This is a genomic window from Achromobacter marplatensis (assembly GCF_002209535.1).
Classification (GTDB): Bacteria; Pseudomonadota; Gammaproteobacteria; order Burkholderiales; family Burkholderiaceae_B; genus Achromobacter; species Achromobacter marplatensis.
This window is the reverse complement of record NZ_NJIG01000002.1, coordinates 115344-172454: the sequence shown is the minus strand read 5'-3', so window position 1 is coordinate 172454 and position 57111 is coordinate 115344. Positions and strand designations below refer to the sequence as shown.

Annotated in this window: 52 protein-coding genes (2 of these 52 running past the window's edge); 34 read left to right on the top strand and 18 right to left on the bottom strand. The window is 66.9% G+C overall.

Features of this window, described 5'->3' with window-relative positions; all coding sequences use genetic code 11:
• Window positions 1-422, bottom strand: partial view of an efflux RND transporter periplasmic adaptor subunit gene (locus CEY09_RS04325; protein WP_006226391.1) — the start only. It extends 766 nt beyond the left edge of the window; the window shows 422 of its 1188 coding nt (coding positions 1-422); the start codon lies at window positions 420-422; its stop codon lies beyond the left edge, outside the window.
• A gap of 377 nt (window positions 423-799) precedes the next feature.
• On the opposite strand from CEY09_RS04325, the gene CEY09_RS04320 reads away from it, so the two are divergent.
• From CEY09_RS04320 to purU, 6 genes are all read left to right on the top strand, one after another.
• Window positions 800-2008: an MFS transporter gene (locus CEY09_RS04320; RefSeq protein ID WP_088587713.1), complete on the top strand. Its 1209-nt coding sequence runs from the start codon at window positions 800-802 to the stop codon at window positions 2006-2008.
• Window positions 2009-2010: 2 nt separating this feature from the next.
• The gene (locus CEY09_RS04315; protein ID WP_035213776.1) at window positions 2011-2673 is read left to right on the top strand and encodes a gamma-glutamylcyclotransferase; all 663 of its coding nucleotides are present in this window, start codon (window positions 2011-2013) and stop codon (window positions 2671-2673) included.
• 116 nt (window positions 2674-2789) lie between these two features.
• Window positions 2790-3419, top strand: a complete 630-nt coding sequence (gene pdxH, locus CEY09_RS04310) for a pyridoxamine 5'-phosphate oxidase (protein WP_088587712.1) — start codon at window positions 2790-2792, stop codon at window positions 3417-3419.
• A 39-nt stretch (window positions 3420-3458) separates the two neighbouring features.
• Window positions 3459-3983 (top strand): flavin reductase family protein, encoded by a 525-nt coding sequence (locus CEY09_RS04305; protein ID WP_006226386.1) that lies wholly within the window; start codon window positions 3459-3461, stop codon window positions 3981-3983.
• Window positions 3980-5089: an NAD(P)/FAD-dependent oxidoreductase gene (locus CEY09_RS04300; protein WP_088587711.1), complete on the top strand. Its 1110-nt coding sequence runs from the start codon at window positions 3980-3982 to the stop codon at window positions 5087-5089. Before CEY09_RS04305 ends, CEY09_RS04300 begins: the two co-directional genes overlap by 4 nt.
• A gap of 42 nt (window positions 5090-5131) precedes the next feature.
• Window positions 5132-5986 carry a formyltetrahydrofolate deformylase gene (gene purU / locus CEY09_RS04295; protein WP_006226384.1) on the top strand — a complete coding sequence of 285 codons (855 nt, stop codon included), beginning with the start codon at window positions 5132-5134 and terminating at the stop codon, window positions 5984-5986.
• Window positions 5987-5989: 3 nt separating this feature from the next.
• On the opposite strand, the gene CEY09_RS04290 is transcribed toward purU, so the two are convergent.
• The gene (locus CEY09_RS04290; protein ID WP_088587710.1) at window positions 5990-6889 is read right to left on the bottom strand and encodes a LysR family transcriptional regulator; all 900 of its coding nucleotides are present in this window, start codon (window positions 6887-6889) and stop codon (window positions 5990-5992) included.
• 114 nt (window positions 6890-7003) lie between these two features.
• On the opposite strand from CEY09_RS04290, the gene CEY09_RS04285 reads away from it, so the two are divergent.
• The 4 genes from CEY09_RS04285 (at window position 7004) to CEY09_RS04270 (ending at window position 12626) form a co-directional block, all read left to right on the top strand.
• The gene (locus CEY09_RS04285) at window positions 7004-8716 is read left to right on the top strand and encodes an acyl-CoA dehydrogenase family protein (protein WP_088587709.1); all 1713 of its coding nucleotides are present in this window, start codon (window positions 7004-7006) and stop codon (window positions 8714-8716) included.
• Between the two features lie 46 nt (window positions 8717-8762).
• Entirely contained in the window at window positions 8763-9746 is a 984-nt protein-coding gene (locus CEY09_RS04280) for a Bug family tripartite tricarboxylate transporter substrate binding protein (RefSeq protein ID WP_088587708.1), read from the top strand.
• A 12-nt stretch (window positions 9747-9758) separates the two neighbouring features.
• Window positions 9759-10886: a CaiB/BaiF CoA transferase family protein gene (locus CEY09_RS04275; protein ID WP_006226380.1), complete on the top strand. Its 1128-nt coding sequence runs from the start codon at window positions 9759-9761 to the stop codon at window positions 10884-10886.
• Between the two features lie 348 nt (window positions 10887-11234).
• Window positions 11235-12626 carry an APC family permease gene (locus CEY09_RS04270; protein WP_088587707.1) on the top strand — a complete coding sequence of 464 codons (1392 nt, stop codon included), beginning with the start codon at window positions 11235-11237 and terminating at the stop codon, window positions 12624-12626.
• Between the two features lie 31 nt (window positions 12627-12657).
• Here CEY09_RS04270 and ggt read toward each other — a convergent pair whose 3' ends face one another.
• A complete protein-coding gene (gene ggt / locus CEY09_RS04265) occupies window positions 12658-14415 on the bottom strand; it encodes a gamma-glutamyltransferase (protein WP_088587706.1) in 1758 nt (585 codons plus the stop codon).
• 156 nt (window positions 14416-14571) lie between these two features.
• On the opposite strand from ggt, the gene CEY09_RS04260 reads away from it, so the two are divergent.
• Window positions 14572-15477 carry a LysR family transcriptional regulator gene (locus CEY09_RS04260; RefSeq protein WP_006226377.1) on the top strand — a complete coding sequence of 302 codons (906 nt, stop codon included), beginning with the start codon at window positions 14572-14574 and terminating at the stop codon, window positions 15475-15477.
• A gap of 108 nt (window positions 15478-15585) precedes the next feature.
• On the opposite strand, the gene CEY09_RS04255 is transcribed toward CEY09_RS04260, so the two are convergent.
• Together CEY09_RS04255 and fumC are read right to left on the bottom strand one after the other, a co-directional pair.
• A complete protein-coding gene (locus CEY09_RS04255) occupies window positions 15586-16578 on the bottom strand; it encodes a tripartite tricarboxylate transporter substrate binding protein BugE (protein WP_088587705.1) in 993 nt (330 codons plus the stop codon).
• Window positions 16579-16944: 366 nt separating this feature from the next.
• The gene (gene fumC, locus CEY09_RS04250) at window positions 16945-18342 is read right to left on the bottom strand and encodes a class II fumarate hydratase (protein WP_006226374.1); all 1398 of its coding nucleotides are present in this window, start codon (window positions 18340-18342) and stop codon (window positions 16945-16947) included.
• 162 nt (window positions 18343-18504) lie between these two features.
• Here fumC and tsaE point away from each other — a divergent pair, with 162 nt between their 5' ends.
• A complete protein-coding gene (gene tsaE, locus CEY09_RS04245) occupies window positions 18505-19044 on the top strand; it encodes a tRNA (adenosine(37)-N6)-threonylcarbamoyltransferase complex ATPase subunit type 1 TsaE (protein ID WP_088587704.1) in 540 nt (179 codons plus the stop codon).
• Complete coding sequence (locus CEY09_RS04240) at window positions 18972-20354, top strand: N-acetylmuramoyl-L-alanine amidase (protein ID WP_006226372.1); 1383 nt, start codon at window positions 18972-18974, stop codon at window positions 20352-20354. The genes tsaE and CEY09_RS04240 overlap by 73 nt, the downstream gene beginning before the upstream one ends.
• 116 nt (window positions 20355-20470) lie before the next feature.
• On the opposite strand, the gene CEY09_RS04235 is transcribed toward CEY09_RS04240, so the two are convergent.
• A complete protein-coding gene (locus tag CEY09_RS04235; RefSeq protein ID WP_088587703.1) occupies window positions 20471-21106 on the bottom strand; it encodes a VTT domain-containing protein in 636 nt (211 codons plus the stop codon).
• 101 nt (window positions 21107-21207) lie between these two features.
• Here CEY09_RS04235 and mutL point away from each other — a divergent pair, with 101 nt between their 5' ends.
• Window positions 21208-23178, top strand: a complete 1971-nt coding sequence (gene mutL, locus CEY09_RS04230) for a DNA mismatch repair endonuclease MutL (RefSeq protein ID WP_088587702.1) — start codon at window positions 21208-21210, stop codon at window positions 23176-23178.
• A 2-nt stretch (window positions 23179-23180) separates the two neighbouring features.
• Window positions 23181-24146 carry a tRNA (adenosine(37)-N6)-dimethylallyltransferase MiaA gene (miaA, locus tag CEY09_RS04225; protein ID WP_167390015.1) on the top strand — a complete coding sequence of 322 codons (966 nt, stop codon included), beginning with the start codon at window positions 23181-23183 and terminating at the stop codon, window positions 24144-24146.
• A 72-nt stretch (window positions 24147-24218) separates the two neighbouring features.
• Here miaA and purM read toward each other — a convergent pair whose 3' ends face one another.
• Window positions 24219-25268 (bottom strand): phosphoribosylformylglycinamidine cyclo-ligase, encoded by a 1050-nt coding sequence (gene purM, locus CEY09_RS04220; protein WP_088587701.1) that lies wholly within the window; start codon window positions 25266-25268, stop codon window positions 24219-24221.
• A 346-nt stretch (window positions 25269-25614) separates the two neighbouring features.
• Between purM and hda the strand changes: the two genes are divergently transcribed.
• The 4 genes from hda to CEY09_RS04200 are packed head-to-tail and all read left to right on the top strand — an operon-like array spanning window position 25615 to window position 28893.
• Window positions 25615-26316: a DnaA regulatory inactivator Hda gene (gene hda / locus CEY09_RS04215; protein WP_088587700.1), complete on the top strand. Its 702-nt coding sequence runs from the start codon at window positions 25615-25617 to the stop codon at window positions 26314-26316.
• Window positions 26313-27011: an HAD family hydrolase gene (locus CEY09_RS04210; protein ID WP_088587699.1), complete on the top strand. Its 699-nt coding sequence runs from the start codon at window positions 26313-26315 to the stop codon at window positions 27009-27011. Before hda ends, CEY09_RS04210 begins: the two co-directional genes overlap by 4 nt.
• Window positions 27012-28400: a polynucleotide adenylyltransferase PcnB gene (gene pcnB, locus CEY09_RS04205; RefSeq protein ID WP_006226365.1), complete on the top strand. Its 1389-nt coding sequence runs from the start codon at window positions 27012-27014 to the stop codon at window positions 28398-28400.
• A gap of 4 nt (window positions 28401-28404) precedes the next feature.
• Window positions 28405-28893, top strand: coding sequence for a 2-amino-4-hydroxy-6-hydroxymethyldihydropteridine diphosphokinase (locus tag CEY09_RS04200; protein WP_167390014.1), 489 nt, complete (start codon window positions 28405-28407; stop codon window positions 28891-28893).
• Between the two features lie 216 nt (window positions 28894-29109).
• Here CEY09_RS04200 and CEY09_RS04195 read toward each other — a convergent pair whose 3' ends face one another.
• From CEY09_RS04195 to CEY09_RS04180, 4 genes are read right to left on the bottom strand one after another with little or no spacing between them, the layout of a single operon-like run.
• The gene (locus CEY09_RS04195; RefSeq protein ID WP_088587697.1) at window positions 29110-30009 is read right to left on the bottom strand and encodes a sugar kinase; all 900 of its coding nucleotides are present in this window, start codon (window positions 30007-30009) and stop codon (window positions 29110-29112) included.
• Window positions 30010-30065: 56 nt separating this feature from the next.
• Window positions 30066-30899, bottom strand: a complete 834-nt coding sequence (locus CEY09_RS04190; RefSeq protein WP_006226361.1) for an HpcH/HpaI aldolase/citrate lyase family protein — start codon at window positions 30897-30899, stop codon at window positions 30066-30068.
• Complete coding sequence (locus CEY09_RS04185) at window positions 30896-32089, bottom strand: CaiB/BaiF CoA transferase family protein (protein ID WP_088587696.1); 1194 nt, start codon at window positions 32087-32089, stop codon at window positions 30896-30898. Before CEY09_RS04185 ends, CEY09_RS04190 begins: the two co-directional genes overlap by 4 nt.
• Window positions 32086-32916: an HTD2 family dehydratase gene (locus CEY09_RS04180; protein ID WP_006226359.1), complete on the bottom strand. Its 831-nt coding sequence runs from the start codon at window positions 32914-32916 to the stop codon at window positions 32086-32088. The genes CEY09_RS04185 and CEY09_RS04180 overlap by 4 nt, the downstream gene beginning before the upstream one ends.
• Window positions 32917-33066: 150 nt before the next feature.
• Between CEY09_RS04180 and CEY09_RS04175 the strand changes: the two genes are divergently transcribed.
• On the top strand, window positions 33067-33960 hold the full coding sequence (locus tag CEY09_RS04175) for a LysR family transcriptional regulator (RefSeq protein ID WP_006226357.1): 894 nt from the start codon (window positions 33067-33069) through the stop codon (window positions 33958-33960).
• A gap of 27 nt (window positions 33961-33987) precedes the next feature.
• On the opposite strand, the gene paaG is transcribed toward CEY09_RS04175, so the two are convergent.
• Genes paaG through CEY09_RS04160 form a run of 3 tightly spaced genes read right to left on the bottom strand, consistent with a single transcriptional unit; the run spans window position 33988 to window position 37146 of the window.
• Entirely contained in the window at window positions 33988-34812 is an 825-nt protein-coding gene (gene paaG, locus CEY09_RS04170; protein ID WP_088587695.1) for a 2-(1,2-epoxy-1,2-dihydrophenyl)acetyl-CoA isomerase PaaG, read from the bottom strand.
• The gene (locus tag CEY09_RS04165) at window positions 34809-35921 is read right to left on the bottom strand and encodes an acyl-CoA dehydrogenase family protein (protein WP_088587694.1); all 1113 of its coding nucleotides are present in this window, start codon (window positions 35919-35921) and stop codon (window positions 34809-34811) included. The genes paaG and CEY09_RS04165 overlap by 4 nt, the downstream gene beginning before the upstream one ends.
• A 34-nt stretch (window positions 35922-35955) precedes the next feature.
• A complete protein-coding gene (locus CEY09_RS04160; RefSeq protein ID WP_088587693.1) occupies window positions 35956-37146 on the bottom strand; it encodes an acyl-CoA dehydrogenase family protein in 1191 nt (396 codons plus the stop codon).
• Between the two features lie 201 nt (window positions 37147-37347).
• Here CEY09_RS04160 and CEY09_RS04155 point away from each other — a divergent pair, with 201 nt between their 5' ends.
• From CEY09_RS04155 to CEY09_RS04135, 5 genes are read left to right on the top strand one after another with little or no spacing between them, the layout of a single operon-like run.
• Window positions 37348-37752 (top strand): Zn-ribbon domain-containing OB-fold protein, encoded by a 405-nt coding sequence (locus CEY09_RS04155; protein WP_035213797.1) that lies wholly within the window; start codon window positions 37348-37350, stop codon window positions 37750-37752.
• Window positions 37749-38921: a thiolase gene (locus CEY09_RS04150; protein WP_006226351.1), complete on the top strand. Its 1173-nt coding sequence runs from the start codon at window positions 37749-37751 to the stop codon at window positions 38919-38921. Before CEY09_RS04155 ends, CEY09_RS04150 begins: the two co-directional genes overlap by 4 nt.
• A gap of 17 nt (window positions 38922-38938) precedes the next feature.
• On the top strand, window positions 38939-40459 hold the full coding sequence (locus tag CEY09_RS04145; RefSeq protein WP_088587692.1) for a class I adenylate-forming enzyme family protein: 1521 nt from the start codon (window positions 38939-38941) through the stop codon (window positions 40457-40459).
• Between the two features lie 57 nt (window positions 40460-40516).
• Window positions 40517-41491, top strand: coding sequence for a Bug family tripartite tricarboxylate transporter substrate binding protein (locus CEY09_RS04140; protein ID WP_088587691.1), 975 nt, complete (start codon window positions 40517-40519; stop codon window positions 41489-41491).
• Between the two features lie 18 nt (window positions 41492-41509).
• Window positions 41510-42472, top strand: a complete 963-nt coding sequence (locus CEY09_RS04135; protein ID WP_088587690.1) for an NAD(P)H-dependent flavin oxidoreductase — start codon at window positions 41510-41512, stop codon at window positions 42470-42472.
• 63 nt (window positions 42473-42535) lie between these two features.
• On the opposite strand, the gene CEY09_RS04130 is transcribed toward CEY09_RS04135, so the two are convergent.
• The gene (locus CEY09_RS04130; protein ID WP_088587689.1) at window positions 42536-43531 is read right to left on the bottom strand and encodes a Bug family tripartite tricarboxylate transporter substrate binding protein; all 996 of its coding nucleotides are present in this window, start codon (window positions 43529-43531) and stop codon (window positions 42536-42538) included.
• 238 nt (window positions 43532-43769) lie between these two features.
• A complete protein-coding gene (locus CEY09_RS04125; protein ID WP_006226345.1) occupies window positions 43770-44669 on the bottom strand; it encodes a LysR family transcriptional regulator in 900 nt (299 codons plus the stop codon).
• Window positions 44670-44846: 177 nt separating this feature from the next.
• Here CEY09_RS04125 and CEY09_RS04120 point away from each other — a divergent pair, with 177 nt between their 5' ends.
• Genes CEY09_RS04120 through CEY09_RS04110 form a run of 3 tightly spaced genes read left to right on the top strand, consistent with a single transcriptional unit; the run spans window position 44847 to window position 47861 of the window.
• The gene (locus tag CEY09_RS04120) at window positions 44847-45761 is read left to right on the top strand and encodes an SDR family NAD(P)-dependent oxidoreductase (RefSeq protein ID WP_088587688.1); all 915 of its coding nucleotides are present in this window, start codon (window positions 44847-44849) and stop codon (window positions 45759-45761) included.
• Between the two features lie 7 nt (window positions 45762-45768).
• Window positions 45769-46629 carry a MaoC/PaaZ C-terminal domain-containing protein gene (locus tag CEY09_RS04115; RefSeq protein ID WP_088587687.1) on the top strand — a complete coding sequence of 287 codons (861 nt, stop codon included), beginning with the start codon at window positions 45769-45771 and terminating at the stop codon, window positions 46627-46629.
• Window positions 46626-47861: a CaiB/BaiF CoA transferase family protein gene (locus CEY09_RS04110; RefSeq protein ID WP_088587686.1), complete on the top strand. Its 1236-nt coding sequence runs from the start codon at window positions 46626-46628 to the stop codon at window positions 47859-47861. The genes CEY09_RS04115 and CEY09_RS04110 overlap by 4 nt, the downstream gene beginning before the upstream one ends.
• A 172-nt stretch (window positions 47862-48033) precedes the next feature.
• On the opposite strand, the gene CEY09_RS04105 is transcribed toward CEY09_RS04110, so the two are convergent.
• On the bottom strand, window positions 48034-49557 hold the full coding sequence (locus CEY09_RS04105) for a fumarate hydratase (RefSeq protein WP_088587685.1): 1524 nt from the start codon (window positions 49555-49557) through the stop codon (window positions 48034-48036).
• Between the two features lie 79 nt (window positions 49558-49636).
• A complete protein-coding gene (locus CEY09_RS04100; RefSeq protein ID WP_088587684.1) occupies window positions 49637-50404 on the bottom strand; it encodes a crotonase/enoyl-CoA hydratase family protein in 768 nt (255 codons plus the stop codon).
• A gap of 334 nt (window positions 50405-50738) precedes the next feature.
• On the opposite strand from CEY09_RS04100, the gene glyQ reads away from it, so the two are divergent.
• The 6 genes in view from glyQ to CEY09_RS04070 are tightly spaced (at most 20 nt apart) and all read left to right on the top strand, a layout consistent with a single transcriptional unit that may run on beyond the window.
• Entirely contained in the window at window positions 50739-51650 is a 912-nt protein-coding gene (gene glyQ / locus CEY09_RS04095; RefSeq protein ID WP_006226339.1) for a glycine--tRNA ligase subunit alpha, read from the top strand.
• Window positions 51651-53789, top strand: coding sequence for a glycine--tRNA ligase subunit beta (gene glyS / locus CEY09_RS04090; RefSeq protein WP_088587682.1), 2139 nt, complete (start codon window positions 51651-51653; stop codon window positions 53787-53789). It begins immediately after the preceding gene.
• Entirely contained in the window at window positions 53786-54325 is a 540-nt protein-coding gene (gene gmhB, locus CEY09_RS04085) for a D-glycero-beta-D-manno-heptose 1,7-bisphosphate 7-phosphatase (protein WP_088587681.1), read from the top strand. Before glyS ends, gmhB begins: the two co-directional genes overlap by 4 nt.
• Before the next feature lie 4 nt (window positions 54326-54329).
• Window positions 54330-55058, top strand: coding sequence for a lysophospholipid acyltransferase family protein (locus CEY09_RS04080; RefSeq protein WP_088587680.1), 729 nt, complete (start codon window positions 54330-54332; stop codon window positions 55056-55058).
• Entirely contained in the window at window positions 55045-56055 is a 1011-nt protein-coding gene (locus CEY09_RS04075; protein WP_175216754.1) for a M48 family metallopeptidase, read from the top strand. The genes CEY09_RS04080 and CEY09_RS04075 overlap by 14 nt, the downstream gene beginning before the upstream one ends.
• Window positions 56056-56075: 20 nt before the next feature.
• On the top strand, window positions 56076-57111 hold the 5' portion of the coding sequence (locus tag CEY09_RS04070) for a 2-aminoethylphosphonate--pyruvate transaminase (RefSeq protein WP_088587679.1). It continues 107 nt past the right edge of the window; 1036 of the gene's 1143 nt are visible here — the first part of the coding sequence; the start codon lies at window positions 56076-56078; its stop codon lies off the right edge, out of view.

Below are 57111 nucleotides of genomic sequence, written 5' to 3'. Positions count from 1 at the left end.
TCGGCCGCCAGCATCTGGCGCTGGCGCTTGAACGCCAGCTCGGCCTGCTTCAGCGTGGCGACCTTGGCCGCGCGTTCGGCGCGGCGCGTCTGCAGGGCCGCTTCGGCATTGCGCAGTTCGTTCTGCTGGGTCAGGTCATCGATTTCTGCGACCAGTTGGCCCTTCTTGACGCGGTCGCCCAGCGCCACTTTCAGGGACTTCAACTGGCCGGTTGCCTGGGCGCCCACGCTGACGCGCTCGATGGCGTCGATGGTGCCGCTGGCCAGCACGCTGTCTTCAAGGTTCGCCCGGCTGACTTCGCCCACCGCGAAGGTGGGTGGCGGCGGCGCCGAAAAGAACATGGCGCGCAGGACGTACGCGACAAGCAGGACGACGACGGCGATCAGCGCATAACGCTTGAACTTGCTGCGGGACTTTTTCATTGAACCTGATGAGAGGAGGCGCGGGCCGCGAACCTGCGCCGGTATTGCAAAGCATAGGCGCCCATCCTAAACGCGCCTTCTGTCCAAACCACTGCCAATCTGTGTCAAAACGGTGAAAAACAGTAAAGCGGCACCGGTTCGTCAAGCCTGCGCGCGATTGTTCCGTTGTGAGAACGATACAACGTCTGCGGCGCACGCGCGGAACCCCGCATTGCGCACATGCCGCGAACGTGCCGCCATCTTGCGCCGTAAGCACGCGACTTGCCCGCTAGATGGCGCCTATCTTGTCACCACGCGCTGAAACAATTTGCGGCGGTGCAAAAAAACCGTGCCTCGACATAGACCGACGATCCGCCCAGAATGAATGCAGTTACGCCGTGTCTACCTCCAACAGATCCCCCTCCTCGCCTTCCAGTTCCCCGGAATTTTCCGGGGCAGTGCTGCTGTGCCTGCTGGCAATGATGAATCACGTCGCCCTGACCGGGGGACGGATCACTGTTTCGCTGACCGCGCTGCAAATGGGCCTGTCGACCTTCAAGGTCGGCACGCTGGTGGCTGTATTCGCCGTGCTGCCGATGCTGTTCTCGGTACGCGCCGGACGCTGGGTCGACCGGGTGGGCATCGTGCGTCCCCTCGTCATCGGGACGTCATTGGTCGCGATCGGCACCGCATTGCCCTTTATCTCGCAGACCCAGACCGCGCTTCTCATTGCCTCCTGCTGTATCGGCATCGGGTTCATGCTGCACCAGGTCGCCACCCAAGATTTGCTGGGCCATGCCGAGCCCACGCAGCGGCTGCGCAATTTTTCGTTCATGTCGCTGGCGCTTGCCGGATCGGGCTTTTCCGGGCCGCTGATCGCCGGCCTGGCGATCGACCACCTGGGCACGCGCACGGCCTTCGGCCTGCTGGCCCTGGGCCCCATCCTGTCCGGGATCGGGCTGTACGCGATGCGGCACCAATTGAAGGCGGTGGATTCGCAACTGGCAGGCGCGAAAGAAGCACAGCGCCGAAGGGTGACGGAATTGCTGGCCGTGCCCGCGTTGCGCCGCATCCTGATGGTCAACACGATCCTGTCCGGTGCCTGGGACACCCATTTGTTCGTCGTGCCCATCTTCGGCGTCGCCATCGGCCTGTCGGCCACCACCATCGGCGTCATTCTTGCGTCCTTCGCGGCGGCAACGTTCGTCATCCGCCTGATATTGCCGCTGATCATGCGCCGTGTGCGGTCCTGGACGCTGGTGCGGGTGGCCATGGCGACGGCCGCCATCGATTTCATGCTTTACCCGCTGTTCACCGACGTTACTGTCCTGATCGTGCTGTCGTTCATCCTGGGCCTTGCCTTGGGGTGCTGCCAACCGAGTATGCTATCCCTGCTGCACCAGCATTCGCCGCCGGGCCGTGCCGCCGAAGCCGTCGGCCTGCGGATGGCGCTGATCAACGGGTCACAGGTATCCCTGCCGTTGACCTTCGGCGCGCTGGGTGCGGTAATTGGCGTCGCCCCGTTGTTCTGGGCGTATTCGCTGGCCCTGATGGCGGGCGGATGGGCCAACCGCAATCCCCCGCTCGAGTCTGACCGGAACCCGTAGTCGTGAACATGCAGTCCTCTCCTCCCGCCGCCGGCATCGCCGGCGCCAGCCTGCCCTTTCGCCTCTGGACGCCAGAGGAAAGGCAGGCCTCGCTGGACCAGGCGCTGCAGCATTGGCAATCCGGGGAAGACGTCTGGGTATATGGGTACGGATCGCTGATCTGGCGCCCCGATTTCGACTTCATGGAACGCCGCCTGGCGACACTGCGCGGGCACCACCGGGCCCTGTGCCTGTGGTCGCGCGTGAACCGCGGCACGCCGGAATGCCCGGGTCTTGTCTTCGGGCTGGACCGCGGAGGTTCCTGCCGGGGCGTCGTCTACCGACTGGCCGGCGACCAGGTGCCCACTTATTTCCCCGCCCTCTGGGAACGCGAGATGTCCACGGGGGCCTATCTGCCCCGCTGGATCAACTGCGCAACCGACGCCGGCCCCGTCCGCGCGCTGGTCTTCATCATGAACCGGGACAATCCGGCCTACATCCGCGCCCTGCCCGATGCCGAACTGCTGGCCATCGTGCGCCGGGCCGCCGGCCGCTACGGCCCCTGCACCGACTACGTGGTCCAGACCGCCCAGGCGCTACGCGCCGCCGGCATCCATGACGCCCGCCTGGACGCCATTGCCCGCCGGCTGGAACTGGACGGGCGGCCCCTGCCGGAAGGCAGCTGACAGCTCCCCGCCCGGCCGCGGGCGCCAAACATGCCTGAGACCTGCGCGGGGTCAATAAGGGAGCGATGCCCCAAGCGGTATAAACTCCCTGTTATCAACGCTGAATCCCACGCCTCATGTCCGTCTCCGATCTGCGTCAAAGCTACGAAAAGAACGTCCTGCTGGAAAGCCAGGCCGCCGCGTCCCCGTTCCAGCAGTTTTCCCGCTGGTTCGACGAAGCGCTGGCCGCCAAGGTGCCGGAACCCAACGCCATGACGCTCGCCACGGTGAACGCCGACGGCCAGCCCAGCGCCCGCATCGTCCTGATCAAGGGCTTTGACGAGCACGGCTTCACGTTCTTCACCAACTATGAATCCCGCAAGGGCCAGGATCTGCTGGCCGAGCCGCGCGCCTGCCTGCTGTTTTTCTGGCAGCCGCTGGAACGCCAGGTGCGGATCGAAGGCGTGGTGGAAAAAGTCGCCGCCGAAGAGTCGGATGCGTACTACCACAGCCGGCCCGCCGGTTCGCGCATCGGCGCCTGGGCTTCGCGCCAAAGCCAGCCCATCACCCGTGAAGAGCTGGAAGCCCGCGAGCAGGAATTCCGCGAACGTTTCGGCGAACAGCCGCCGCGCCCGCCGCACTGGGGCGGTTACCGCCTGAAGCCCACCGCTTTCGAGTTCTGGCAAGGCAGGCCCTCGCGCCTGCACGACCGCCTGCGCTATGTCGCCGACGGCACGGCCTGGAATATCGAACGCCTGTCGCCTTGATGCCGGGCGCCCCGCGCGCCCGCCCGACTTAACGATTGCATGCCCGCCTCCTCCCCCGATTTTGACGCCTCCTTCTTCCGTACCGCACTGGGCCGTTATGCCACGGGCGTAACGGTCGTCACTGCCGCCGGCCTTGATGGCGCCCCCATCGGGCTGACGGTCAGCTCCTTCAACTCCGTGTCGCTGAACCCGCCGCTGATCCTCTGGAGCCTGTCGCGCGGATCATCCTCGCTGGAGGCGTTCGAGCGGTGCGAACGCTATGTGGTCAACGTGCTGAGCGCCGAGCAGATTGCGCTGGCGCGGCGTTTCGCCACGGGCAAGACGCCTGACCGCTACGCCGGCCTGACCGTGCACCATGCGCCCGGCGGCACGCCGATGCTGGACGGCCACTGCGCCGCCTGGTTCGAATGCCGCAACCGCAGCCGCTACGAAGAAGGCGACCACATCATCATGGTGGGCGAAGTCGAACGCTGCGGTCACAGCAGCGAACCGCCGCTGGTCTTCCATGCCGGCGGCTTCGACCTGACCCCGGCGGGTTCCCGGTCCGAAAGGAAAGCGCCATGAGCGTGGATGTCGATTGCGTCGTCATCGGCGCAGGGGTGGTCGGCCTGGCGATTGCCCGCGCGCTGGCCCAGTCCGGCCGCGAAGTGCTGGTGGCCGAAGCCACGGAAGCCATCGGCACCGGGACCAGCTCGCGCAATTCCGAAGTCATCCACGCCGGCATCTATTACCCCGCCGGCAGCCTAAAAGCCCGCCTGTGCGTGCGCGGCAAGCATCTGCTGTACGCGTACTGCGCAGAACGCGCCATCCCGCACAAGCGGCTGGGCAAGCTCATCGTGGCCACCGACCGCGAACAGGCCGCCCAGCTGGAAGGCATCGCGCAGCGCGCCCGCGCCAACGGCGTGGACGACCTGCAATACATTTCCGGCGAAGACGCCATGCGCCTGGAGCCCGCGCTGCAATGCACGGCCGCGCTGGTGTCGCCGTCGACCGGCATCGTGGACAGCCACGCGCTGATGCTGTCGTTCCAGGGCGATGCCGAGAACGCCGGCGCCCAATGCGTGTTCCACACGCCGCTGGTGTCCGGCCGCGTCCGTCCCGAAGGCGGGTTCGACCTGCAATTCGGCGGCGATGAAGCCATGACCCTGACCTGCAACGTGCTGATCAATTCGGCCGGCTTGCAGGCGCCGGCGCTGGCCCGCCGCATCGACGGCGTGCCGCCCGCCAGCATCCCCACCGATTACCTGTGCAAAGGCAGCTATTTCACGCTGTCCGGCCGCGCTCCGTTCTCGCGCCTGATCTACCCCGTGCCGCAACACGCCGGCCTGGGCGTGCATCTGACGCTGGACATGGGCGGCCAGGCCAAATTCGGCCCCGACACCGAATGGGTCGGCACCGAAGACTACACGCTGGACCCGGCCCGCGCCGACGTGTTCTACGAAGCAGTGCGCAGCTACTGGCCCGCCCTGCCCGACAATGCGCTGGCACCCGGGTACACCGGCATCCGGCCCAAGATCTCCGGGCCGCACGAACCCGCCGCCGACTTCGTCATCGCCGGCCCCGCCGTGCATGGCGTGCCCGGCTTGGTGAACCTGTTCGGCATCGAATCCCCCGGGCTGACCTCCAGCCTGGCCCTGGCGGAAGAAACCCTGGCGCGCCTGGCCGCCTGATTCCGCCCCATTCCCCTTCTTACCTCGGCCTATTTCCGCACCATGCAGCACAACGACTACATCCTGACCCTGTCCTGCCCCGATCGCACCGGCATCGTCTACCGCGTCAGCGGCCTGTTGTTCGAATTGGGTTGCAACATCCTGGATTCGCAGCAATTCGGCGACGAGGAAACGGGCCAGTTCTTCCTGCGCGTGCACTTCGACCTGCCCACCGCCGTGGCCGCCGACGACCTGCGCGGCCGCCTGGCCACGCTGTCCAGCGAATACGGCATGGACCTGAAGCTGCACGATGCGCGCCGCAAGGAACGCCTGCTGATTATGGTCAGCAAGCAGGGCCACTGCCTGAACGACCTGCTGTTCCGCGTGCATAGCGGACATTTGCACGCCGAAGTGGCCGCGATCGTGTCGAACCACAACGACTACGCCAGCCTGGCCGCGTCCTACAACATCCCGTTCCACTACCTGCCCGTCACGGCGGACACCAAGGCAGAACAGGAAAAGCAGGTGCTGCAGATCGTGGAGCAGTCAAACACCGACCTGGTGGTGCTGGCCCGCTACATGCAGATCCTGTCGGCGGACATGTGCCGCGCGCTGAACGGCCGCGCCATCAACATCCACCACAGCTTCCTGCCCAGCTTCAAGGGCGCCCGCCCGTATCACCAGGCGCATGCGCGCGGCGTGAAGATCATCGGCGCGACCGCCCACTACGTGACCTCCGACCTGGACGAAGGCCCGATCATCGATCAGGACATCGAACGCGTGGACCACACGATGACCGCCCAGGACCTGACCCAGGTCGGCAGCGACATCGAATCCCTGGTGCTGTCGCGCGCCGTGCGCAGCCACGTCGAACACCGCATCCTGCTGAACCGCAACAAGACCGTCGTGTTCCGCTGATCCTCAGCCTGCGGCAGCGGGCGGGTACTGGCGCGCCACCAGCGCCACCGCCTTCTGCTGCAGCGGCGAACGCGCCTGGGCCGGCCAGATCACCTGGCTGACCGACCGGGCCTCGTGCCCGAAGGCGATGAAGCGCGTTCCCGCCAGACCGCTGCGCGACAGGCACGCCGGCACGATCGACACCCCCAGCCCTTGCGACACCAGCGACGCCACGCTCAGCCAGTGGCGCACCTCGTGCCGGATCACCGGCATGAACCCCGCCGCCACGCACATCGACAGCACCGTCTCGTAATAGCTGGGCGACGCGGCGCGCGCGAAGAACACGAAATCATCGCCCGCCAGTTCCGCCAGTTGCAGCGACGCGCGGTCGGCCAGCGGGTGCGAGTCCGGCAGGCACACGACAAAAGGTTCGGCCATCACATCGCGGGCGTGGACCTCGTCCGGCACCGGATTGGCGTGGATGAAGCCCAGGTCCTGCTCGCCGCGCCGGACGGCTTCGATCTGCTCATAGGAGTTCAGCTCGGTCAGCACGTGCTCCACGTCAGGCAGCTCGGCCCGCATGGCGTTGAGCAGCGCGGGCAGGCCGCGATACAGCATGGACCCCACAAAGCCGATGCGCAGCCGGCCGCGCAGCCCCGCGTCCACCCGTTGCACCAGCGTACGCACCTCCTCGGCCTGGCGCAGCAAGGTCAACGCCTCGCGGTACAGCACCTGGCCGGCATCGGTCAGCTCTACGTGGCGACTGGTGCGGGCCAACAGGCGCGCGCCCACGTTGTCTTCCAGCTGGCGGATGGCGTAACTGAGCGGCGGCTGCGAAATGTGCAGGCGCGTGGCCGCGCGGCTGAAATGGCGCTCTTCGGCCACCGCGATGAAGTAGCGCAACAGGCGCGGATCCAGGTCCATCGTCCCCTCCTGATCTATATTTTTTATGGATTGTTCTACACGAAAACGGTATTTGCATAGATTAATCGACCCGCGCAACATCGGCCATCTCCCCGTTTTCCGCAGGATGCCGCCATGGATACCCCCAAGACCGCCGCCCCGACCGCCGCCGCCCCCGTCGCCACGCCCGTTCCGGACTCCCGCGGCCTGAACCTCTTCAACGCGGACCCCTATGCGGCGGCCCTCAGCCAGCGCTACCTGCCGCCCGCGCTGCATGCCCACCTGCTGCCCCATCTGGAACGGCTGGGCGGCCTGGCCGGCGGCGTCATGGACGAACTGGCGGCCACGGCGGACAAGCATCCCCCCACCCTGTCCGTGCGCAGCCGCGCCGGCACCGACGAATCCCGCGTCGACAAGCATCCGGCCTACGTCGAACTCGAACGCCTGGCCTACAGCGAATTTGGCCTGGCGGCGCTCTCGCACCGCGGCGGCGTGCTGGGCTGGCCCGAGCCCATGCCGGCCGCCGCCAAGTACGCGCTGAGCCACTTGTTCGTGCAGGCGGAATTCGGCCTGTGCTGCCCGGTCAGCATGACGGATTCGCTGGCGCGCACGCTGCGCAAGTTCGGCGACCCCGCGCTGGTCGAGCGCGTGCTGCCGCAGGTCACCTCCCAGGACTTCGACACCTTGCGCCAGGGCGCCATGTTCATGACCGAACAGGGCGCGGGCTCGGACGTCAGCGCCACCGAAGTCACGGCCGAGGCCCAGGACGACGGCACGTGGCGCATCCACGGCGACAAATGGTTCTGCTCGAACCCCGACGCCGGCTTTGCGATGGTGCTGGCCCGCAGCGAGCCGCAGCCCGGTTTGAAGGGCGTGTCGCTCTTCCTGCTGCCGCGCGACCTGGCCGACGGCAGCCACAACCACTACCGCATCCTGCGCCTGAAAGACAAGCTGGGCACGCGTTCCATGGCCAGCGGTGAAATCCGGCTGGAGGGCGCGGTCGCCTGGCTGGTGGGCGACCGCGGCCGCGGCTTCAAGCACATGGCCGACATGATCAACAACTCGCGCCTGTCCAACGGCATGCGCGCGGCCGGCCTGATGCGCCGCGCGGTCACCGAAGCCGTCTACGTGTCGCAGAACCGCCGCGCGTTCGGCAAGCGCCTGATCGACATGCCGCTGATGCAGCGCCAACTGGTCAAGATGACGGTTTGGGCCGAGCAGGCGCGCAGCGTCATGTTCCAGACGGCCCGCGCGCTGGCCGACGCGGACCACGGCACGGCCGATCCCGCGCTGGCCCGCATCCTGACGCCCCTGATCAAATTCCGCGCCTGCCGCGACGCCCGCAAGGTAACGGGCGACGCGATGGAAGTGCGCGGCGGCTGCGGCTACATCGAAGAGTGGACCGAACCGCGCCTGGTGCGCGACGCCCATCTGGGCTCCATCTGGGAAGGCACCAGCAACATCGTAGCGCTGGACGTGCTGCGCGCCATCAAGAAAGAAAATTCGCTGCCCGCGCTGCGCGTCCACATCGACCGCCTGCTGGCTGAGGGCGCGCCCTGCCCGCCCGCCCTGGCCGAGACGCAGGCCCACGCCCTCGAACAGACCTTCGCGCTGGCCGAGCATGCCGCCCAGGGCGACCATGCCGAACTGGCCCGCCAGGCGGCATCGTTGCTGTACCACGCGGTATCGATGGCCGCGCTGCGCTGGGAAGCCACCAGCGCCGGCCTGGAAAGCCGCGCGCAATTGGCCGATCAGGTGCTGCTGCACCGCCTGGCGCCCCGCGATCCCTATGCCATCCCCCCCAACGAAAGCGCGGCCTGCCAGGCCATCCTGCACTACGCGCTGTAAACCGACGCCGGCGGCACAGCCGGCGCGCCCCTCAGGAGACACCACCATGAAACGCCTTCTTGCCCCCCTGATGCTGGCGGCGGCCACCGCCGTGGCCCCGTCCGCACCCGCCGTGGCCGCGGACGCCTTCCCCACGGCCCGCCCCATCACGCTGATCGTGCCCTTCCCGCCCGGCGGCCCCACTGACGCCATGGCGCGTCGGCTGGCCGAGAAACTGCGCGAACCGCTCAAGCAGAACGTCATCGTCGAAAACCGCAGCGGTGCGGGCGGCAACATCGGATCGGAATACGTAGCCTCGGCCAAGCCCGACGGCTACACGCTGCTGTTCGGCACGTCCGGCCCGCTAGCCATCAATGTCAGCCTGTACAAGAAGCAGGGCTACAACCCCGAAACCAGCTTCGCGCCCATCATCCGCCTGGGCCATCTGCCCAACATCCTGGTCGTGAACCCGTCGGTGCCGGCCAACAACGCGCAAGAGCTCATCGCCTACGCCAAGAAGAATCCGGACAAGCTCAGCTACGCCTCGTCCGGCAATGGCGCCTCGTCGCACCTGGCCGGCATCCTGTTCAACAAGATGGCCGGCACGCAGATCATGCATATCCCCTACAAGGGCACCGGACCGGCATTGAACGATCTGCTGGGTGGGCAGGTATCCATGTCGTTCACCGACATCCTGACCGCGCTGCCTTACATCAAGGCGGGCAAGCTGCGCGCCATCGGCCTGGCCAGCGCCCAGCGCTCGGAAGCCCTGCCCGACCTGCCCACCTTGTCCGAACAGGGCCTCAAGGGATATGACGTCAGCGTCTTCTTCGGCATCGTCGCCCCCAAGGACACGCCGGCGGACGTGGTGAACACGCTGAACCAGGCGTTCAAGACCGCGCTGTCGGACCCAGCCATCAAGCAGACCCTGCATTCGCAGGGCATCGTCGAAGCGCAGGACCAGACCCCGCAAGGCCTGGCGGCGTTCATCACCACCGAAGTCCCCAAGTGGCGCGAGCTCATCACCAGCGCCAACGTTTCCATCGACTGAAGCTGACTCCCCATGGCTCCCACCCTACCGAATGCCGGCGCGCTTGCCGGTTGCAAGGTGATCGACCTGTCCCGCGTGCTGGGCGGTCCCTATTGCACGCAGATCCTGGCCGACCACGGCGCCGACGTCCTGAAGATCGAGCCGCCCGGCGGCGATGAAACCCGGGGGTGGGGCCCGCCCTTCCTGGGCGACACCGCGTCCTACTTCATCGGCGTGAATCGCAACAAGGAAGGCATGACACTGGACCTGTCGCAGGCGGCCGGCCAGGAGTTGCTGCGCCACCTGCTGGCCGATGCCGATGTGCTGGTCGAAAACTTCAAGCCCGGCACGCTGGAGAAGTGGGGCTTGGGTTTCGATACCCTGAGCCAGGCCTTTCCCAAGCTGATCCATTGCCGCGTCAGCGGCTTCGGATCGGATGGCCCGTTGGGCGGGCTGCCGGGCTACGACGCCTGCGCGCAAGCCATGTGCGGGCTGATGAGCGTGAACGGCGAAGCGGACGGCGACGCCACCCGCGTCGGCCTGCCGGTCGTAGATATGGTGACCGGCCTGAACGCGGCTGTCGCCATTCTGCTTGCCCTGAATGAACGGACGCGCAGCGGCCTGGGCCAGTTCCTGGACATCACGCTGTACGACTGCGCACTGTCGCTGCTGCATCCGCATGCGGCCAATTACTTCTACAGCGGCAAGGTGCCCCGCCGCAGCGGTAACGCGCATCCGAACATCGCGCCATACGAAACGCTGCCCACCGCCAGCGGCCCGATCTTCCTGGCGGTTGGCAACAACCGGCAGTTCGCATTGCTGGCGCAAGTGCTGGAGGCGCCGGGCCTGGCGACGGACCCGCGCTATGCCGCCAACGCCGACCGCCTGCAGCACCGCCAAGCCCTGCGCGACGAGCTGTCCACCTTGCTGGCGGGGCAGGACGCGGCCGCGTTGGCCGACCGCCTGCTGCGCGCCGGCGTACCGGCTGCCGCCGTGCAAACGGTGGACCAGGCCCTGGCGCATCCGCACACGCGGCACCGCGGCATGGTGCTGGAACAGGGCGACTACCAAGGCGTGGGTTCGCCGATCAAACTGTCGCGTACGCCCGCCACGCTGCGCAAGCTGCCGCCCGCGCTCGCGCCACAGACCGACGCCCAATAAGACGGCCGCCATCGCGATCACGTAGGATGGGTGAAGCGCGAGAGCACCGCCCTACGAACTGATGCGCCAAGCGCGCGCAACCCATCAAGCAGCGTTGGTGCCGTGGCTGATCCAGCCATTGCTTGCCATGCTGCTTGATGGGTTGCGCGCGTTTGGCGTCGGTGTGCGTGCGTACGTCTTCTCGCGCTTCACCCATCCTACGTCCACATTTTCAACGAATGCCAACAACTAAGACATTTCGTTGCACCGATGTTGCATCGAAAGGCCACCGGCCGCCGTAGACTTTTCGGGTCGCCTCGCGTTGCCGGGCAGCACCTCCCCCAAATTCGAAGAAAGAGGAGAAGGACCATGGCCACGAATGAAACGAAAGAACACGCCCCGCTCAAGCGGGTGATGGGCCCCAAACTATTATTGCTATTCATCGTCGGCGACATCCTGGGCACAGGCGTCTATGCGCTGACCGGACAGGTGGCCGCCGAAGTCGGCGGCGCGGCCTGGCTGCCGTTCCTGGTGGCGTTTGCGGTGGCCTTGCTGACCGCGTTGTCCTATCTGGAACTCGTCACCAAATATCCCAAGGCCGCCGGTGCGGCGCTCTATGTGCACAAGGCGTTCGGCGTGCACTTCCTGACCTTCATCGTCTGTTTCACCGTCATGTGTTCAGGGCTGACGTCCGCGGCCACCGCGTCGCAGGCATTTGCCGCCAATCTTTTCGCCGCCTTCGGCATCAAGGCGGACAAGACCTGGATCACATTCGGCGCGCTGGGCTTCATGCTGCTGGTGATGCTGGTGAACCTGCGCGGCGCGGCCGAAAGCGTCAAGGCCAACGTGGTGCTGACCTTGATCGAACTGTCGGGCCTGTTGATGGTGATCCTGCTGGGCTTCTATGCCATTGCCGGCGGGCAAGCGGACTTTTCGCGCGTGATCGCGTTCGACACGCCCGAGGACAAAAGCGTATTCCTGGCGGTGACCTCCGCCACGGCGCTCGCCTTCTTCGCAATGGTCGGCTTCGAGGATTCGGTCAACATGGCCGAAGAGACCCATAATCCCAGCCGCATCTTTCCCAAGGTAATGCTGACCGGGCTGGGCATTACCGCCGTGATCTATGTGCTGGTGTCCATCTGCGCGGTGGCGCTGGTGCCGGTGGGCGAACTGGCCAAGAGCTCGACGCCGCTGGTGCTGGTGGTCAAGCGCGCCGCTCCCGGCCTGCCGGTGGAATACATCATGCCCGTCATCTCGATGTTCGCCGTGGCGAACTCCGCGCTGATCAACATGATGATGGCCAGCCGCCTGCTTTACGGCATGTCGCGCCAGGGTGTGCTGCCGGCCTTCCTGGCGCACGTACACCGCAAGAACCAGACGCCGTGGACGGCCATCCTGTTCACCACCGTGCTGGCGCTGGGGCTGATCATCCTGGTGGCGCTGGCGGATTCCGAAGCCATCCGCGCGCTGGGGGGCACCACCGCGTTGCTGCTACTGGGCGTGTTCGCCTTCGTCAACGTCGCGGTGCTGGTCCTGCGCCGCGACAAGGTCAAGCATGAACACTTCAGCATCAACCGCATCATTCCCTGGCTGGGCGCGGCGGCGTGCCTGTTCCTGGTCATGCCGCTGACCGGGCGCGACGTCATCCAGTATCAGGTGGCGGGCTGGTTGCTGCTATTGGGCGTCGTGATGTGGGGCGTGACCTATCTGGCGCACCGCAAGGAAGCGCGCATGGAACTGGACCCATCCACGCTGGAGTAGTTCAGCGCCACAGGCAGGACGGGCGCCGGGGTCAGCCCCCGGCTGCCAGCCCTTCCCGCCGCGGGTCCACGCCGCCTTGCAGGCCGTTGCCGTCGATGACGATGCCGTGGATGCCGCTGGGGAATTCGGTAATGCGCACCGGGTGCCCCATGCGCTCAAGCGCAGGCGCCAGCGCTTCCAGCGTGGTGCCCTTCTCCAGCTCGGTTTCCTTGTTGCGGCTGCCCATGTTCGGCAGGGAAATCGCGGCCTGGATATCCAGCCCCCAATCCAGTACGCCCACGATCGTCTTGGCCACGTAATTGATGATGGCGCTGCCGCCGGGAGAGCCCACCAGCATGACGGGCTTGCCGTCGCGCAGGATGATGATCGGCGCCATGGCGCTGCGCGGGCGCTTGCCCGGCTCGATGCGGTTGGCGATCAAGCGCCCCTCCGGATCCTTGAACGAGGATGAAAAATCCGTCATCTCGTTGTTCAGCAAGAAGCCGCGTACGAAGATCTTGCTGCCAAACTCGCTTTCTATCGTGGTCGTCATGGACAGCGCATTGCCTTGCGCGTCTACCGCCACCAGATGGCTGGTGGACGGCAACTCCAGCGCGTTGTCGCGACCGAGCGTCAGCAGCTTTCCTTCCGGGTCGCCGGGCAGCGCCACCTTCATGCTGCGGTCGGGCTGGATCAATGCGCCGCGGGCGCGCAGATAGGCCGGGTCCAGCATGGCGTGCACGGGCACATGAACGAAATCCGGATCCGCCACATAGAAGTCGCGGTCCGCGAATGCCAGGCGCCCGGCTTCGGAAAAATAATGCACGGCCTCGACGGAGCCGGGCGCGAAACTGGCCATCGGAAACTGTTCCAGCTCGCCCAGCATCTGCAGCACGGCGATCGGACCGCTGCTAGGCGGCGCCATGCCGCACAGTCGGTAGCCGCGATAAGCGCCGCATACCGGGTCGCGCGTCTTGGCGCGGTAGCCGGCCAGGTCAGCCAAGCTGAGGTCGCCCGGCGTGGCGTGCCCATGCACCGCAGCCACAATATCGCGGGCGATGTCGCCCTGGTAGAACGCATCCGCGCCCTGCTGGGCCACGGCGCGCAGCGTGGCCGCGAATTCGGGATTCTTCAGCACATGCCCCACCGGCCACGGCGCGCCGTCAGGCGCATAGAAATATGCCGCGGCAGCCGCCTGCCTGGGCAAAGCCTTGTTGCCGGCCAATAGCGCATGCAAGCGGGGCGACACCGCAAAGCCTTGCTCGGCCAGTCGAATCGCGGGTTGGAACAGGTCGGCCCAAGGCAGCACGCCCGCTTCCTTGTGGGCCAGTTCCAGGCCGCGCAACAACCCGGGCACGCCTACGGACATGCCGTTGTTGACGGCTTGCGCGAAGGGCAGCGGCTTGCCCTGCGCATCCAGAAAGCGGTCCGGGCGTGCAGCCGCGGGCGCGGTCTCGCGGCTGTCCACCGTCTGGATGCGCCCGGTCTTGGCCGAATACAGCACCATGAACGCACCGCCGCCGATACCGGAGGATTGCGGTTCCACCAGATTCAGAACGAGTTGGGTTGCGATGGCGGCGTCCACCACGCTGCCGCCCCGGCGCAGCATTGCTTCGCCCGCCTGGGTCGCCAGCGGGTTGGCCGAGACCATCATGTAATGCGGCGCGCGCACCAGTTCGCGCGCCTGCGTGCCGCTGGCGGCTTCGGGATTGCGGTCTTCGGCCGCCTGCGGTGTGCGTGCCCACACGGCGGGCGTCGCCGCCATGGCGGCGGCAAGCAGGAAGGCGGCGGCGTGGCGGCAGGCGCGCATGATCTGGCTCCGGGATAACGCCGGCGTTCCGGCAGGCGTCCATCATAGTCAAGGCACCCGCCGCTGTCGCGCCACGGCGGGCCGCGCACCGGAAATGGCTGCCCCACGCCTTCCGACATAGAATTCCGGTTCCGGTCCTTCTTCCCCCATCGTGCCATGCGCCTGCGCCACATCGAGATTTTCGAAGCGATCCGCCGTACCGGATCCCTGACCGAGGCCGCCGCCACGCTGCATATCTCGCAACCCGCCGCCAGCAAGCTGCTGGCTCACGCCGAGGCCCAACTGGGCTTCAAGCTGTTCGAACGCGTCAAGGGCCGGCTGGTCGCCACGCACGAGGCCGACATCCTGACGCCCGAAGTCGCGCGCCTCTCGCAAGACTTGAACAGCGTGCGCCGTCTGGCCGCGAACCTGCGCGACCGGCCCAACGGCCACTTGCGCCTGGGATGCGCGCCCGCGCTGGGCCTGGGACTATTGCCAGGCGTGGTGCGCGACAGCCGTGACGCACAGCCCGGCATTACCTTCGATATCCACACGCATCACAGCGCCGAACTCGTGCAGGGGCTGCTGACCCGCGAACTGGATCTAGCCGTCACCTTCGACACCAACGACTATCCCGGCCTGACGCGCATGGGCCTGGGCCATACCGAACTGGTGCACCTGAGCCGCACGGCCGGCTCGGGCCCGATACGGCTGCCGGAGCTGACGACGCCGTCGGGCGGCACGCTCATCGTGCTGGACGCCAGCGATGCTTCGGGCGCCTTGCTGCAGATGGCGCTGGACGCGCAGGGCCTGGACCCGCAAGTCGCCATCCAGGTGCAGACGCATTACGTGGCCTGCGCGCTGGTCGATGCGGGTTGCGGCGACGCCATCGTCGACGCCATCACCGCGCAGGCGATGCTGCGGCCGGGCATGCACCTGCGCCGGCTGGAACCCGCGTTGCGCGTGCCGATCAGCATCATGGTGCGCAACCAGGACCCCTTGTCGTCCCTGCATCGCGACCTGATCGAACGCTTGCGCGCCGCATGCGCCGAACGCATCGCCGCGCTGGACTTGCCGGCCTGAATTGCGGGCCTGAATTGCGGCCCCTGCGCCAAAAGAAAACGGGCGCCCGAAGGCGCCCGTTTTGTCGTGCAAGCGGGGGCGGGCCAAGGCCTGCCCCCGCGCGCAGCATCAGTCCAGCTTGATGTTCTGCTTCTTCACGACGTCTTGAGCCCAGTCGAACTGCTCTTTGATTTCTTTGGCGAACTCTTCCGGCGTGTTGCCCGACGGCGCCGAGCCCTGGTCGTCCAGCGCCTTGATGACCTTCGGGTCCTTCAGGGCCACGACAGCGGCGTCACGCAGCTTGTTCACGACGTCCATCGGGGTGCCCTTGGGTGCCAGCAGGCCGTACCAGACGGGCTGGTTCAGCACGGGGAAACCGGCTTGCTTGAACGTCGGCACGCCCTTGACGGCAGCGATTTCCTCGGGCCACGCGATGGCCATGGCGCGCAGCTTGCCCGCCTGGATCTGCGGCATCGACGACGGCAGGTTGTCGAACAGGATTTCGATCTGGCCGCCGACGGCGTCCGCCACGGCCGGGCCCGAACCCTTGTACGGCACGTGCACGATATCGGTGCCCGTGGCCATCTTGAACGACTCGCCCATCAAGTGCAGCACGCCGCACGTGCCCGAGCTGCCGTAGGAATACTTGCCCGGGTTCTTCTTCAGCTCCTCGACGAAGCCCTTGAAGTCCTTGGCCGGGAACTTCGGATTCACGGCGACCACGTTAGCCGTATTGGCGAAGTTGGTGACAGGCTGGAAGTCCTTGATCGGATCGTACGGCAGGTCCTTCGGACGGCAAGCCGGGTTCACGGCCATCGTCGAAACGGTGGCGATGGACAGCGTGTAGCCGTCGGCATCCGCGCGCGCGGCTTCCGCAGCGCCAATGGCGCCGCCTGCGCCGCCCTTGTTTTCCACAACCATCGGTTGGCCAAGTTCCTGGCTCATGCGCTGCGTCACCAGACGCGCAATGATGTCGGTGGAACCGCCGGGCGCGAACGGAACGATCACGCGGATGGGCTTGCTGGGGTACTTGTCGGCGGCGTGTGCGACGGAGGCGCCAAGCGTGCCGGCAGCGCCAGTAGCCAAAGCGATAGCCACGGCCAGGGAGCGAACTTTATTCATAGGTGTGTTTCCTCCAAGATTGCGAGCCCGTATGTAAACGGCCCGTTTTGTGATGTGCCCGCCTGTAGGCGGACCAGCAGTTAACGGTGGGGGCGCTTTGCGTGTGTGCTGCGTGTTTCGCGCTGCTTTTATGGATTGCTTGTGGCACACGCGCCCGCCAGAATGACGGAGAATAGCAGCAAATGCTTACACACGCATAGCGTGCGGATCCGCAGCCAGCCCCCTCAGAAAATGCCTTTCCGGCGAAGGCAAAATCTTCTGGTTTTCCCTTATTTCATGCGGTTTACGCGAGGCTTGGCGGACTCGCGCCGCCCCATGAAAAATGGCCGCCCGAAGGCGGCCATTGTCACGCTTGGGCAAAGCCGATCAGGACGGCTTGTGCGCGTTGGTCATGGAGCCCGGTACGACCCATTCGGCGAACTGCGCCTCGGTCACATAACCCAGCGCCAGTGCGGATTCCTTCAGCGACAGCCCTTCCTTGTGCGCCTTCTTGGCGATCTGCGCGGCCTTGTCATAGCCGATGTGCGGATTCAAGGCCGTCACCAGCATCAGCGAACGATCCACCAGTTCGGCGATGCGCTCGTGGTTGGGCTCGATGCCCGCGGCGCAGTGCTCGTTGAAGCTGGCCATGCCGTCGGTCAGCAGGCGCACGGATTGCAGGAAGTTGTGGATCACCAGCGGCTTGAACACGTTCAGTTCGAAGTTGCCGCTGGCGCCGCCGATGTTGATGGCCACGTCATTGCCCAGCACCTGCGCGGCCAGCATCGTGATGGCTTCACACTGCGTCGGGTTGACCTTGCCCGGCATGATGGAGCTGCCCGGTTCGTTTTCGGGGATGCTGATTTCGCCCAGGCCGGAACGCGGGCCGCTGGACAGCCAGCGCACGTCGTTGGCGATCTTCATCAGGCCGGCGGCCAGCGCCTTCAGCGCGCCGTGCGCGAACAGCAGCGCTTCGTGCGAGGCCAGCGCCTGGAACTTGTTGGGCGCCGAGACGAAGGCCGTGCCGGTGGCGTGCGCCAGGTCCGCGGACACTTTGGCGCTGAATTGCGGATGCGCGTTCAGGCCGGTGCCCACGGCGGTGCCGCCGATGGCCAACTGGTGCAGGCCGGCGAGCGTTGCCCGGATCTGCTGCTCGGCCAGGTCCAGCTGCGCGACGTAGCCCGAGAGTTCCTGGCCCAGCGTCAGCGGGGTCGCATCCTGCAGGTGGGTGCGGCCGATCTTCACGATGTCGTAGAACTCGGCGCTTTTCTCGGCAAAGGTCGCGCGCAGCTTCTTCAGCGTCGGCAGCAGGTGGTGCTCGACCTCGACGGCAGCGGCCACGTGCATGGCCGTCGGGAAGGTGTCGTTGGACGATTGACCGCGGTTGACGTGGTCGTTCGGGTGCACCTTGCGCTCTTCGCCGCGCACGCCGCCCAGCAGCTCCGAGGCGCGATTGGCCAGCACCTCGTTCATGTTCATGTTGCTTTGCGTGCCCGACCCCGTCTGCCAGACGGACAGCGGAAACTCGTTGGGCCATTTGCCGTCGATGACTTCGTCGGCAGCGCGGATGATGCCGTCGGCGATCTTCGGATCCAGCTCACCCAGTTCGGCGTTGACTTTGGCGGCCGCGCGCTTCAGGCGAGCCATGGCGTTGACCAGGGGAACAGGCATCTTCTCGGTCGAAATCGCGAAAAAATGCAGCGAACGTTGCGTTTGGGCGCCCCAGAGGTGATCCTCGGGGACTTCGATGGGCCCAAACGTGTCTTTTTCGATGCGGGTCTTCATGGCGCGTACAACTCCGTGGCGACGTAAGTCGCGGCCGGCGGCACCCGCCAAGCGCGACATTATTGAGAATAGCAATCACTTATTAGATTAGCAGAAACCCGCATTCCTATAATTGCTGGAATCCGTGTTCCCTCCACCGTTTTTTACCACTCGCCCAGCGCCATGTCCGCCCCTCTTTGCAGCCTGACCTTGCACCTGCCCGACGAAGCCGCCACGGAATCGCTGGCGCGGCAGCTTGCCCCCTTGATTTCCGGGGGCAAAACCGGCCCGGCAGGCGCTTGTATCCACCTTCAAGGTGACCTCGGAGCAGGAAAAACGGCCTTCACCAGGGCATTGTTGCGGGAATGCGGCATCACTGGCCGAATCAAAAGTCCAAGCTACGCGCTGCTTGAATCCTATAAAGTTTCTAACTTATACTTCTATCATCTTGATTTTTATAGATTTAGTGATTCGCGCGAATGGTTGGACGCAGGATTCCGGGATTTACTGCGTGATGATGCGGTCGTTTTGATCGAATGGCCGGAGCGGGCCGAGGGTCTTTTGCCCCCGCCCGACCTGCTGATTTCCCTGGCTTATGCTGGCGAGGGACGTGACGCCACCCTGACCGCGAACACCGCTCGAGGACAAACATGGTTGAACGCGATTGTCCCCCCGCCAAAGACGGCGCCCTTCCCTCGGCAGGCGCCACCCGGCGCCGCCTGATCAGCGTCGCGGCCACGCTGCTCGTCCTGCCGGTTCTGCCGCGCCTGGCGCAGGCCGCGACGATCCTGGCCGTCCGTACCTGGCCGGCAGACGAATACACCCGGGTCACCCTCGAACTCGACAGCGAGCTCAAGGCCGAACAGTTCACGCTTGAAAATCCCCACCGCCTGGTGGTGGACATTGAAGGGCTGACCATCAGCGCGGCCCTGAACGACCTGGTCTCGAAGGTCCGCCCGGACGACCCCTACATCCAGAGCCTGCGCGTGGCGCAGAACCGCCCGAACGTCGTGCGGCTGGTGTTCGACTTGAAGCAGCCCGTGGCGCCCCAGGTATTCACGCTCAAGCCCGTGGCTGACTACCAGTACCGGCTGGTGCTGGATCTGTACCCCAAGATCGCCCAGGACCCCCTGGTGGCGATCCTGAACAAAAGCGGGGCTGACGCGGACGACCCGTTGGCACGCATCCTGGAAGACATCCAGCGCAATCCGGCAACCCGCGCGGATCCGCCCGAACCGCCCCGCGTGAAAGGCCAGCAACCGGCCCCGCCGCTGCCTACGGCGCCCAAGCCGCCGCCCGCCACCGCCGGCCGCGGCAAGCAGCGCATGTTGACCATCGCGCTGGATCCGGGCCACGGCGGCGAAGATCCGGGCGCCATCGGCAGCAGCGGCTTGCGCGAAAAAGACGTGGTGCTGCGCATCGCCCGGCGTTTGAAAGCACTGATCGACAGCCAGCCTTTCATGCGCGCCTACCTGACGCGCGACGACGACTACTTCGTGCCGCTGCATGTGCGCGTGCAGAAGGCCCGCCGCGTGCACGCGGATCTGTTCATCTCGATCCATGCGGACGCCTGGGTCAAGCCGTCTGCCAATGGCTCGTCGGTGTTCGCGCTGTCGCAACGCGGCGCCACCAGCGCTCAGGCGCGCTGGATGGCCGACAAGGAAAACGCGGCCGACTTGATCGGCGGCGTCAACCTGGGCAGCCACGACCGCCAGGTGGCCAAGGTGCTGCTGGACCTGTCCACCACCGCGCAGATCAATGATTCGCTCAAGGTCGGCAACGCCTTCCTGGACGAGATCAAGAAGATCAACCGCCTGCACAAGAACAGCGTCGAACAGGCCGGCTTTGCCGTGCTGAAGGCCCCGGACATCCCGTCCGTGCTGGTCGAAACCGCATTCATCAGCAACCCCCAGGAAGAAGCCCTGCTGCGCAGCAACGCGCACCAGGACAAGCTGGCCCAAGCCATGATGACCGGCATCCAGCGCTACTTCACCGCCAATCCACCGCTGGCGCGGCTGGGCGACGTCAGCTGAAAAAGGGAATGCCCCCACGCGGCGCACACTAGGTGTGCTTGCTGCCCCCCGAGGGGGCCGCCCCGCCTTGGGGCGGCCATGCTTCTGGAGGTTGGGCCTTTTTCTTGGCGGCGCGCCTACCCGCGGCGGGATTTGATCAGCTTGAATATGCCGGCGCCGACGACCGGCACGATCGCCGCGGCCAGGCCCAGCAGCACGATGGTGTTCAGGTGTTCGCGCACCAGCGGAATGTTGCCGAAGAAATAGCCCGCGGCGACCAGGCTCACGACCCAGAGCAGCGCGCCCAGAACGTTGAACAGCTGGAAACGCGACATCGACATGTCGGCCACGCCCGCCACGAAGGGCGCGAACGTGCGCACGACCGGGATGAAGCGCGACATGACGATCGTCTTGCCGCCATGCTTTTCGTAGAACGCATGCGTGCGCATCAGCGCGCCCCGGTCCAGGAACCGCAGGTTCATCGAGAACACGCGTGGCCCGATATAGCGGCCGATCATGTAGTTCAGCGTATTGCCGGAGATCGCCGCGACGATCAGCAGCACCCCCATCATGACGGGATCAATATGCCCCGTCGCGCCGAACGCGCCGGCAATGAACAGCAGGGAATCGCCAGGCAGGAAGGGCAGGACGACCAGCCCCGTTTCCGCAAACACAATCAAGAACAGCACCAGGTACACCCACACGCCGTATTGCGCGACCCAGACGCCCAGCGTCTTGTCGATGTGGAGCACCATATTGAAAAATTCAAGCATTCAGCAGCCCGGAAGTCGGTAGAGGGTTAATCCCCAGCGACTATAGCCCACCCGGCCATGGCGCTAAAATCATCCGCATAGCCCCTCCAGAACTGAGCCTAATGACCGAACGCCGTTCCATTCTTGCGCTTCCCGACCTGCTCATCAGCCAGATCGCCGCTGGCGAAGTGATCGAGCGCCCCGCCTCCGTTCTCAAGGAAATCCTTGAGAACGCGATCGACGCGGGCGGCCGCGCCATTGAAGTGCGCCTGGAAGGCGGCGGCATCCGCCGGATTGCCGTCACGGACGACGGCGGCGGCATCCCCCCCGAGGAATTGCCCCTTGCCCTGGCGCGCCACGCCACCAGCAAGATCCGCTCGCTGAATGAACTGGAATCCGTGGCGTCGATGGGGTTCCGCGGCGAAGCGCTGGCCTCGATCGCCTCGGTGGCCCAAGTCACCATCATTTCCCGCACCCGCGACGGCGAGCATGCCTGGCAGATCGACGCCGGCAGCATGCAGGTCAGCCCTGCCTCGGGGCCGCCCGGCACCACCGTGGACGTGCGCCAGCTGTTCGACGCGGTTCCGGCGCGGCGCAAGTTCCTGCGCTCTGAGGCCACCGAATTCGGCCACTGCGTCGACGCGATGGAGCGCATCGCGCTGGCGCACCCGCAGATCGCATTCCGCCTGTTCCACCACGACCGCGCCCAACGCCAATGGCTGCCGGCGGAACCGCCGCAGCGCATCCGCGACGTGCTGGGCGCTGAATTCGCCGAACACGGACTGCTGTTGTCGCATTCGGTCGGCACCGTCAGCCTGGCCGGCATGATCACCCGCCCGACGGCCGCGCGCGCCCGCGCCGATCGCCAGTACCTGTACGTGAACGGCCGCTACGTGCGCGACCGCACCGTCAGCCATGCGCTGCGCGCCGCCTACGCGGACGTGCTGCATGGCGACCGCCAGCCGGCCTACGTGCTGTTCCTGGACATCGACCCCGCCGCCGTGGACGTGAACGTGCACCCGGCCAAACACGAGGTCCGCTTCCGCGACAGCGGCGCCGTGCACCGCTTCGTGTCGCACGCCGTCGGCCAGACCTTGGCGCAGACGGGCGGCTCGTCGGCCGTCACGCCCACCGCGGAACGCGAGGCGGAAGACGGCGGTTTCGAAACCGTTGCGCAGGGCTCCACGCCCGCGCCTTCCCCCGCGCCGCAAAACGCCCCCGCCGGCAGCCCGGCACCAATGGCGGACACGCCCCGGGCGGGTTATTCCGGCGGCAATCCGGGCAGCCATTCTGCCGGCCACGCAGGCAGCAGCGCCACCTACGGCCTGCGCCCATCGCCGGCCCCGCAACGCGCCCACACCCAGGTGCCCTTCCGCCTGCATGCTGAACCTGCAGGCATTCCGGCCGCGGACTGGCAGTCGCTGTACCGCCCGCTGTCCGACGGCACGGCCACGACCGTCACGCCAGTGAGCGAGCCCAGCCCCGCCCCCCGCCTGCCTGCCGACGAGGAGCACCCGCTGGGCATGGCGCTGGCGCAATTGCACGGCATCTACATCCTGGCCCAGAACCGCCGCGGCATGGTGCTGGTGGACATGCACGCCGCCCATGAGCGCGTGGTGTACGAACAGCTGAAGCAGGCGCTGGACGCCCGCAGCCTGCCGCGCCAGGACCTGCTGGTACCGGTGGTGTTCCACGCCCAGGAAAAGGACGTGGCCACGGTCGAGGAATTCGAAGAGCAACTGGCCGACCTGGGCTTCGAGATGCGCCCATCGGGTCCCACGTCGATCGCCGTGCGCTCCGTGCCGGCCATCCTGGCGCGCGGCGATATTGAGACGCTGGCCCGCGCCGTGCTGCGCGATCTGGGCGCCGTGGGCGTCTCGCGCCTGTTGACTGAACAGCGTAACGAACTGCTGTCCACCATGGCCTGCCACGGCTCAGTGCGCGCCAACCGCAAGCTGACCATCGAAGAGATGAACGGCCTGCTGCGCCAGATGGAAACGACCGAACGCGCCGACCAGTGCAACCACGGACGCCCGACCTGGGTGCAGTGGTCGGTGTCGGACCTGGACAAGCTCTTTCTGCGCGGGCAATAGGTTTGTCGTCGATCCCCTCTCCCGACACGCTGCCCGTCATCTGCCTGGCCGGCCCCACCGCCGCCGGCAAGAGCGCCTCGACGCTGGCCCTGGCCGAACGCTGGCCGATGGAGATCGTCAACGTCGATTCGGCCACGATCTACCGCGGCATGGATATCGGCACGGCCAAACCCTCTCGGGAAGAACAGGCCCGCGTGCCGCAGCACCTGCTGGACATCCTGGACCCGGCGCAGTCGTATTCGGCGGCCGAGTTCCGCGCCGACGCGCTGCGCCTGATCGCCGAGATCCGCGCGCGGGGACGCATTCCGCTGCTGGCCGGCGGCACGATGATGTACTACAAGGCGCTGCGCGACGGGCTGGACGACCTGCCGCAGGCCGACCCGGCCCTGCGCGCCGAACTGGAAGCCCGCGCAGCCGCGCAGGGCTGGCCCGCGCTGCATGCCGAACTTGCACGGCTGGACCCCGTCACGGCGGCGCGCCTGGCGCCCAACGACAGCCAGCGCATCCAGCGGGCGCTGGAGATATGCCAACTGACCGGGCAGCCCATGTCCGCCCTGCTGCAGCGCGACCAGCGCAAGCCGGACGACAACGCCAACCAGTACCTGACCATCAGTCTTGAACCTTCCGACCGCAGTGCGCTGCATGCGCGGATCGAGCAGCGCTTTGACGCCATGCTGGCCAACGGCTTGCTGGACGAAGTGCGCGGCCTGCGCGCGCGGCCCGATCTGCATCCCGGCCTGCCGTCCGTGCGCTGCGTGGGGTATCGCCAGATGTGGGCGCACCTGGACGGCGAGATCGACCTGGACACCGCGCGCGAACAAGGCATCGCCGCCACGCGCCAGTTGGCCAAGCGCCAGATCACCTGGCTGCGCGCCCAACCCGAACGCGTCATCGTCGACTGCCTGGCGGCGGATGCCGTGCCCCAGACCATCGACGCGGTGGCGATGGCCCTGGCCGGCAAACCCTAACCTTCAGCCATCACAAAGACGAGACCCGAAAAAAAACCTGCCGAAGGCAGGTTTTCTTTTGACTGCGGGCGCTTACACCACGAAGGTCTGCGCCATGCCTTCCGTTTGCTCGACGATCTCGCCGATCTTGTTGACGGTCTCGCCTTGTTCACGCAGGGTCGCGGCGATGGCGTCGGCCTGGGCCGCATCCACCACCAGCACCATACCGATGCCGCAGTTGAACACGCGGTGCATTTCGGTGTCTTCCACGCCGCCCTGCTCTTGCAGCCACTGGAACAGCTTGGGCATTTCCCAGCCGTCGCGGTGCAGCTTGGCCGACAGGCCGGGCTGCAGGATGCGCGGCACGTTGTCCAGCAGGCCGCCGCCGGTGATGTGGGCCAGGCCCTTGATGTCGGTGCCGTGCTTGGCCAGCGCGGCCAGCACTTGCTTGACGTAGATGCGCGTGGGCGCCATCACGACGTCGACCAGCGGCTGGCCGTGGAAGTCGTCGGTGGGCTTGGCGTTGGCGCGTTCCAGGATCTTGCGCACCAGCGAATAGCCGTTGGAATGCGCGCCGCTGGAGGCCAGGCCCAGCACGACGTCGCCCGGCTTGATGGACTTGCCGTCGATGATCGCGGACTTTTCCACCGCGCCCACCGCAAAACCGGCCAGGTCGTATTCGCCGTCCGGATACATGCCCGGCATTTCAGCGGTTTCGCCGCCGATCAGCGCGCAGCCCGACAATTCGCAGCCCTTGGCAATGCCGCCCACCACCGACGCCGCCGTATCCACCGAAAGCTTGCCGCAGGCGAAATAGTCCAGGAAGAAGAGCGGCTCGGCACCCTGGACCAGGATGTCGTTGACGCTCATGGCGACCAGATCGATGCCCACCGTGTCGTGGCGGTTCCACTCGAAGGCCAGGCGCAGCTTGGTGCCCACGCCGTCGGTGCCCGAGACCAGCACGGGCTCGTTGTACTTTTTCGGCACTTCGAACAGCGCGCCAAAGCCGCCGATACCGGCCAGCACCCCGGGGCGCATGGTGCGCGCGGCGAGGGGTTTGATACGGTCGACCAGGGCGTCGCCCGCGTCGATGTCGACACCGGCATCGCGGTAGGTCAAGGGGGCTTTAGGTTGATTCGTCATGAGAAATGCCGTGGGGTATGTAACAATTGCTGGGAATTTTGGTGGAACGCCCTGCATTTTACGATGTTGCGGGCCTGAGCAGGGTTCAAGCCGGCCGGGCGCGGCGATTGCGGCGGGAGCCGGCCAGGCGGGCTGGCGGGCAAAAATGGCGCAAACCCAAGCCAGGCAAAGCGCTTGGGCGCGACACCATCCACCCAGGTGGTTTAAAGTGTTGGGTTGGCCGGTATGGATTTTGCCAGTTTCTGGCGGGTTAATCTTGCGCCGGCCCTTTGTATCACCGTTTTTTGGCTTTTCCGGCAACACCGGCATGTCCTCGCGACGCTGCAAGCCTGATCGATAACCTCTCATGAACCGCCAGCTGCTGCTCGACGTTCTTCCCGCGCCAGCGCCATCGCTGAACAACTATATCGCCGGCCCAAACGGGGAAGCGCTGGCAGCCGTGCGCGCGCTCAATCCTGGCCGTGCCCTCTATATCTGGGGCGCGGCGGGCTGCGGCCGCACCCATCTGCTGCGCGCGCTGACTGCGCGCCCGGACGCCGTCTTCGTCGACCCCGCCAATGGCGAGATGATGCTGCGCCGCCTGGCCGAAGCCGATTCCAAGTCGCCCATGCCCAAGTTCGTGGCGGTGGACGACGTGCACCGCATGGACGACAGCCGCCAGGCCGCCCTGTTTGCGCTGTACAACCGCTGGCGTGAATCCGCCGCCACCGGCCGCGCGTTTGCGCTGGCGCTGGCCGGCGACCGCGCGCCGCTGTCGATGCCGCTGCGCGAAGACCTGCGCACCCGCCTGGGCTGGGACCTGGTGTTCCGGCTGGACCCGCTGTCCGACGCCGACAAGCTGGCCGCGCTGTCCGCCCAGGCCGCCGAACGCGGCATGCACCTGGCGCCCGAAATCATCAACTGGATGTTGATCCACCACGAGCGCGACATCCGCAAACTGGCTGCGCTGCTCGACGCGCTGGACCGCTATTCCCTGGCCACCGGCCGCCCCATCACCCTGCCCTTGCTGCGGGCCATGCTCGCAGACCCTGATTCGCAACGCACATGACCTCCCGACGTCTCGCCCTGTTCGACCTGGATCACACCCTGCTGCCGCTGGATAGCGACTATCAATGGGCCGACTATCTGGCACGCACGGGCCGCGCGGGTGACCCCGACGTCGCCCGCCGCCAGAACGACGACCTGATGGACCGCTACAACCGCGGTGAGCTCACGGCCGAGCAGGCCGCCGAGTTCATGCTCGGCCTGCTGGCGGCGCATTCGCCGTACGACCTGGCGGACTGGCATGAGGAATTCATGCGCGAAGTCATCCGCCCGTCCATCACCACCGACGCGCGCGAACTGGTGCAATCCCACCTGGACGCCGGCGACCTGTGCGCCATCGTCACCGCCACCAACAGCTTCGTCACCGCCCCCATCGCCCGCGCCTTCGGCGTGCCGCACCTGGTGGCCACCGATGCCGAATACCTGCGCGGCCGCTACACCGGCCGCATCCTGGGCACGCCCAGCTTCAAGGAAGGCAAAGTGGTGCGCGTGAACGATTGGCTGTCCAATATGGGCCTGGGGCTTGCGGATTTCTCCGAATCGTTTTTCTATAGCGATTCGGTCAATGATGTACCGCTGCTCGAAAAGGTGACCCGTCCGATCGCCGCCAACCCTAGCCCGACCCTGCGCAATATCGCCCAGGAACGTGGCTGGCAAGTGATCGACTTGTTCGACCACATGGAAGATTCGAAGTCCTAAATGATCACTGAAACCATAAAAAAATTCGTCGGCCGCTTGTTCGCGCCGGCACCCCGGGGGCCGTTGCGCATCGCGCGCGACAAGCACGGCATTGACCGCCGTAACGTTTCGCGCCACGCCATCAAGGTCTGCGAAGTCTTACGCCAGCATGGCTACGAAGGCTATATCGTCGGCGGCGCCGTGCGCGACCTGATCGTGGGCCTGGAGCCCAAGGACTTCGACGTGGCCACCAACGCCACACCCGAACAGATCCGCCCGCTGTTCCGCCGCGCCCGCATCATCGGCCGCCGCTTCCAGCTGGTGCACGTGGTGTTCGGCCAGGAAATCATCGAGACCTCGACGTTCCGGGCGCCCGCCTCGGAAGACCAGGAAACCGACGAGCACGGCCGCATCCTGCGCGACAACGTGTTCGGCTCGCAGGAAGAAGACGCCAAACGCCGCGACTTCACGATGAACGCGCTGTACTACGACCCGCACAACGAGGAAGTCATCGACTACCACAATGGCGTGGCCGACTTGAAGAAGCGCCAGGTCCGCATCATCGGCGACCCGGTCAAGCGCTACCGCGAAGACCCGGTCCGCATGCTGCGCGCCGTGCGTTTCGCCGCCAAGCTCAACGGCACGATCGACCCGGCCACGCGCCAGCCGATCAGCACCATGGCCGAGCTCATCGAAAACGTCCCGGCCTCGCGCCTGTTCGACGAAATGCTCAAGCTGCTGACCTGCGGCCACGCGATGGATTGCCTGCGCCAACTACGCGCCGACGGCCTGCACAACGGCCTGTTGCCGCTGCTGGACGTGGTGCTGGAACAGCCCGGCGGCGAACACTTCGTGGAACTGGCGCTGGAACGCACCGACGCCCGCGTGCGCGCCGGCAAGACCATCAGCCCCAGCTTCCTGTTTGCCGCCCTGTTGTGGCAACAGGTGGACGTGCGCTGGAAGCAGCTGCGCGCCCAAGGCGAGCACACCATTCCCGCGTTGTCGCAAGCCGCCGATTCGGTGCTGGACGAACAGACCGAGAAGCTGGCCATCCAGCGCCGCTTCTCGTCGGACATGCGCGAGATCTGGTTCATGCAGCCGCGTTTTGAACGCCGCATGGGCAAGACGATCTTCCGCATGATCGAACAGCCGCGTTTCCGCGCCGCCTGCGACTTCCTGCAGCTGCGCGCCGCCGCCGGCGAGTTCGACAGCGTGCTGGCGCAATGGTGGATGGACCTGGCCAACGCCGACGACGTCACCCGCGCCGACATGATCGAAGAAGTCTCGCGCCTGCCGCGCGAAGCCGGCGACGCTGGTGGCGGCGGCAGCGGACCGGCCGCTTCGTCGTCCCCGCGCAAGCGCCGCCGTCCGCGCCGCTCATCGCCGCGCGGCCCGGCCAGCGCTGAGTAACACCGTGTCGCCCCCCTTGGTCCGCGCCTACATCGGCCTGGGCGCCAATCTGGGCGACAGCGCGGCCACCTTGCGCCGCGTGCTGGCCGAACTGCAGGCCACCGACGGCGTCAGTGCCGTGACGGCGTCGCCGTTCTACCGTAGCGCGCCCGTGGAGGCCACCGGCCCCGATTTCGTGAACGCCGTGGCGGCGCTGGACACACGCCTGCCGCCGCTGGCCTTGCTGGATGCGCTGCAGGCGCTGGAAAACCGCCATGGCCGCCTGCGCCCCTACAAGAACGCCCCGCGCACGCTGGACCTGGACCTGCTGGCGTATGGCGATACGCAACTGGACCACGAACGGCTGACCCTGCCCCACCCCCGCATGCACCTGCGCGCATTCGTGCTGCTGCCGCTGCGCGACCTGGCGCCAGAGATTGCCGTGCAGGGCAAGCCGATCAGCGAATGGATCGACGCGATCCACGATCAGGCGATTGAACGGATCGTTCAATAGCTGCTGGGCCTGATGGGTTCCGCGCGTTTGGAGCCGGCGTCTTTGGCCACATGCTTTCGCGCTCCACCCATCCTACGAAGTCTTGCCCCGCACCGACCGACGGTCCCGGGCTTGACGCAAGCGGCCGGTAGGATGGGTGGAGCGCGAGGGAGTCCAGCTCAGGAAACGGGCGCCAAGCGCGCGCAACCCATCATCCCGCCGGCGCCCCGAACACGATCACCCCGCCTTGGCGGTAAATGCCATCATCGCCCGTTCCACGTCTTCCACCTTGGGCAGGCCGGCCTCGTTGCCCAGATGCTGGATCTTGTGGGCTGACGCCGCGCGGGCGAAGGTGAAGTGTTCCACCCACGGCTGGTCCGGACGGTTCAGGTAGGACCAGACATAGGCCCCGTGGAACACGTCGCCCGCCCCCGAGGTATCCACGATACGGTTGCCCGGCACGTCCAGCGACGGCAGCGTGTCGACGCGGCCGTCCTCGTCGTACCAGAGCATGCCGCGTTCGCCCATCGTCACGGCGCCGATGCGGCAGCCGCGCGCTTTCAGCAGGTCCAGCAAGCCTTCCGGCGTCAGGCCCAGCTGTTCGCACATGCGCTCCGCACAAACGGCGACGTCGATATGGCGTAATAGCTCGTCGGTGTTCTCGCGCACGCCGCCGCCGTCCAGCGACGTCAGCACGCCCGCCTCCCGGCAGGCTCGCGCGTAGTGCAGCGCGGCGTCGGGCTGGTGGCCGTCCAGATGCAGCGCGCGATAGCCGCTGATGTCCAGGCGGGGGTAATCGTTCAGGTAGTCCGCGTCGCGTGCGCGCACGATGGCGCGCTTGCCGTGGTTGGGCATGATGAAGGACAAGGACGAGCGGCGCACGTGGCGCGCATGCAGCGTCACCCCGTGCGCGGCCGCCATGTCCGTGTACATGTGCCCCAGCCAGTCGGGCGCCAGCGAGCAGATCAGGTCAGGCGGAGAGCCCAGCCGTGCGCAGGCGAATGCCGCCGTGACGGCGTTGCCGCCAAAGGACACGGCATAGTCCCGCGCCACGCTCTTCTCGTCGCCCGTGGGCCATTCGTCGGCCAGCACGGTGACGTCGATATAGGTGTGTCCGATGAAGAGCGCATCGCTCATGGCGCAGCCTGTGAAAAATGGAAGGGAACCCCGAGGATAGGCGAGATCCGCCCCGGCTAAGCGCCGGCCTGCTCCCCGGCTTGCGCCAGCACCAGGCGTGCGCGCGCGATGACGGGCGCATCGACCATCCTGCCGTCCAGCATGAAGGTGCCCGACGCCGTCTCGCGGTGCGCGGCTACGACGCGCCGCGCCCACGCAAGTTCTTCCTGCGCCGGCACGAAGGCCGCGTGAATCACCGGCACCTGCGTGGGATGGATACACAGCATGCCGCCGAACCCCATCTGCTGGGCGCGGCCCGCCGCAAGCGCCAGCCCCGCCTGGTCCTGCACGCCGGCATGGACGCCGTCCAGCGCCGGCGCCAGCCCGGCAGAACGGGTGTGCAGCAGCACCTGCACCCGCGCGTGGTCCAGCACCGTTTCCGCGCCGGGGGTGTCGGGCGTCAGGCCCATGTCCAGCCCATAGTCCAGGCTGCCGAAGGCCAGCCGCGCCACCCCGGGGGTGGCAGCGACCTCGGCCGCGTTCAACAGACCGCGTGCCGTTTCGATGATGGGGATGACGGGCAAGCCCGTCTGCGCCACGTGCCGCACCTGCGCCAGGCTTTCGGCCTTGGGCAGCAGGATGCCCGCCACGCCCGGTTGGCCCCGGCAGGCTTTCAGGTCGTCGTCGTGCCAGGACGTGGACGCGTCGTTGATGCGCACCCACAGCCGCGTCTGGCGATGCGTCCCCAGGAAGTCGCAGAGGGCTTCGCGGGCAGACGCTTTGGCCAGATGCTCAACGGCGTCTTCCAGATCGACGATGACGGCGTCGGCGCCGGCGGCCAGCGCTTTGGGGATGCGCTCGGCGCGCGAGGCCGGCACGAACAGGGCGCTACGAACGACGGGATGCGTCACACGACCTCCGAGGCATGGAACTGCGCCACTTGATCCGGCGCGTATCCCAACGATGCTAGCACCGCATCGGTGTTTTGGCCCACGGAGGGCACCGCGGCCATGCGCGGTGCGAAGGCATTGCTGCTGGCCGGCGGCAGCAGCGCCGGCAGCGTGCCGGCCGGGCTGTCCACCTGGCTCCAGCGGGCGCGTGCCTGCAGTTGCGGGTGCGCCCAGACGCCGGCCATGTCGTTCACTCGGGCGTTGGCGATCTGCGCGTCTTCCAGCCGCTGGGTGACCTGCGCGATGGACAGGTCGGCAAAGGCCGCCACGATCAGGTCGCGCAAGGCGTCGCGGTTGGCGGTGCGCTGCGAATTCGACAGGAAGCGCGGGTCTTCGGCCAGGTCTGCCTGGCGCAGCACCTGGGCGCAGAACACGCGCCATTCGCGCTCGTTCTGCAAGCCCAGCATGATGGTGGACCCGTCACCCACCGGGAACGGCCCGTAGGGGTAAATCGACGCGTGGGAGGCGCCGGCGCGCACGGGCGGCGCGGCGCCTTCGAACGCGTAATACATGGGAAAGCCCATCCATTCGACCATGCTTTCCAGCATGGACACGTCCAGGCGGCTGCCCAGCCCGGTCCGCTGGCGCAGCAGCAAGGCGTTCAGAATGGCCGAATAGGCGTACATGCCCGCCGCGATGTCGGCGATCGAACACCCGGCCTTGACCGGATCGTCCTTGGTGCCCGTGACCGACAGGAAGCCGCTTTCGCTTTGGATCAACAGGTCGTAGGCTTTCTTGTCCTGATAAGGACCGCCTTCGCCATAGCCCGAGATGTCGCACACGATCAGGCGCGGGTACTTCTTGTGCAGGGCATCGAACGACAGCCCCAGCCGCGCCGCGGCGCCAGGCGCCAGGTTCTGCACCAGCACGTCGGCCGATTCCAGCAGGCGGTCCATGATGCCGCCCGCTTCGTCGCGCTTCAGGTCCAGCGTCAGGCTTTCCTTGGAGCGGTTGGTCCAGACGAAATGCGAGGACAGGCCGCGCACGCGCTCGTCGTAGCCGCGGGCGAAATCGCCGCTGCCGGGACGTTCGATCTTGATGACGCGCGCCCCCATGTCGGCCAGTTGGCGGGTGCAGAACGGCGCGGCGATGGCGTGTTCAAGGCTGACGACGGTAATGCCGTCCAAGGGGCGGGTTGCCTGCGTGCTCATTCGGTAAACCTCAGTTCAGCTTGGTGGGCCAGCGTGCCGTCCTGCTCGGCCCAAAGCTGGGCCACGCCCGGCTCGGTCAAGCGGCCGGCCACCTGGAAGGGCGCGGGCGAAATCAGCGGACGCAGGCCGCGGTACGACAGATGGGTCAGGCGCGCCTTGGGATGGGCACGGGTAAAGGCGGCCACCATCTCGGTGGCAATCAGCGGACCGTGCACCACCAGGCCGGGATAGCCCTCGGTGCCGGTCACGTAGGGATGGTCGTAATGGATGCGATGGCCGTTGAAGGTCACCGCCGAATAGCGGAACAGCAGCACGGACGTCGGATTGACCGTATCGCGCCATTGCGCCTGGGGCGCGGGTTCGCTGCCCGCAAGCTTGGGCGGCGACGGCTGCCGGTAGACGATGTCCTGCTCTTCCAGGATGACGATCTCGCCCGCCTGGTGGTATTCGTGGCGCACGGTCACGAACAGCAGCGCCCCGGTGCGGCCCGTCTTTTCCTTGACGTCGGCCACCGTGGATACGCGTTCTGCGGGCACGCCCACCTTCAGCGGCTGGCGGAATTCCACCCGGCCGCCCGCCCACATGCGGTTGCGGTCCTGGGCCGGCGGCAGGAAACCGCCGCGCGAGGGATGGCCATCCGTCCCCAATCCGTCCATACCCACCGTGCTGATGAAGAACGCCCATTGCCACAGGGGCGGCAGGGCCTCGCCCTGGGCCGGCGCGGCGCCGCCCAGGGTGGCTGCGATGCGCGCCGCGTGGCCGGGATCCATCGCGTCCGCCTTGCGTTCGCCGCTGCCGATCCATCCTGCCGGATCTGTAGAAGTCATGCCGATATCCTTTGGTGGGGTTTTTTCAAGTTGAAGCATGCCCGCAAGCTGTCCCCGTTGTGAATTCGTTTTTCTTCAAGGCGGGGTTTGCGGCGCCTGAATCGACCGCCCATGCCCAGCCCCGGCGCCGCGCGCCGTAATATATGCCCCATGCACTTCGACCTTGCCGACCTACGCCTGTTCATCCACATCGCGGAATCCCCCAGCCTGACCCAGGCGGCCAAACGGGCGCATTTGTCCCTGGCCGCCGTCAGCGTGCGGATCAAAGCGCTGGAAAACCAGCTGAACACCCGATTGCTGTACCGCGACAGCCGCGGCGTGGAAATCACGCCTGCCGGCCAGAAGCTGCTGCAGCACGCCCGCGTCATCATGCGGCAGGTGGACCACCTGAAACACGACTTCCAGGAACAATCCGACGGCGACGCCGGCCACATCCGCATCTTCGCCAACACCACGGCGGTCACCGAATTCATGCCGGACATCCTGGCGCAGTTTCTCTCGGGCCACCCGGGCGTCACGGTCGACCTGCAAGAACGCCTGACGCGCGACATCGTGCGCGGCGTGCTGGACGGCACGACCGACCTGGGCATCGTGGCGGGCCCCGTGGACGCGCCCGAATTGCAGACGATCCACTTCAGCACCGACCGGCTGGTACTGGTCGTGCCCAACGGGCATCCGCTGCAGGACCAGGAAAAGGTCAAGCTGGTGGACGCCGTGCGCTATCCGTTCATCACCATGCACGAAGGCTCCACGCTGGTTGCCTTCCTGCGCGACCAGCTGGAGCGCGTCGGCCAGCGCCTGCCGCAACGCATCCAGCTCTACAGCTTCGATTCGATCTGCCGCATGGTGCAGGCCGGCGTCGGCATCGGCGTCATCCCCGATTCCGCGGCCCGCCGCTACGGCGCCGACACCAAGCTGCGCGTGGTGGAGCTGGACGAACCGTGGGTGGTGCGGGAGCGCAAGCTCCTGGTGCGCGACATCGACGCCCTGCCCGGCTGCGCCCGCGAGCTCATCGAACAGATCCAGGTGCCGCGGGCGCCTTGATGCCCGCAGCCAGCCCCACCTGCCGCCTCAGGTGCCGGTGAACGCCGGCGGACGCTTTTCCGCGAATGCCCGCATGCCTTCCAGGTAATCGTCGGTGTAGCCCAGCTCGCGCTGAAACCGGCATTCCAGGTCGAACTGCTGCGCCAGCGTGTTGCCGCTGGACGCATGCAGCGCCGCCTTGGTCGCCGCATAGGCCCGCGTGGGCCCGGCTGCCAAGGTCGCCGTGACGTCCGCCAGCGTGGCCGCCAGCGCGTCGTCGGGCACCACGCGCCAGATCAAGCCCCACGATTCCGCCTGCCGGGCGCTGACCGCTTCGCCGAACAGCGCCGCCCCCATGGCGCGGGCCGACCCCACCAGCCGCGGCAAGAACCAGGTGCCGCCCGCATCGGGCAGCAGGCCGATCTTGCTGAAGGCCTGGATGAAGCGCGAGGACTCCACGGCGAACACCACGTCGCACGCCAGCACCAGGCTGGCCCCGGCACCGGCCGCCACGCCGTTCATCACGCAAACCACCGGCACGGGCAAGGCGCGCAGGCGAGTAATCAACGGCCGGTAGCACTTCTCAAGAATCTGGCTCAGGTCGCGGCGCGAGCCGTCGTCAGAAGGCTTGCGTTCGCTTAAGTCCTGGCCGGCGCAAAAGCCCCGGCCGGCCCCCGTGATCACCAGCCCGCGCAAGCCCGGATCGGCCTCCATGGCGTCCAGCGCGCGCGCCAGTTCGGCGTGCATGACTTCGGTGAAGCTGTTCAGCCGGTCGGGGCGGTTGAGCGTGATGACGCCCACGCCGTGGTCCAACGTGAAGCGGATCTGGGTGTACTCGCCGCCTTCGGCCGTGTGTGACGTTGCCGCGCTCATGCCAGCTCCTCCAGCACGGCCAGTTGCTCGGCGGTGTCGCCCAGCAACTGGTCCACTACCGTCAAGCGCTTGAAATAGTCGCCCACGTCCAGTTCGTCCGTCATGCCCATGCCGCCATGCAACTGCACGGCCATCTGCGCCACCAGGCGACCCGCGCGCGCGGCTTCCAGCTTGGCCGACGCGATCATGCGGCGGCGCTGCGCGGCATCCGGTTCGGTCAAGGCCGCGACCGCCACATAGGCCATCGACAGGGCCAGTTCCTTGGCCACCAACATCTCGGCCAGCCGGTGCTGCAAGGCCTGGAAGGACGCCAGCGGCTGCCCGAATTGCTTGCGCGTCTTCAGGTAGTCCACCGTGATCTCCAGCAAGCGGTCCATGGCGCCTGCCGCATGCGCGCACAGCGCCGCCGTGCCCCACTGCAAGGCCTGCGCCAGTGCGTCATCCGCCGCCGGCCCCTCGGCCAGCAAGGCGTCGGCAGGCAGGCCCACCGCGTCGAAATCCAGCCGGGCGCAGCGCGCCCCGTCCAGCGTCGGCGTATCGGTCACGCGCACGCCCGCCGAGTCGGCCGGCACCGCCAGCAGCAGGGTCTGCCCGTCAGCGCCCTGCGCGCTGACCAGCCAGGCCGAGGCCGCGGCGCCGTGCCACACCAGATGCTTGACGCCGTCCAGGCGCCAGCCTTCTGCCGTCTTGGCCGCGCGGCAGCCCTGCGGGTTCGTGTCGTAGCGGCGGCCGGGTTCCTGGTAGGCCACGCTGACGATCGCCTCGCCCGATGCGATGGCGGGCAGCCAGCGGCCGCGCACGGCGTCGCCGCAGGCGTCCAGCAGCGCCGCGCCCATGACGGCGCTGGGAATAACCGGTTCGGATACCAGCCCGCGGCCCAGTTCCACATGCACCGGCAGCAGGCTGGCAGGCACTTCGCCAAAGCCGCCGAAGTCCTGCGAGATGGTCAGGCCCAGCACGCCCAGTTCGGCCAGCGCGCCCCAGGCCTTGGGGTCCAGCTTGCCGTCCGCCTGACGGGCGCGGCGCTGGGAATACGTCCATGCCTGGTCGACCAGGCGGCGCAGGCTGTCGGCCAGCATGCGCTGTTCTTCGGTGTAGATGAAATCCATGCGTGTCTTCCTGTCGGATTGCGCGTGGGCGGGCCTACAGGCCCAGCACCAGGCGGGCGATGATGCCCTTCTGCACTTCGGTCGTGCCGCCGTAGATCGAGGTCTTGCGCATGTCGGCGTAGCCCGCGCCTGCGGCCGCCGCCATCTCGGGGCCCGGGCCGTGGGAATCGCCGCCGGCCTGCAGCCAGTCGGGGTCGTACGGCCACGCGTCCGGCCCGGCCACTTCCATTTGCAGCATGGCCAGATCCTGCTGGATCTCGGAGCCGCGGATCTTCAGCACCGAGGCCTCGGGGCCCGGCGTGCCGTCGTTGCTGGACGCCACGCGCAGGAGCAGCATTTCCAGCGCCATGATGTCGACTTCGATCCGCGAAATACGGTCGCGGATGCGACTGTCGGCCAGCAGCGGCTTGCCGTGCGACTGCGCGCGCGCGGCCATCTGCTTCAAGATGCCCAGTTCGCGATGGCAATGGCCCAGTCCTGCAATGCCGGTGCGCTCGTGGCCCAGCAGGTACTTGGCGTAGGTCCAGCCCTGGTTCTCTTCGCCCACCAGGTTGGACACCGGTACGCGCACGTTCTCCAGCCAGACCTCGTTCACGTCGTGGCCGCCGTCCAGCGTGCGGATGGGGCGCACCGTCACGCCCGGGGCGCGCATGTCCAGCAGCAGCATCGAAATGCCGCGCTGCGCGCGCGCGTCGGGGTCGGTGCGCACCAGGCAGAACATCCAGTCGGCGTACTGCGCCAGCGTGGTCCAGGTCTTCTGGCCGTTGACGATGTATTCGTCGCCGTCACGCACCGCGCGGGTCTTGAGCGAGGCAAGGTCGGAACCAGAGCCCGGCTCCGAATAGCCCTGGCACCACCAGTCCTCCACGCGCAGCATGCGCGGCAAGAGGCGCGCCTGTTGTTCGGCGCTGCCGTACTTCATCAGTACGGGCCCGATCATGGACAGGCCGAAGGGCAGCAGGCGCGGCGCGCCCGCCTTGAAGCATTCCACTTCGAAGATCAGGCGTTGCAACGCGTTCCAGCCCGTGCCGCCGTGCTCCACAGGCCAGTTGGGCGCGCCCCAGCCGTGGTCGGCCAGGATGTTGTGCCAGCGCACGTAGTCCTCGCGTTCCAGCCGTTGATGCCGCAACACCTTGTCGCGGATGTCGTCCGGCAGCTTGGCGGCGGCGAATGCGCGCACCTCGTCGCGGAATTGGCGCTCTTCTCGCGTCCAGGTCAGGTTCATGGTCTACCTCCTTTGCCCGGTATCTAGCCACGGCCCCGACAGGCCGGCAATCTGCCTCTTCCGAAGACCGGCTTCGCGCAGGATGTAGGGCGCCCCCCCCACTACAGGTCCGCAAAAGGCCTGCTTCAGCAATGAAGAATGGCCGAACCCGGCGGCAGTACCGACACTAGCAGCCGTCATCCACTGGAATCCCATCGCACCATGACTGTTCCCGATCACCAGGAAGGCGTGTCGCAGGGCGTCGAGGCGCAGTACCGCCAGGCGCTCGACCAGGGCCGCTTTCTTATCCAGCATTGCGCCGGCTGCGACCGCGCGGTGTTCTATCCCCGAATGATCTGCCCGCACTGCGGGGCGGACAAGCTGGCATGGGCCGAGCCTGACGGCCGCGGCACCGTCTATTCCACCACCGTGGTTCGGCGCAAGCCCGAGGCGGGCGGCGACTACAACGTGGCGCTGGTCGACCTGCAGGAAGGCGTCCGGCTGATGAGCCGCGTGCAGGGCATCGCCCCCGCCGACGTGCACATCGGCATGGCGGTGCGCGCTCAGGTGGCGCAGCAGGACGGCCACGGCCTCGTGGTCTTCGTACCCAACAAGGAGGCGCCATGACGCTGAAAGATCTGCGCGGCGCCGTCGCCGTGGCGGGGGTGGGCCACGCGGGCCTGGGACAGGCCGCGGGCTACACCGAAATGGAAATCCTGGTGCAGGCGGCGCAGCGCGCCGTGGCCGACGCCGGCTTGACGATGCGCGACATCGACGGCATCTGCACGGCCAGCGTCGCCGCGCCGATGTGGGCCATGCCGGTGATCGAACACCTGGGCATCCGCCCGACCTTCATCGACAGCACCATGCTGGGCGGCTCCAGCTTCGTGGCCCACTTGATGCCGGCCCTGCATGCGCTGGCCTCCGGCCAGTGCAACGCGGTGCTGGTCTGCTACGGCAGCACGCAACGCACGTCCACGCTGAGCCGGGCCGAAATCGGCCGGGTCCGCAAGCAGTTCGACCCCCAGCCCTACGAAACACCCTACGATCCGCTCAGCCCCTTGTCGTCGTACGCGCTGGCCGCCGCGCGCCACATGCACCAGTACGGCACGCGCCGCGAACATCTGGCGCAAGTGGCCCTGGCAGCCAACCAGTGGGCGCAGTTGAATCCCGAGGCGCAACTGCGCGAACCCGCCACGCTGGACCAGATCCTGTCGGCCCGCATGGTGTCGGACCCGTTGAGCGTGCGCGATTGCTGCCTGGTCACGGACGGCGCCGGCGCCTACGTGCTGGTGCGCGCCGACCGTGCGCGCGACCTGCCGCGCCCGCCCGTCTACGTACTGGGCAACGCCACCGCGGTCTGGAACCGGCAGATCTCGTCCATGGAAGACCTGACCGTGACGGCCGCGGCCGAATCGGGCAAGCGCGCCTTCGACATGGCGGGCGTGTCTCAGAAAGACATCGACGTGGTCGAACTGTACGACGCCTTCACCATCAACACCCTGCTCTTCCTGGAAGACCTGGGCTTCTGCGCCAAGGGCGAAAGCAAGGACTTCATCGCGGACGGGGCCATCGCGCCGGGCGGCAGGCTGCCGGTAAACACCAACGGCGGTGGCCTGTGCTGCGTGCATCCCGGCATGTACGGCGTCTTCATCATGATCGAAGCCGTCCGGCAGCTGCGCGGCGAAGGCGGCGCACGCCAGGTCGCCGATGCGCAACTGGCGCTGGTGCATGGCAACGGCGGCACGCTGTCCAGCCAATCCACCGCAATCCTGGGCACCCAGGCCACCCTTTGAACGCCACGGCAACACCGATGTCCCACGCAGAACCCATCACCCGCATCCACGAAGTCGTCGCGCTGCAGGCGCAACAGCGGCCCGACGCCATCTGCCTGTACGAAGAGGGCGGCGGCACGCTGACCTACGCCCAACTGTGGCAACGCGTGCAGGCCGTCGCCGGCTGGCTGCGCGACCAGGGCGTGCAACCCGGCCACCGGGTGCTGATGGTGGGGGAAAACTGCACGGCGGTGATTGCCGCGCTGTTCGGATGCGGCCTGGCGGGCGCGTGGCCGGTGGGCGTGAACGCCCGCCTGTCCGCACGCGAAGTCGACAACATCCGCCAGCATGCGCAGCCCGAACTGCTGCTCTACACCACGGACGTCTCGTCCGCGGCGGCCGCGCATGCCGTGGCGGCCGGCGCGCAAGACGCTGATCCTGCCGTCTGGGGGCCCGGCGTGCAGGCCGCGCGGGCCGCGACGCCCACCCAGGCGGAAGCCGGTGAGCTGGCGGCCGAAATGGCCACCGTGATCTATACCTCCGGCACCACGGGCGCACCCAAGGGCGTGATGGTGCCGCATCGCGGCCTGCTGCACTTTGCGCGCGTATCCGCAGCGTCCCGCCGGCTGACGCCTCACGACATCGGCTATGCGGCGCTACCCATGTCGCACATCTTCGGCATTGCCACGGTGCTGATGGCCACCGTGCATGCGGGCGCCAGCCTGGTGCTGCGCAGCCGCTTCGACGCCGAAGACGCGTTCAAGGCGCTGGCGCACCCGGGCGTCAGCATCCTGCAGGGCGTGCCCACCATGTTCAGCCGCATGATGGCCGTGGCGCCGCCGCGCGCCGACCTGCGCGCGCCCGCGCTGCGCTACCTGTACACCGGCGGCGCGGCGCTCGACCCCACGCTCAAGCGCGACGCCGAACGCTATTTCGGGGTGCCGATGCACCATGGCTACGGCATCACCGAATACGCGGGGTCGATGTTCATCACACGCATCGACGCCCCGCGCGCAGACTGCTCGGCGGGCTATGCGGTGGAAGGCGTGGAAATGCGCATTGGCAGCCCCGACAGCGGCACCCCCGCCCCCGGCGAACGCGGCGACATCCTGATCCGCGGCCCGGGCGTCATGCTGGGCTACTACCGCAGCCCCGAACAGACGGCGCAGGCGCTTCTGCCCGGCGGCTGGCTCAACACGGGCGACATCGGCTATGTCGACGACAGCGGCGCGCTGTTCATCGCCGGCCGCTCCAAGGACCTGATCATCCGGTCCGGCTTCAACGTGTATCCCATCGAAGTCGAATCGGTGATCAACGCGTTCCCCGGCGTGCGGCTATCCGCCGTGGTGGGACGCAACACGGCCGACCAGAACGAGGAAGTCATCGCCTTCGTCGAACCCCTGCCCGGCGCCACGATCGACACCAACCTGCTGATGCTGCATCTGCGCGCGCAACTGGCGCCCTACAAGCGGCCCGCACGGATCATCCCCATCGAGACCATTCCCACGACCGTCAGCGGAAAAATCCTGAAGCAGCCGCTGAAAGAAAGGCTGGCGTAGGCGCGGACCCGCTGTTCCGCTCCACGACCGGCCACTTATACACAAGGAGACAACAGCGTGAACATCAAGACCCTCTTCGCCGCGGCCACCGCCGTGGCGGCGCTTGCCACGGCGACGTCCGCCCAGGCGGACGGCTACCCCGAACGCCCCATCCGCCTGCTGGTGGGCTACGCCCCTGGCGGCCCCGTCGACACCACGGCCCGCGTCTTCGCCAAATATCTGGGCGACAAGCTGGGCCAGACCGTCGTGGTGGAAAACCGCGCCGGCGCCAGCGGCATGATTGCGTCCGATGCCACTGCCAAGGCCCCACCTGATGGCTACATACTGGGTTTTGCCGCCAGCCCCACCCTGACCATGTCGCCGCTGGTCCAGCGCAGCACGCTGTTCGACCCGCGCCGCGATTTCTCGCTGATCGGGCTGGTGGTCGACTACGCCAATGTGCTGCTGATCGGCCCGCAGATTCCGGCCAAGAACGTGGGCGAACTCGTCGGCTACGCGCGCGCGCATCCCGATGCCGTGTCGTTCGGGTCCGCTGGCATCGGCGCATCCAACCACCTGTCGGCCGAGCTGCTGAAAAAGCAGGCCGACGCGTCGATGCTGCACGTGCCGTACCGCGGCAATTCGCCAGCCATGATGGATGTGATCAGCGGCAAGGTAACTTTCATGTTCGACATCACCAGCACCGCCATCCCCTTCATCAAGAGCGGCAAGGCCCGCGCGCTGGCCGTCACGTCCAAGACCCGCAACCCCGAACTGCCCGACGTGCCGACGATGATCGAAGCCGGCATGAAGGACTACGAAGTGGTGGGTTGGTACGCGCTGGTCGGCCCCAAGAAGCTGCCCGAGGCCGTCTCGGCTCGCCTGACCCGCGCGCTGGACGACGTATCCAAAGACCCCGCCTTCCGCCAGGCCATGACCGAAGGCGGCTACACCATCAACGCCGGCGATTCGAAGGCGTTGCAATCCCGTATCGACCGCGAGTACGCCTTGTGGTCGGACGTCATCCAAAGCGCCAACATCCAGGCGAACTGACCCCACCCGGAGCCCCAGATGCCTCCTCCGCTTGCGCTACAAGCCCAGACCCGCTTGCCGATCATCGGCGCCCCCATGTTCCTGGTCTCTGGGCCGGAGCTGGTCGTGGCGCAATGCGCGGCGGGGATCATCGGCACGTTCCCCTCGCTGAACGCCCGTCCGCAGGAACAACTGCACGAGTGGATCAGCCGCATCGAGGAAGGCCTGGCCGCCAAGCGCCAGGCCGACCCCGGCGCGCGCGTCGCGCCGTATGGCGTGAACCTGATCGTCCATCCCAGCAATCCGCGCTGGCTGGGCGACCTGGCCATCTGCGCCGAACGGCGCGTGCCCCTCATCATCACGTCGCTGCATGCGCCGGAAGCCGTGGTGCAGGCCGTGCACCCTTACGGGGGGCTGGTCTACCACGACGTCACCAACGTACGCCACGCCAAGCGTGCGCTGGAGGCGGGCGTCGACGGCCTGATCCTCGTGGCCGCCGGCGCAGGCGGCCATGCGGGCCAGATCAACCCCATTGCGCTGGTCAACGAGATCCGCGCGTTCTATGACGGCCCGCTGGCGCTGTCGGGCTGCATCAGCCACGGCAAGGACATCCTGGCGGCCCAGGTCCTGGGTTGCGACTTCGCCTACATGGGCACGCGCTTCATCGCCACGCAGGAGTCACTGGCTGGCGAGGCCTATCGCGAAATGGTGTTGCAGGCGCAGGCGGCCGACGTGACCTACACCCCGTACTTCTCGGGCGTGCCGGCCAACTACCTTTCCGCCAGCATCCAGGCCGCGGGACTGGATCCCCTGGCACTGGCCAGGCAAGGCGATGCGCCGCCCGCCAACCTGGACAAGCATTCCCGGCCCAAAGCCTGGAAGGACGTCTGGAGCGCGGGCCAGGGCGTGGGCGCGGCGCAAGAGATCCTGCCCATCGCCACGCTGGTGGATCAACTGGAAGTGGAATACCGCAGCGCCCGCAACGCCTTGCTGGCCGCGTGAAACGCCAAGGCGGCGGGCCTGAACCCAGGCCCGTCCGCGTCGGTCGGCAAAAGCGCTGTTGCCCTATTCCAGCTTGATGTTCGCGGTCTTGATCAGGTCGCGCCACTTCACGATCTCGTCGCGGACGAATTCGCCGAACTGCTCGGGCGTGCCGGGCTTGGGCTCGGCGCCGGCCGCGATCATGCCCTTGGCGGTGGCGGGGTCCGACAGCACTTTCACCATATCGGCGTTCATGCGCTTCACGATGTCTGGTGGCGTGCCCTTGGGCGCCATCACGCCGCTCCAGGAATAGGCCTCGTAGCCCGGCAAACCGGATTCGGCGATGGTGGGCACATCCGGCAGCATGCTCGATCGCGCGGGGTTGCCCACGCCAAGCGCGCGCACCTTGCCGCCCTTCAAGTGCGGCACGGCGGACGGCCCGTCCGCGAACATCACTTGCACCTGCCCGCCCAGCAGGTCCTGCATGGCCGGCGCGCTGCCGCGATACGGGATGTGCTGGATCCGCACCCCGGCCATCGCATTGAAGAGTTCGCCCGCCAGATGCGTGCCGCCGCCGGTGCCAGACGAGCTGAACGAGAGCTTGCCCGGATTCTCTTTGGCGTAGGCGATCAGTTCGCTCACCGTGTTCACGGGCAGGGATGCGTTCACCACCAGCACGATGGGAAACACCGCCGCCATGCCGACCGGCACGAAGTCGCGGCTGATGTCGTAGCTGAGGTTGTCGCGCAGGCTGGGCAGCACCGCGTGATGGATGGACGCGAAGAAGAAGTTGTAGCCGTCGGGCTCAGCCTTGGCCGCGAACTGCGCACCGACGATCCCGCCCGCGCCCGACTTGTTGTCCACCACGGTAGGCACCGACCACAACTGTCCAAGCGGTTGCGTGGTGAAACGCGCGGTCGTGTCCACCGGACCGCCGGCGGGAAAAGGCACGATGAAGGTCACGGCGTGCCCGGGCCATGTGGCGGCGCGGGCGGTGGCCGGGAACAAGGTGGGCACGATGGCGGCGGCGCACGCGGCGCCCAGCCCCGCGACGACGCGGCGGCGTTGAGGATCAATCACTGCAGTCTCCTGAGTCTTGGTGTTATTCACGGTCAAGCTTCAAGAACTGCTGCCCGCCGCTCTTATTTATTATTTTCCGAGCGCGGGCAATCGCCGCTACACATTTTCAAAAGCCCCTCTTTCGCACGGGATGGAAAGTTCGGTAAGCGGACACAATCTGCGCCTGCGCGACGCGTGGATACGACACTTGGCCTAGGGAAAACGGTGCGGGGGCCATCCGGCCCCCGCTGCGCTTGGTTCATTGCCCGCGCGCGGCGCGCTGCACGTGTTCGATGAAGCACTCGGCGAAGCTGGGCAGGTCGCGGCCGCGCTGGCGGCACAGCAGGCGGTCGCGCAGCGCCCAGGGGTCTTCCAGTTTCAGCACATGCAGCGCGTCGGGGCGGCTGTAGCGCGCGGCGCAGGCCCGCGGCACGACCGCGATGCCCGCGCCGGCCTCCACCATGCGGCACACCGCTTCGAAACTGCCCACGTGCACGCGTTGGCAGATGCGCTTGCCCAGGCCGCTGGCGATGTCTTCCAGGAAGGTCTGGATGGCGCTGTCGGGATGGATGCCGACGAACTGGTAGGCGTCGACCAGGTCTGCGAAATGCGCGGACTTCGAGGCCGCCAGCGGATGCTCCAGCGACGTCACCACCGTGAGTTCATCGCGGAACAAGGGCGTGACGTCCAGCCCTTCCACGTCGATGTTGCCGGCCACCAGCCCAAGGTCTCCGGCGCCTGCGCGGATCGCGATGACGATGTCGCCGGATATCTTCTCTTCAAGCTCCACGTCCACGTCGGGGTTTTCCGCCAGGAACGTGGACAGCGCATCGGCCAGAAACGAATTGGTGGCCGTGGTGTTAGCCAGCAACCTCAAGCGTCCCTTTAATCCGCTGGCATAGGGTTGCAGGTCGGCGTTCAGGCATTCCAGCTGCCGGAAGACGGCGTTGGCGTGCTTGAGCAGCACCTCGCCCGCCGGCGTCAGCGCAACCCCTGTGGCCAGGCGCACCAGCAACCGCGCCTTGAAGGCCTCTTCCATGTGCTTGACCCGCGCGCTTGCCGCCGGCAAGGACAGGAAGGTGCGTTCCGCAGCCCGGGTCAGATTGAGTGTTTCCCCTACGTTCAGAAACAAACGCAGGTCAGTCAAATCATGTCTCATGTTCCACCACGCAGAAGGGGGGCATTTCTAATTTTGAATTCTTCGAATGCCGGGTCGAATCTACCATGCACCAGGGCCTGTTAACACTAGCAGGCTCCGATCCCGCGAACCCTACCGGTTGATGCGGAACTGTTTTCCACAGGCGGCGCATGCGCCGCAGTACAGGAGTCAGAGGCAATGAGCGGCATGGTTTCCGGAAAGGTAGTGGTCGTCACGGGCGCGGGTGGCGGCATCGGGCGCAGCATTGCGCTGGCGATGGCGCAGGCGGGCGCCAAGGTGGTCGTGAACGACATCGGCGTGTCGCTGACAGGCGAAGGTGGCGCGGAAGGCCCGGCGCAAGCGGTGGTGAAAGAGATCGTCTCGGCCGGCGGACAGGCTGTTGCCAACACCGACAGCGTGGCCGCCTACGACAGCGCGAGCCGCGTGGTGCAGACCGCCATCGACGCGTTCGGCCGCATAGACGCCGTGATCAACAACGCGGGCAATCTGCGCGACCGCGTTTTCCACAAGATGAGCGAAGAGGAATGGCGCCAGGTGATCGACGTGCACCTGAACGGCTCGTTCTTCATGAGCCGCGCCGCGGCCCCCTATTTCCGCGAACAGGAATCGGGCGCCTTCGTGCACATGACGTCTACCTCCGGCCTGATCGGCAACTTCGGCCAGGCGAACTACGCGGCCGCCAAGCTCGGCATCGTGGCCCTGTCCAAATCCATCGCGCTGGACATGGCGCGCTACAACGTGCGCTCGAACTGCATCGCGCCCTTTGCCTGGAGCCGCATGACGAGTTCCATCCCGGCAGAAACAGACGAAGAGAAGGCCCGCGTCGAAAAGTTGAAGAAGATGGAAGCCGGCAAGGTCGCGCCAATGGCCGTCTACCTGGCCAGCAACGCGGCCTGCGAAATCACCGCGCAGATCTTTGCCGTGCGCGCCAACGAGATCATGCTGATGAGCCAGCCGCGGCCCTTGCGCACCGTGCACAACAGCGAAGGCTGGACGCCGGAACGCATTGCTGAAATTGCCGTGCCCGCCATGCGCAAGCACTTCTACGCGTTGGAGCGTTCGCCCGACGTGATCGACTGGGATCCCATCTGAGACCGCCATGCCCCTGGATTACGCGACCGTAAAGAACTGGCGTTTTGACGAGGTGCGTCAGCGCTACGAGCAGAAAGACACCATGCTGTATGCGCTGGGCATCGGCCTGGGCCAAGACCCCGAAGACGCCGGCCAGCTGCGCTACGTGTACGAAAAGGACTTGCAGGCCTTCCCCACGATGAGCGTGGTGCTGGGCTACCCCGGCTTCTGGGTGCAAGACCCGCGCGCCGGCATCGACTGGGTGAAGGTGGTGCACGGCGAGCAGCGCCTGACCGTGCACGCGCCATTGCCGACATCGGGCGTGGTCATCGGAAAAAGCCGCAACACGCATGTGATCGACAAGGGCGCGGACAAGGGCGCCATCATCATCACCGAGCGCACCTTGCACGACGAAAGCGGCGCCTGCCTGGCCACCTTGCGGCAAAGCACGTTCTGCCGCGGCGACGGCGGCTTCGGCCAGGGCGACGACAGCCCCGAAGCCCTGCCCGCCGTGCCCGGCGGCAAACCGGACCTGCAGTGCGAACTGCGCGTTCCGCCCAGCGCCGCGCTGCTGTACCGTTTGAACGCCGACCGCAATCCGCTGCATGCCGACCCCGACGTCGCGCATCAGGCGGGTTATCCACGGCCGATCCTGCACGGCCTGTGCTCGTATGGCGTGGCGGCGCACGCCATCGTCAAAAGCTGCTGCGATTACGACGCGTCGCGGCTGACCAGCCTGAACACGCGGTTCTCGGCGCCCGTATATCCCGGCGAGACCCTGCAATGCGACATCTGGCGCATGCCTGACGGACAGATCCGCTTTCAGGTGCGGTCGCGCGAACGCGATCTTGTGGTCATGAGCCACGGCACCGCGACGGTGCAATCATGACGCGCCCGCCCGCGCTTGACGGCATCCGCGTGCTGGACTTGTCGCGCATCCTGGCCGGCCCCTGGTGCACGCAGAACCTGGCCGATCTGGGCGCCGACGTCATCAAGATCGAACGCCCCCATGTCGGCGACGACACGCGCGCCTGGGGTCCGCCGTATCTGAAGGACGGCGACGGCCAGGACACCAGCGAATCCGCCTACTACCTGAGCGCCAACCGCAACAAGCGTTCGGTCGAAGCCGACATGGCCACGCCCGAGGGCGCGGCGCTGATCCGCGAACTGGCCGCGGCAAGCGACATCCTGGTCGAGAACTTCAAGGTGGGCGGCCTGGCCAAGTACGGCCTGGACTACGACAGCCTGAAGGCCATCAATCCGCGCCTGATCTACTGCTCGGTCACGGGCTTCGGCCAGGACGGCCCGTTTGCCCAACGCCCCGGCTACGACTTCATGATCCAGGGCATGGGCGGGCTGATGAGCATCACCGGCGAACGCGACGACCTGCCTGGCGGCGGGCCGCAGAAAGCCGGTGTGGCGGTGACGGACATCGTCACCGGCATGTACGCGACGGTCGCGATCCTGGCGGCCTTGCAGGAACGCCATCGCAGCGGCCTGGGGCAGCATCTGGACATCGCCCTGCTGGACAGCCATGTGGCGCTGCTGGCCAATCAGAATTCCAACTACTTCAACTCCGGGGTCGCGCCCACGCGCGCCGGCAACGCGCATCAGAACGTGGTGCCTTATCAGGTATTCGCCGCCAGCGACGGCCACCTGATCGTGGCCACCGGCAACGAATCGCAGTACCGCGCGTATTGCCGCGCGATCGGCGCGCCGGAACTGGGCGACGACCCGCGCTTTGCCACCAACCGGCTGCGCGTCACCAACCGCGAAACGCTGATCGGCATCCTGACGGCGATCATGCTGGAAGGCCGCCGCGACGACTGGATCGCCAGGCTGGAAGCGGTGGGGGTGCCGTGCGGCCCCATCAACAACATCGCGCAGGCGTTCGCGCATCCGCAGGCGCAGGCCCGGCAGTTGCGGCGAGACCTGCCGCATCCGGCCGGCGGCACGGCGCCCGTCACAGCCAGCCCGCTGCGGTTTTCGGCGTCGCCCGTCGTGTATCGGCGCGCGCCGCCCATGCTGGGCGAGCACACCGAGGAAGTGCTGCGCGACGTGCTGGGCAAGTCGGCCGACGCCATCGCAGCTTTCAAGGCGGCCACCGCGAAGCCCGTTTAGGATGGCGGGCACGCTACGGATGCCATTGCGTGCGCGTGAGCAGCGTCACGCATGACGCGTACGTGAAGATGGGCGTCGGCGCGGCGCGCAATGTGTTGCAGGTGTTGCAGGCCGGCTAGCCCCAAAAAAAAACGGCCGCTGATTCAGCGGCCGCTTTCATGTGACGCGTAGCTTACGCCACCGCAACCGGGATCTTGCCGATCTTGGCCTGCCATTCCTTCGGGCCGGTCGTGTGGACCGAGGTGCCCTGGGCGTCCACCGCCACGGTCACCGGCATGTCCTTCACGTCGAACTCGTAGATGGCTTCCATGCCCAGGTCAGCAAAGCCCAGCACCTTGGCGCCGCGGATGGCCTTGGACACCAGGTAGGCAGCGCCGCCGACGGCCATCAGGTAGGCCGAGCCGTGCTTCTTGATCGCCTCGATGGCGACCGGGCCGCGTTCCGACTTGCCGATCATGGAGATCAGGCCGGTCTTCTCCAGCATCATGTCGGTGAACTTGTCCATGCGCGTCGCGGTCGTGGGGCCAGCGGGGCCGACCACTTCGTCGCCCACCGGATCCACCGGGCCCACGTAATAGATCACGCGGTTGGTGAAGTCCACGGGCAGCGGCTCTCCCTTGGCCAGCATGTCCTGGATGCGCTTGTGCGCGGCATCGCGGCCAGTCAACATCTTGCCCGACAGCAGCAGCGTCTGGCCCGGCTTCCAGCTGGCGACTTCTTCCTTCGTCAGCGTGTTCAGGTCGACTTGCTTGGACTTGTTGTAGTCGGGAGCCCAGTGCACTTCCGGCCATTCCGACAGCGACGGCGGATCCAGGCGCGCAGGGCCCGAGCCGTCAAGTTCGAAATGCGCGTGGCGCGTGGCGGCGCAGTTCGGGATCATCGCGACGGGCTTGGAAGCCGCGTGCGTCGGGAAGGTGCTGATCTTGACGTCCAGCACGGTCGTCAGGCCGCCCAGGCCCTGCGCGCCGATACCCAGCGCGTTGACCTTTTCGTACAGTTCGATGCGCAGCTCTTCCAGCTTGTTCTGCGGGCCGCGAGCCAGCAGTTCGTACATGTCGATGTCTTCCATCAACGACTGCTTGGCCATCAACATGGCTTTTTCGGCGGTGCCGCCGACGCCGATGCCCAGCATGCCCGGGGGGCACCAGCCGGCGCCCATCGTCGGGACGGTCTTGAGCACCCAGTCCACCAGCGAATCGCTGGGGTTCAGCATGGCGAACTTGGTCTTGTTTTCGGAGCCGCCGCCCTTCGAAGCGATTTGCACGTCGACCTTGTCGCCCTGGACAAGTTCAACGTGCAGGATACAGGGCGTGTTGTCGCGCGTGTTCTTGCGCGCGAACAGCGGATCGTCCAGCACGGAAGCGCGCAGCGGATTGTCCGGATTCAGGTAGCCGCGGCGCACGCCTTCGTCACAGAGTTCCTGCAGGGTGCGCTTGGTGTCAAAGCGCACGCTCATGCCGATCTTCAGGAAGACGTTGACGATGCCGGTGTCCTGGCACAGCGGGCGCTTGCCTTCGGCGCACATGCGCGAATTGGTCAGGATCTGCGCCATCGCGTCGCGCGCGGCGGGGCTTTCCTCGCGCTCGTAGGCGCGCGCCAAGTGGCGGATGTAGTCGACGGGGTGGTAATAGCTGATGAACTGGATGCCATCGGCTATCGACTGGATCAAGTCTTCTTCTTTAATGATGACGGACATGGCGATTTACGAGCTGGAGAAAAATGAATGTCAAAACGCGGCCGGCGGGGCCGGCCGCGCGCGATAGGTACAACGTATTTTATTTGCCTTGCCAGACCGGCTTGCGCTTCTCGGCGAAAGCGGTGGCGCCTTCCTTGGCGTCGGCGGACGAGAAAATGTGCGCGATCAGCGGACGCTGGCGGTCGAACATGCCTTCCTGCTCCCAGTCGCCGGACTGCGACACGATGCTCTTGGCGGTCTGCACGGCCAACGGGCCGTTCTCGACGATGGCGCGCGCCAGTTCCAGCGCGCCGGCCAGCGCGCCGCCCGGTTCCGTCAGACGGTTGACCAGGCCGAACGAGTAGGCGCGCTCGGCGCTCAGCATCTCGCCCGTCAGGATCACTTCCATGGCGATGTGGTACGGCAGGCGGCGCGGCAGGCGCAGCATGCCGCCGGCGCCGGCCACCAGGCCGCGCTTGACCTCCGGCAGGCCGAACTTGGCGTTGCTGGCGGCCACGATCAGGTCGGAGGCCAGGGCCATTTCACAACCGCCGGCCAGCGCATAGCCTTCGACGGCCGCGATCAGCGGTTTCTTGGGCGGCTTTTCGTTCAAGCCGGCAAAACCACGGCCTTCCACGTAGGGGCGCTGGCCCGATTTGGCAAATGCCTTCAAGTCCATGCCCGACGAGAACGTGCCGCCGCCACCCGTCAGGATGCCGATGCGGATGTCGTCGCGGCTGTCCAGCTGGTCCAGCGCGGCGGCCATGGCTTGGGCGGTTTCCAGGTTGATGGCGTTCTTGGCTTCCGGGCGGTTGATCGTGATGATCTGGATGCCGTCGGTAACTTCCACCGTGATCAGGTCTGACATGGGACTGCTCCTTCCAGGAATTCTCGGAATCCCGGGGTGTCGTCGGGTTCCGGGTTTTATATAAGACTTGAGGCTCAACCTGGAATCATACGATCATTGGTTTGCGGGCGCAGCCGACGCGGGCCAGGGCGTCCGCCAGCAGCACACCCGCGGGGCGCCCGCCCCCCCTGGCGCCCCCTCGGCCACATCCCCGCTGCCCCGGAGGGCGTCCAAAAGACGTAGATGTAACTGCCCAACGGCCATCGGGAAACAGGACAGGCCCGGGCCAGTTAAAATGCCGGGTTTCCCACGCCCAAGGCAAGCCTTGCCCGGCGAGTCGAATTCCAAGAATCCTATGCTCACCTTTCAGCAAATCATCCTTACGCTCCAGGAATACTGGGACAAGCAGGGTTGCGCCCTGCTGCAACCCTACGACATGGAAGTCGGCGCCGGCACTTCGCATACGGCCACATTCCTGCGCGCGATCGGCCCGGAGCCGTGGCGCGCCGCGTATGTGCAGCCTTCGCGCCGCCCCAAGGATGGCCGCTACGGCGAGAACCCCAACCGCCTGCAGCACTATTACCAATATCAGGTCGTGCTGAAGCCGGCGCCCCCGGAAATCCTGGACCTCTACATCGGTTCGCTTAAGGCGCTGGGCATCGACCCGACGCAGCACGACATCCGCTTCGTCGAAGACGACTGGGAAAATCCGACGCTGGGCGCCTGGGGCCTGGGCTGGGAAGTCTGGCTGAACGGCATGGAGGTCACGCAATTCACCTATTTCCAGCAAGTGGGCGGCCTGGACTGCACGCCAACCACGGGTGAAATCACCTACGGCCTGGAACGCCTGGCCATGTACCTGCAGGACGTGCAAAGCGTGTACGACCTGGTCTGGACCGAAGGCGCCAACGGCAACCGCGTGCTGTACCGCGACGTGTTCCACCAGAACGAGGTGGAGCAATCCACCTACAACTTCGAACACTCGTCGGCCGACATGCTGTTTGCGCACTTCAATGACTACGAAACCGAAGCCAAGCGCCTGATGGACGTGCCCCTGGCGCTGCCGGCCTACGAGGCCGCGCTGAAAGCCGCGCACACCTTCAACATGCTGGACGCGCGGGGCGCGATCAGCGTGACTGAGCGCGCCGCCTACATTGGCCGCATCCGCAACCTGTCGCGCGCCGTCGCCCAGGCTTACTACGATTCCCGCGAACGACTGGGCTTTCCCATGCTGGCCCGCACCAAGGCCGCCGGGGAGGCTGCATAAATGACGACGAACATCCGCCCGCTGCTGGTCGAACTGCTGACCGAAGAACTGCCGCCCAAGGCTCTGCAAAAGCTGGGTCAGGCCTTTGCCGAAGGCGTGCGCGCCACGCTCGCGCGCCATGGCCTCTTGGCTGACGGCTGCGCCGTGACTGCGTATTCCACGCCGCGCCGCCTGGCCGTGCACCTGTCCGCCGTGCTGGCGCAGGCGCCCGACCAGCCCTACGCCGAAAAGCTGATGCCGGTGAAGATCGGCCTGACCGAAGACGGCCGCGCCACCCCGGCGCTGCAAAAGAAGCTGGCCGCCAAGGGCCTGGAAAACATCGATCTGTCCACGCTGGACCGCGAATCCGATGGCAAGCAGGACTACCTGGTTGCCCGCGGCACCGCCCCCGGCGCGCAACTGGCCGTGGGTTTGCAGGAAGGCTTGGACACCGCGCTGAACAACCTGCCTATCCCCAAGGTCATGCGTTACCAATTGGCCGACGGCGTCACGTCCGTCAAGTTCGTGCGCCCGGCGCACGGTCTCGTCGCCCTGTTCGGCGCCGACGTGGTGCCGGTGTCCGCGCTGGGCCTTACCGCCGGCCGTGACACGCTGGGCCACCGTTTCATGAGCACGGGCCCGGTGTCGTTCGCCGACGCAGACTCCTACGCCTCCACCCTGGCAGAAAAGGGCCGCGTCGTGGCGTCCTTCGAAGGCCGCCGCGACGAAATCCAGCGTCAATTGCTGGACCATGCCGGCCGCCTGTCGGCCACCCTGGGCGATGACCCGGAAGTGGCTGCGCTGCTGGACGAAGTGACGGCGCTGGTCGAACACCCCACCGTCTACGTGGGCCAGTTCGAAGAGCAGTTCCTGCAAGTGCCGCAGGAATGCCTGATCCTGACCATGCGGCTGAACCAGAAGTACTTCCCGCTGTTCGACCCGGCCACCGGCCGCCTGACGCACCGCTTCCTGATCGTGAGCAACATGCACACGGACAATCCGGTGAACATCGTCGAAGGCAACCAGCGCGTGGTGCGCCCGCGCCTGGCCGATGCGCAGTTCTTCTTCGAAACCGACCGCAAGACGCCGCTTGCCGCGCGCGTCGAACAACTGGGCTCGATCGTCTATCACAACAAGCTGGGCACCCAGCTTGAGCGCGTCGAACGCGTGCGCGCCATCGCCCGCGGCGTGGCAGGCCTTCTGGGCGGCGACGTATCGGCGGCCGACCGGGCCGCCATGCTGGCCAAGGCCGACCTGGGTTCGAACATGGTGGGCGAATTCCCTGAACTGCAAGGCATCATGGGCGCGTACTACGCCGCCGGCGACGGTGAGCCCGCCAGCGTCGTCGAAGCGCTGCGCACCCAGTACCGCAACCGCTACGACACGCCGGTCACCCAAGACACGCTGACCGCCGCCACGCTCTTCATCGCCGAACGCGTGGAAACGCTGGTCGGCATCTGGGCCATCGGTCTGGCGCCCACGGGCGAACGCGACCCCTTCGGCCTGCGCCGCGCCGCGCTGGGGCTTATCAGCGCCTTCGAACAACTGGCCGCCGGCGGCTGGCTGAAGATCAGCGAAGACGGCCCGCTGTCTCTCGATGGCCTGCTGGACCTGGCCGCGGGCACGTTCCCCGCCGGCAAGATACCGGCCGACACGCTGGCTGAAGTCCGCACCTTCATCTACGAGCGCTACCGCAACCAGTTGATCAATGACTTCGACCGCAACGCGGTGGAAGCCGTGATCGCGCTGACGCCGCCGCTGCATCAGGTGGCCGAGCGCGTGCGCGCCGCCGCCGCCTTCGCGCAACTGCCCGAAGCCGCCAGCCTGGCCGCCGCCAACAAGCGCATCGGCAACCTGTTGAAGAAGGCCGAAGGCGACATCGGCGCGGTCAACAACGCGGCGCTGGTGGAACCCGCCGAAAAGGCCCTGGCTGCCGCGGTCGCCGCCCTGCGCCCGCAGGCCGAGGCCCAACTGGCCGCCGGCGACTTCGCCGGCAGCCTGTCCACGCTGGCCCAGGCCCGCGAACCGGTGGACGCGTTCTTTGCCGACGTCATGGTCATGGCCGAAGACCCGGCCGTGCGCGCCAACCGGCTGGCTCTCTTGAGCCAGCTGCATGGCCTGATGAACCAGGTGGCCGACATTTCCAGGCTGGCACAGTGAAACTGATCATCCTCGACCGCGACGGCGTCATCAATCAGGACAGCGATGCGTTCGTCAAGAATCCCGACGAATGGATCGCCCTGCCGGGCAGCCTTCAAGCGATCGCCCGACTGACGCAGGCGAATTGGAAGGTGGTGGTCGCCACCAACCAGTCCGGCCTGGCGCGCGGCCTGTTCGACATGGACACGCTGACCGCCATCCATACCAAGATGCGGCGCGAGCTGGCCGCAGTCGGCGGCAGCATCGATGCCGTGTTCCTGTGCCCGCACGGTCCGGATGACAACTGCACCTGCCGCAAGCCGCGCCCCGGCATGTTTGAGCAGATCGGCCATCGCTACGACATCGACCTGACCGGCGTGCCGGCCGTGGGCGATTCGTTGCGTGACTTGCAGGCATCCTCGTCCGTCGGCTGCTCGCCCTGGCTGGTGCAGACCGGCAACGGCAAGAAGACGCTGGCCAAGGGCGGCCTGCCCGACAACACGCGCGTATGCGAAGACCTGTCGGCCGTAGCCGACGCCCTGCTTCAGGACAATTGATTCGATGGCCCGGCTACGCTCGCTGCTGTATTTCCTGTTCCTGGCCATCACGGTCATCCCCTACGCCTTCGCCTGCATCCTGTGGGCGCCGCTGCCGCTGCACTGGCGCTATAAGCTGACGGTGGGCTGGCCGCGCCTGGCCATCTGGGGCGCCAAGGTGTTCTGCGGCATCCGCTGGCAGGTCAAGGGTTGGGAAAACCTGCCCGACGGCCCCGCCGTCATCCTGTCCAAGCACCAATCGGCCTGGGAAACGCTGTTCTTCCCGGCCCACATGCCGCGCGAAGTCTGCTTCGTCTACAAGAAAGAACTGCACATGGTGCCGTTCTTCGGCTGGGGCCTGGCGCTACTGCGCATGATCGCCATTGACCGCGCCAAGGGCCGCGATGCCTTTGAGCAGGTGGTCAAGCAAGGCCAGACCCGCCTGGACGAAGGGCGCTGGCCCTTGCTGTTCCCCGAAGGCACGCGCGTGCCGCCGGGCAAGACGGCGCGTTTCAAGATGGGCGGCGCGCTGCTTGCGTCGCGCACCGGCGCGATGGTCATACCCGTGGCGCATAACGCCGGCGAGTGCTGGCGGCGCAACGCTTTCGTCAAATATCCCGGCATGGTCACCCTATCGATCGGTCCCGCGATAGAATCCAAGGGACTCTCCCCCGAAGAACTGAACCAAAAGGTCCAGGACTGGATCGAAGGGGAAATGCGGCGTCTCAACCCTGAAAGGTATGTCCAGCACTGATCAGCTCGAACTCCTGTTCGACGTGCAAGAAGACGACGCGCCCCAGGGCGCGTCGCCGCTGATCGCCACGCCGAAGCCGCCCGCCGCGCCCAGGCCTGCTGCGCCCCGGGCCACGCCCCCGCAGCCCGTCACCCCGAAGACGCTTTTCCCCGACACGCTGACCGACACCGCCCCCGCGGGCGAGCCGCTCTTGACGCTGTCACCCAACGCGTCCTCCCGCGTCCCCACCCCGTGCCCTGAACCGCTGCCCCCGGGCGCGCGCTGGCGCGAGGTGCCGACCGAACATCAGCCCATTGGTTTCGTGCTGCTGCGCTCGCGCCGCCGCAGCATCGGTTTCGTGATCACCGACGACGGCCTGCGCGTCACCGCGCCCAGCTGGGTCACGCTGGCGCAGATCGACGACGCGGTGCGTGAGAAAGCGCGCTGGATCCTTGCCAAGCTGCGCGAATGGCACGCCCGCAAGCAGCAACTGGCCATGGCGCATACGCGCTGGCAGCCGGGTGGCGAACTGCCCTACCTGGGCAAACGCATCCTGATCGGCGTGGGCGGCGACAGCCGACAGGCCCGCCTGTCCGGTGACGCGGAAGCGCCGCAGGACGGCGACACCCTCTGGCTGGCCCTGCCCTCCACGGCCGAGCAAAGCCGCATCCGCGACGCGGCGCAAGCCTGGTTGCAGCAGCGGGCCGGCGCCTGGTTCGGCGCGCGGCTGGCGCATTTCCTGCAGGTGAGCGGCCTGAAGATCCGCCGCTGGCGGCTGTCTTCCGCCGCCACGCGCTGGGGCTCGTGCACCAGCGACGGCAACATCATGCTGAACTGGCGGCTGATTCATTTCGCGCCCGCCATCATCGATTACGTGATCGCGCACGAGCTTGCCCACCTGCGCGAAATGAACCACAGTCAGGATTTCTGGCGTGAAGTGGGACAGATCCTGCCTGACTTCGAAGACGCCAAGAATATTCTGCGGCGCCACGACCCCGCTTCCCTGCCTCAATTCTGAGGCGACTTGGAGACACAAAAATGTTGCTGCTGATTCCGGGCCCGGTCACGACCGACGCGCGGGTGAAGGCCGCCATGGCGCAGGATTACGCGCCGTGGGACAACGATTTCCGCGAAACCTACCGCCAGGTGTGCGCGGGCGTGCTGGGCGTGGCCGAGGCCTCGCCCGACGAACACGCCGCGCTGGCGCTGCCCGGCTGCGGGCACTTCGCGGTGGAAGCCGCGATCCGCACCTTTATGCCGCCGGGCGGCCGCCTGCTGGCGCCGTCCACGGGGGCCTACGCGTCCCGCCTGCAGAAGCTGGCGGGCGAGGCCGGCCGGGTCGCCGTGCCCCTGCCCGTCGGTGCGACCGAACGGGTGGACCCGGTCGCCGTCGCCGCGGCGCTGGAACGGGACCCCACGCTGACGCACCTGGCGCTGGTCTACAGCGAAACCGGCAGCGGCATCTGCCATGACGTGCCCGAGCTGGCGCGTATCGCCCACGCGATGGGCCGCCGCGTCATCGTCGACGCCGTATCCGCGTTCGGCGCACTGCCGCTGAACCTTTCCGCCCTGCCCGCGGTCGACGCCGTGGTCCTGACCGCCAACAAATGCCTGGAAGGGCTGCCCGGCGCCGCCTTCGTGGTGGCGCGCATCGACCGCCTGGAAGCTGCGCGCGGCAACGCCGGCAGCTGGTCGCTGGACCTGGCCGATATCTACCAGCACACGCTGGTCCCCAATGCCGGCCCCCGTTTCACGCCGCCCGCGCCCACGCTGGCGGCGCTGGCCGTGGCGCTGGACCTGTACCGGCAGGAAGGCCGTGTCGCCCGTCTGGCGCGCTACACGGCGAACATGCGCACGCTATATGATGGCGTGATCGAGCTGGGCCTTGCGCCCAATCTGCCGCGCGACCTGCAGGGCCCCATCGTCGTCAACGTCTGCGCGCCGGACGCCCCAACCTGGAACCTGCAGCTGTTCGTCGACGCGCTCAAGGCCCGCGGCTACGTGCTCAGCAATTTCAGCAACACCGAACACCCCTCGTTCCGGGTCGGCTGCATCGGCGCTTTCGGCGCCGAAC

Coding starts and splice junctions, on each gene's coding strand:
- CEY09_RS04275 (WP_006226380.1), top strand. CDS start 9,759: ATGGCTCCCACCCTACCGAATGCCGGCGCGCTTGCCGGTTGCAAGGTG.
- CEY09_RS04210 (WP_088587699.1), top strand. CDS start 26,313: ATGACCTCCCGACGTCTCGCCCTGTTCGACCTGGATCACACCCTGCTG.
- CEY09_RS04290 (WP_088587710.1), bottom strand. CDS start 6,889: ATGGACCTGGATCCGCGCCTGTTGCGCTACTTCATCGCGGTGGCCGAA.
- CEY09_RS04115 (WP_088587687.1), top strand. CDS start 45,769: ATGCCCCTGGATTACGCGACCGTAAAGAACTGGCGTTTTGACGAGGTG.
- CEY09_RS04105 (WP_088587685.1), bottom strand. CDS start 49,557: ATGTCCGTCATCATTAAAGAAGAAGACTTGATCCAGTCGATAGCCGAT.
- pdxH (WP_088587712.1), top strand. CDS start 2,790: ATGTCCGTCTCCGATCTGCGTCAAAGCTACGAAAAGAACGTCCTGCTG.
- CEY09_RS04125 (WP_006226345.1), bottom strand. CDS start 44,669: ATGAGACATGATTTGACTGACCTGCGTTTGTTTCTGAACGTAGGGGAA.
- CEY09_RS04100 (WP_088587684.1), bottom strand. CDS start 50,404: ATGTCAGACCTGATCACGGTGGAAGTTACCGACGGCATCCAGATCATC.
- CEY09_RS04240 (WP_006226372.1), top strand. CDS start 18,972: ATGGTTGAACGCGATTGTCCCCCCGCCAAAGACGGCGCCCTTCCCTCG.
- CEY09_RS04160 (WP_088587693.1), bottom strand. CDS start 37,146: ATGAACCTGACCTGGACGCGAGAAGAGCGCCAATTCCGCGACGAGGTG.
- CEY09_RS04080 (WP_088587680.1), top strand. CDS start 54,330: ATGGCCCGGCTACGCTCGCTGCTGTATTTCCTGTTCCTGGCCATCACG.
- CEY09_RS04150 (WP_006226351.1), top strand. CDS start 37,749: ATGACGCTGAAAGATCTGCGCGGCGCCGTCGCCGTGGCGGGGGTGGGC.
- CEY09_RS04135 (WP_088587690.1), top strand. CDS start 41,510: ATGCCTCCTCCGCTTGCGCTACAAGCCCAGACCCGCTTGCCGATCATC.
- ggt (WP_088587706.1), bottom strand. CDS start 14,415: ATGCGCGCCTGCCGCCACGCCGCCGCCTTCCTGCTTGCCGCCGCCATG.
- CEY09_RS04185 (WP_088587696.1), bottom strand. CDS start 32,089: ATGAGCACGCAGGCAACCCGCCCCTTGGACGGCATTACCGTCGTCAGC.
- glyQ (WP_006226339.1), top strand. CDS start 50,739: ATGCTCACCTTTCAGCAAATCATCCTTACGCTCCAGGAATACTGGGAC.
- CEY09_RS04270 (WP_088587707.1), top strand. CDS start 11,235: ATGGCCACGAATGAAACGAAAGAACACGCCCCGCTCAAGCGGGTGATG.
- purM (WP_088587701.1), bottom strand. CDS start 25,268: ATGACGAATCAACCTAAAGCCCCCTTGACCTACCGCGATGCCGGTGTC.
- CEY09_RS04280 (WP_088587708.1), top strand. CDS start 8,763: ATGAAACGCCTTCTTGCCCCCCTGATGCTGGCGGCGGCCACCGCCGTG.
- CEY09_RS04075 (WP_175216754.1), top strand. CDS start 55,045: ATGTCCAGCACTGATCAGCTCGAACTCCTGTTCGACGTGCAAGAAGAC.
- CEY09_RS04180 (WP_006226359.1), bottom strand. CDS start 32,916: ATGACTTCTACAGATCCGGCAGGATGGATCGGCAGCGGCGAACGCAAG.
- hda (WP_088587700.1), top strand. CDS start 25,615: ATGAACCGCCAGCTGCTGCTCGACGTTCTTCCCGCGCCAGCGCCATCG.
- CEY09_RS04255 (WP_088587705.1), bottom strand. CDS start 16,578: ATGAATAAAGTTCGCTCCCTGGCCGTGGCTATCGCTTTGGCTACTGGC.
- CEY09_RS04300 (WP_088587711.1), top strand. CDS start 3,980: ATGAGCGTGGATGTCGATTGCGTCGTCATCGGCGCAGGGGTGGTCGGC.
- CEY09_RS04235 (WP_088587703.1), bottom strand. CDS start 21,106: ATGCTTGAATTTTTCAATATGGTGCTCCACATCGACAAGACGCTGGGC.
- CEY09_RS04260 (WP_006226377.1), top strand. CDS start 14,572: ATGCGCCTGCGCCACATCGAGATTTTCGAAGCGATCCGCCGTACCGGA.
- CEY09_RS04195 (WP_088587697.1), bottom strand. CDS start 30,009: ATGAGCGATGCGCTCTTCATCGGACACACCTATATCGACGTCACCGTG.
- fumC (WP_006226374.1), bottom strand. CDS start 18,342: ATGAAGACCCGCATCGAAAAAGACACGTTTGGGCCCATCGAAGTCCCC.
- CEY09_RS04120 (WP_088587688.1), top strand. CDS start 44,847: ATGAGCGGCATGGTTTCCGGAAAGGTAGTGGTCGTCACGGGCGCGGGT.
- paaG (WP_088587695.1), bottom strand. CDS start 34,812: ATGAGCGCGGCAACGTCACACACGGCCGAAGGCGGCGAGTACACCCAG.
- CEY09_RS04175 (WP_006226357.1), top strand. CDS start 33,067: ATGCACTTCGACCTTGCCGACCTACGCCTGTTCATCCACATCGCGGAA.
- mutL (WP_088587702.1), top strand. CDS start 21,208: ATGACCGAACGCCGTTCCATTCTTGCGCTTCCCGACCTGCTCATCAGC.
- CEY09_RS04145 (WP_088587692.1), top strand. CDS start 38,939: ATGTCCCACGCAGAACCCATCACCCGCATCCACGAAGTCGTCGCGCTG.
- glyS (WP_088587682.1), top strand. CDS start 51,651: ATGACGACGAACATCCGCCCGCTGCTGGTCGAACTGCTGACCGAAGAA.
- CEY09_RS04110 (WP_088587686.1), top strand. CDS start 46,626: ATGACGCGCCCGCCCGCGCTTGACGGCATCCGCGTGCTGGACTTGTCG.
- pcnB (WP_006226365.1), top strand. CDS start 27,012: ATGATCACTGAAACCATAAAAAAATTCGTCGGCCGCTTGTTCGCGCCG.
- CEY09_RS04305 (WP_006226386.1), top strand. CDS start 3,459: ATGCCCGCCTCCTCCCCCGATTTTGACGCCTCCTTCTTCCGTACCGCA.
- CEY09_RS04165 (WP_088587694.1), bottom strand. CDS start 35,921: ATGGATTTCATCTACACCGAAGAACAGCGCATGCTGGCCGACAGCCTG.
- CEY09_RS04155 (WP_035213797.1), top strand. CDS start 37,348: ATGACTGTTCCCGATCACCAGGAAGGCGTGTCGCAGGGCGTCGAGGCG.
- tsaE (WP_088587704.1), top strand. CDS start 18,505: ATGTCCGCCCCTCTTTGCAGCCTGACCTTGCACCTGCCCGACGAAGCC.
- purU (WP_006226384.1), top strand. CDS start 5,132: ATGCAGCACAACGACTACATCCTGACCCTGTCCTGCCCCGATCGCACC.
- CEY09_RS04285 (WP_088587709.1), top strand. CDS start 7,004: ATGGATACCCCCAAGACCGCCGCCCCGACCGCCGCCGCCCCCGTCGCC.